Source organism: Nonomuraea sp. NPDC049141, from assembly GCF_040648415.1.
GTDB lineage: Bacteria > Actinomycetota > Actinomycetes > Streptosporangiales > Streptosporangiaceae > Nonomuraea.
Window position 1 is genome coordinate 1 of record NZ_JBEZDR010000037.1, and the last position, 55,804, is coordinate 55,804.

Sequence of the window (55,804 nt, forward strand, 5' to 3'; positions counted from 1 at the left end):
CGGGCGCGCAGCGGCGGCCGGTAGCCCTCACGGTAGAACTGCTCGCGGAACTCCTCCTTACGCAGCAGGTCGGCCTCCGACACCATGCCGACGACATGGCCGCCCTCGTCGACCACCGGGACAGCACTGATGCCGCCGGCGATCAAGGTCTCGGCGATGTCCTTGAACGGGGTCTTCGCGGTAACCGTGACGACCTCGGCGGTCATCACGTCGGCGACGGTCCTGCGCTTCACGGGTCAGCCCTTCTCGGCGGCTGTTCTGCTGTCTTCATCACAGCCCCGCAGCTGGGCGTCTGGTAGGGCCGGAAGTCCCGGCTGCGGGTGGTCGTTGGTCAGCGCAGGTGGCGCAGCAGCGGCGAGGTCGGCGGACGGCAGGGGGCGATCCTGATCCGCGCGTCCACTGTCACAGCGCCTTCGGATGTGACGATCACTGGGTTGAGGTCGAGCTCGGCCACCTCGGGCAGGTCTTCCAGCAGCCTGCCCACCCGGACGAGCTGGTCGGCCAGGGCGGCGACGTCGACGGGTGGCGAACCGCGGTAGCCGTACAGCAGCGGGGCGCAGCGCAGCTCGCCGAGCATGTCGGCCGGGTCGGTGATGGGCGGCACCCGGAAGGCGCGGTCGGCGAGCAGTTCCGCCGTGACACCGCCCATCCCGGCCATGATCAGCGGCCCGAAAGACGGATAGTTGACGCCGCCCATGATGATCTCGACCCCGCCTGGGAGCATGCGCTGGATGACGGCGCCTGTCATGTCCGCGCCGATACGCCGTGACATGTCGCGATACGCCTGCCGTACCTCCTCGGCAGTCCGCAGATCGAGCCGTACGCCGCCGACGTCGCTCTTGTGCACGGGCCCCGTCACCTTCAGTACGACCGGCAGCCCGACTCGGCCGGCGGCCTCGGCGGCGGCGTCCGGGTCGGCCACGGTGACGGACTCCACCAGCCGCACCCCATAGAAGCCGAGCAGGCGGGCGGCGGCCGCGGGGGAGAGCCAACAGCCGTCCGCGTGCGCGGCCAGCTCTTCACCGACGAGGGCGCGCGCGGCGGCGGTGTCCACGGCCGGCGGCTTCGCTTCCTGGCCGGCAGGCCGCTCGCGCCACTCGGCGTAACCCACAACGTGGCCGAGCGCCTCGATCGCCTGCTCGGGGAAGGCGTAGCTGGGGATCCGGCCGTCGATCAGGCCGTCGTGACCGACGACGCAGGCCAGCACGGTCTTCTTCGTGTGCCGGGTCGCCTCGGCGATCGCCTGGCGAGTATCGTCCAGTCCGGAGCCGAACGGCGGGGTGTAGACGATGACGACCACATCGACATCAGGGGAGACGACGAGCGCTTCGACAGCGGCGCCGATCTCGGCGGCAGTGGCTTCGGCGGTCAGATCCACCGGGTTGCCCACGGAGGCGGCGGCGCGCGCCCGGAGCACTCCGGCGGGCAGCTCAGGCACGAGCAGGCCGTGCCGCTCGCAGGCATCGGCGACCATGGCCCCGGGCCCGCCGGAGTTGCCGACGATCGCCACGCGGCGACCCTTGGGGAGGGGCTGGCAGGCCAGCAGCCGGGCGGTGTCGAGCAGGTCGCGCACGCTGTCGAGCCTGATCACCCCGCAGGCGCGGGCGAGCGCGTCCACGGCCACGTCCGGAGTGGCCGCCGCGGCGGTGTGGGAGCGCACCGCCCGGTCGCCCGCGCCCGAACGGCCGCTCTTGACCAGCAGGATCGGCTTCTTCGCCGCGACGCGCCGGGCGATGCGGGCGAACTTGCGCGGGTTGCCGAACGACTCCAGGTAGAGCGCGATCACGTCGGTGTGCTCGTCGTCCTCCCAGTACTCCAGCAGGTCATTGCCGCTGACGTCGGCCTTGTTGCCGACCGACACGAACGACGACACGCTCAGCTCATCCAGCAGCGCCGCCCCCACGGCGCCCGACTGCGACATCAGCGCGACGCGGCCCGCGGCGGGGGAGCCCGGCAGGAAGCTGGCATTGAGGCGGGCGGCGGTGTTGACGACGCCCAGGCAGTTCGGGCCGACCAGGCGCATCCCGGCGGTGCGACAGATCGTCAGCAGATCCGTCTCCGCATCGTGCAGCCCGCTCTCGGCGAATCCGGACGTCAGCACCACGAGCCCCGCCACCCCGGCCGCCGCGCACTCGTGGGCCACCTCAAAGACATACTTGGCGGGAACGGCGATGACGGCCAAGTCCACCTCGCCGGGGATCGCGCCCACGTTCGGATGGCAGGCCAGCCCGGCTACTTCGGTCGCGTTGGGGTTGACCGGGTAGATCGGACCAGTGAAGCCGCCGTCGATCAGGTTGCGCAGTACCCGGTGTCCCACGCCTGACGAGTCGCGGCTCGCGCCGATCACCGCCACAGAGCGGGGTTCGAGGACGCGAGCCAGCGAGGCGCGCTCGGCCTCGTGGTCGCGAGCCTCGACGCCGGCTCGGAGCCGGGGGGTCGGTTGCGCGGAGATGGCGATATGCAGGGTGCCGCCGTCGAGGCGCTGCGTCGTGTCCAGGCCGAGGTCGCGCAGGACATTGATCATCGGCCGGTTCTCGGTGAGCACGTCGGCCACCAGCTCGCGCACTCCGTGGTCGGCCGCGTCGATGGCCACGTGCTCGAGGAGGAGCGTGCCGAGGCCGTGCCCGTGCACGGCATCGTCCAGCAGGATCGCCAGGTCGGCGCTGCCGTCCTCGATGGGGATGTACTCGGCGACGGCGACCAGCCGGTCCCGCATGGTGGCCACCAACGCGTGGCCCCGATATGCCTCGCCGGTGATGCGGTCCATGTAGAAGTGGGCGGTGTTGCGGCCTCCGGTGAAGAAGCGCAGATAGGCCGACCGCTCCGAGGAGCGGTCGACCAGCTCGTGCAGCGCGTGGCGGTCGCCGGGGCGCAACGGACGTACGTGGGCTATGCCGCCATCACGCAGCAGTACGTCGTAGCTTTCAGGCATGGTGGGTCTCCAGTTCGCTGGCCGGGCGGCGCGGGGGGCGGGCTCCGTAGGGGCCGTAACCGAGCCGGATGATCATTTGCGGGTGGCCGTGCCGGTGGTGCGGATCCCTGCGGCGGCGCATGTCTCGTAGGTCCAGCGGCTGGTTGAGGAACGACGCCGACAGCCCGTGCGCGGTGGCCACCAGCAGCACGCGTTGTAGCGCCTGTCCGGCTCGGAGCCAGTCGAGCGGCTGGTCGCCCGGCGTGGTGAGCACCGCCAGCAGCGGGTGCTCCTCGAAGCGGGCCTGACCGGCCCGCCGTCCGAAATCGCGAGTACGCCCGGGCTCCTTGCCCGGCCGCGGCCCATGCACGTGACTCGGGACGCCGTCGAAGCGGGCGCCGGACATCGTCCACGCGGCCAGCTCCGCCTGGTAGGCGTGGTCTCGGGCCAGCTCGTCCTCGGCTTTGGCGGCGTAATCGAGTGTCTCACCGACGCCACGCCGGTCGAGGACCCGCAGGTACGCGCCCTCGCGAGAGGCGGCGATGCGCAGCTCGGCCAGTACCGGCAGCGGAACCTGTCGCTCGAAGAACGGTTCCCGGCTGGTGCGACGTACCGGAATCAGGTCGTACAGCTCGCGTTGCTCGCCAGAGGCGAGCGCGGCGCCGGCCATGCGCACCGCCGCCAGCAGGCCGGGCTCCTCATCGGGGTTCGGCAGCAGCCAGACCAGCGGGCGCCGCCCGGTCACCCGCACTGCCAGGCGCAGGTTGAACAGGGCCGCGCCGCAGCTCACATGCTGGGACCGCCTTCGCGGGTCGCTCACCCGTAGTCGCCGGTCGGGATCGGTCCGCAAACTGATCTCCTCGCCGGACACGGCGAAGCGCCACGGCTGGGTGTTGTGCACGGAAGGCGCCTGGCCGGCCGCGACGAGCAGCCGCCTGACGCCGAACTCGGTGGCGAGTGGTGAGAACATGACGCACCTCCCGCCAGCCACGCTGTCGCAGGTGCCGAGCCGTCCGGCAGTGCCGAAGGTCCCCGCTCCTGGGGTACACGTGGCGTGTTCAACGAGGGCCGATGCCTCTAACGGGGCGGGACCTTCGGCCCTGCCCGGCTGTGCTCGCGGGAGTACCCACAGATGATCATGCGACCGATGTCTGGTGGGCGTGGCGCTGTCCTGGTGCAACACTGATCCCATGACGGAAGGCGAGCATCGCTCATTGATGCCGAGTATGCGGCTGGATGAGTTGCTGGCCGAGCTGCAGGTGCGGCTGAGCACCGTGCTGTCGACTCGTGACCGGGTGCACGCGCTGTTGGAAGCGGTTGTGTCCGTGGGCAGCGAACTGGATCTTGAGACGGTGCTGCGCCGGATCGTGGAGACCGCGACCAGGCTAGTGGACGCCACCTATGGGGCGCTCGGCGTGGTCGGGCAGGAGAACACGCTCGTCCAGTTCATCCCGGTCGGGCTGAGCGAGGAGGAGATCGCCCGCATCGAGCACTGGCCGCACGGACTCGGTCTGCTCGGGCTGCTGATCAAGGACACCCGCCCGCTGCGGCTCGGCCGCATCTCCGACCATCCCGAGTCCTACGGGTTCCCTTCCGGGCATCCGCCGATGGGCACCTTTCTCGGCGTGCCGGTACGGGTGCGCGATGAGGTGTTCGGCAACCTTTACTTGACGGAGAAGCGGGGCGGGGCGGAGTTCGACGAGGAGGACGAGGCCATCGTCATCGCCTTGGCCGCCGCGGCCGGCGTCGCCGTGGAGAACGCCCGCCTGTATGAGGAGACCCGGCGGCGCGAGACCTGGCTGCAGGCCTCCTCAGAGGTCACCACCAGCCTGCTGTCCGGGGCCGACCCGCGCGAGGTGCTCACCCTGATGGCGGCCCGCGCCCGCCAGATGAGCGATGCCGACCTCGTGAAGATCCTGATGCCGGAGGAGAGCGGCCAGTCGCTGGTGGTGGAGTATGTCGATGGCGAGCACGCCGAACAGGTGGCGGGCCTGACCTTCGATCTGGCGGCCACCGCGGCGGGCCAGGTTTACACCCGAGGCGAGGCGGTGTCGGCGGAGGACCTGAACGAGACGAACTCACCGCTGCGTCATTTGGGCTTCGGCCCGGAGCTGCTGATGCCTTTGGGGGTGGGCGAGAAGGTACGCGGCGTGGTGGCGGTGGCCAAACGATCGGGCCGGCTGCCGTTCAGCGCCGCGGATCTGCGGATGGTGGGGGCGTTCGCCGGGCAGGCCGCCATCGCGCTGGAACTGGCCGAGGCCCGCAAGGACGCCGAACGCCTCAACCTGCTCGAAGACCGCGACCGCATCGCCAAAGACCTGCACGACGTGGTCATCCAGCGGCTGTTCGCGATCGCGATGACGCTGATGAGCACGGTCCGGCTGGTGAACCAGCCCGAGGTGTCGAACCGGATACGGCACGCGATCGACGAGCTGGACGCGACCATTCGGCAGATCCGCTCGACCATCTTCGCCCTGCAGGGATCGCACGAGGCGCTTGGCCCCAGCCTGCGCGCCCAGATCGTGGCGTTGGTGGAAGCTTCCCGCGGCCATCTCGGGTTCATGCCGGGCCTGCTGATGGAAGGCCAGCTCGACAACCGCGTCCCCGAAACCATCGCCGAGACCCTGCTCGCCGTCCTGCGCGAAGCACTGTCCAATGTGGTCCGCCACGCCAAGGCCTCCAAAACAAACATCTCTGTCGAGGTGGCCGACGACACGCTCACACTGACCGTTCAGGACAACGGCGTCGGGCTGCCCTCCGGCGGCAGGCGCAGCGGCCTACGTAATTTGCACGAGCGTGCCACCGCGCTCGGCGGCTCCTTCGACGTCACCTCTCCGGACGACGGCGGGACCGCTCTTTGCTGGAGTGTCCCACTCTGACCCGGCAGCCGGTCACCGACCAGCCGGCGCGTGCCTCCCTGCGTGCGGGATGCGCTCAGGGCTCGCGGTCGCAGCGGGACGCCATCAGAGGCGAAGGTTGCGCGTCCTTCGGTACTCGCCGGTCAGGCGAGTGAAGACCAAAGCACAAAGCACTCAACAGGCAGGACTTTCGCCTCTAGGAGGCATGGAGCGGCTGCGGTGGGATGCGATGAGTGAGGGCAGGGCAAGAACATCGCGATAACCAGGTGGTGGTCGGCGAATGCCGGAGGCGGCCGATCGCCCTGGGGGCCGTTCTCGCGGGGTCAGCGGCCGACGGAACCGCCACGCACCACGGCACCTGCTTTGAGCATGATCGGCGTGACAAGGACGGATGAGATGAGCACCGATAGGACCAACCGGGCAGTTCCCGGCGGCTCCACCCGTCGGTCGGCGATGATGCTGGCGTTGGCGACCGTGGGATTTGCGGTGAACTTCTGGGCGTGGGCGCTGCTCAGCCCGCTGGGCCCGCGGTTCAAGGAATTGCTGGGCTTGTCGGCTACGGAGCAGGCGTTGCTGGTCGCGGTCCCGGTGATCGTCGGCTCGCTGGGCCGCATCCCCGTCGGAGCGCTCACCGACCGCTTCGGCGGCCGGGTGATGTTCCCCCTGATCTCGGCGGTCACCATCGTCCCGGTGCTGTTCATCGGCGTGGCCGGGCAGAGCTCGTTGGCGGCGCTGCTGGTGGGCGGGTTCTTCCTGGGCATCGGCGGGACGGTGTTCGCCGTGGGCGTGCCCTTCGTCAGCGCCTGGTTCCCGCCCGAGCGCCGCGGTCTGGCCGTCGGTGTCTTCGGCATGGGCATGGGCGGCACCGCGATCAGCGCGCTGACCACCGTCAGGCTGGTCAGGACCGGCGGCTCGGCCACCCCGTTCCTGCTCACCGCGGCGGCGCTCGCGCTCTACGCCGTTGTGGCCTGGTTCGTGTTGCGGGACGCCCCGGGTCGTACGGCGCCTGCCCAGTCGAGTCTGGCCCGTCTGGCCGCGGCCGTGCGCCTGCCGATCACCTGGCAGGCATGCGTGCTGTACGCGGTGGCGTTCGGCGGGTACGTCGCCTTCTCCGTGTACCTGCCTGTCTATCTGCAGTCGGCTTACGGCCTGGAGCAGGCCGACGCGGCCAACCGCATGGCCGGGTTCGTGATCTTGGCGGTTGCGATGCGGCCCATTGGCGGCTGGCTGTCGGACCAGATCGGGCCGATTCCCGTCCTGGTCGCCGTGTTCACCGTAGTCGCGCTCTGCGCCGCTGTGCAGGCGTTCACCCCGCCGCTCATGATGCTGGGCACGGTCGCGTTCCTGACCATGGCCGCGGCGCTCGGCGCCGGCAGCGGGGCGACCTTCGCCCTGGTGGCGACGGTGGCCCCGGCCGACAAGGTGGGCTCGGTCACGGGCCTGGTCGGCGCTGCCGGAGGGCTGGGCGGGTTCGTGCCGCCGCTGGTGATGGGCCTCGTCTACGGCCTGTTCGGCTCCTACGGGCTGGGTCTGGCCGCGCTGGCCGGAGTGTCGGTGCTGACGCTGGTGCTGACCCTCACCGCAGTCCGTGCCACGGCCAGGCGGTGCTCGGCCGCGCCGCCGGTGCGGTCGATGCCTGCACGGTGACGTCAGCGGGAGACCGCGACAGCTGAGCGATCCTGTCTGGCCGGGTCGCGAAACCGCTTGGGTGCCGCAGGTGGGGAGTCGTGTCGGCCGGCGAAGGAGAACCCCGCTTGCCGACGGCGAGCCCGAGCTTCGCATGTTGGACGGTCTACGGTCACCACCACCGAGGGCGATCGGCGGACGTCACGGGACTTTCGTCCCTAAACGGTCAGGTAGGGGTGCTGACAGGCTGGCGGTATGAAACTCGACTCGGCCGGCCTGCAGGTGCTCTCGCACGAGGAGTGCATGCGCCTGCTGCCTTCGTGCCCGATCGGGCGGATCGTCTTCACCGATCGCGCCCTGCCGGCCGTGCAGCCGGTCAACTTCTGCCTGGACGGGGAGGACATCGTCATCCGCACGGCGGCCGGTTCCAAGCTGGCCGCCGCCACACGCAATGCGGTCGTGGCCTTCGAGGTCGACGACTTCGACTCAGGAGAGCGGACCGGCTGGTCGGTCACTGTCGTCGGGTATGCCCGTGTCGCCGACGACTCACAGGTCGCCCGGCTGGAACGATTGCCGCTGACGCCGTGGGCACACGATGGCGACCACTTCATCGTCGTCACCACGGTGGAGGCCACCGGCCGACGCATCCAGCAACCCAGCTGACCGTCCCCGGTGACCGAGGTCCGCTGGGCTCGGAGTTCCGGATCCACCGGAGGCTCGCCGACGCCTATCGCCGCGGCCCACATCCAAAGCCCCACCGGAGGCCAAGGACAGCGCACCGGACTGGGGACGCGGAAACCTCGCCTGGAAGCCGGTGCCGACGGTCGCGTCGCCCGCCGGCTGAACCGGCCACGCTGGCCCGTTACGGCGGGGTTTCGGGTCTTTGGGGTCTTGAAGGTGGGACTAAAGACCCTGAGGTGTCCGTATTGCTGGCAGCAAGGATGAAGGCGTCATCCCGGCCTGGTGCCCGATCGGATCGGTGCAGGTAGCGAGATGGTCGAACGGGTACGGGGTGTTCGTGCCGCTACCTGACTATCAAAGCGCTGATGGCGGGCCGTGTTCGGGTTTGTGGTGCCAGATGAAGGGGTTGTACGTATGGCGAGTACGGATGGGCCGGTCAGCGACGCCCTGCTGAAGCTTGGCCGGCACCTGCGGTCCGGCGCCGTCTCCGACGATCTGCGGACCCTGCACCAGATCGGCGGACGCCAAGGCGACGCGTTCTACCGTGACCGGTGGAGCCACGACAAGGTCGTCCGCTCCACCCACGGCGTCAACTGCACCGGTTCCTGCTCCTGGAAGGTGTATGTCAAGGACGGCGTGATCACCTGGGAGGCGCAGCAGACCGACTACCCGAGCGTGGGCGGCGACCGGCCGGAGTACGAGCCCCGGGGCTGTCCTCGTGGTGCGGCGTTCTCCTGGTACACCTACTCGCCCACCCGGGTCCGCTTCCCGTACGCCAGGGGTGTGCTGGTGGAGATGTACCGGGAGGCCAGGGCGAGGCTGGGTGACCCGGTCGACGCTTGGGCGGAGATCACCACAGACCCGGACAAGCGGCGCCGCTACCAGTCGGCCCGCGGCAAGGGCGGGCTGGTGCGCGTCACCTGGGACGAGGCATGCGAGATCATCGCCGCGGCGCACGTGCACACCATCAAGACCTATGGCCCCGACCGGGTGGCCGGTTTCTCCCCGATTCCGGCCATGTCGATGGCCTCCCACGCGGTGGGCGCCCGGTTCGTGTCGTTGATCGGCGGGGCGATGCTGTCGTTCTACGACTGGTACGCCGACCTGCCGGTGGCCTCCCCGCAGGTGTTCGGCGACCAGACGGACGTGCCGGAGTCGGCCGACTGGTGGGACGCCGCGTACCTGATGCTGTGGGGCTCGAACGTGCCGGTCACCCGCACACCCGACGCCCACTTCATGGCCGAGGCGCGCTACCGGGGCCAGAAGGTGGTGGTGCTCGCGCCCGACTACAACGACGCCGCCAAGTTCGCCGACGAGTGGCTGGCCCCGCACCCGGGCACGGACGGCGCGCTGGCCATGGCGATGGGGCATGTGATCCTCAAGGAGTTCTTCGCCGACCGGCCGACGGCTTGTTTCACCGACTACGTCAAGCGTTTCACGGACCTGCCGTTCCTGGTCCGGCTGCGTGAGCGGGACGGGGCGTACGTGCCGGACAAGTTCCTCACCGCGGCCGACCTGGGGCAGGAAGGGCAGGAGGCGGCGTTCGCCACGGTCCTGCTGAACGCGCGGACCGGCGAGCCGGTCGTACCGAACGGCTCGCTCGGCTTCCGCTACTCCGAGGAGGGCCAAGGCCGCTGGAACCTCGACCTCGGCGATGTCGACCCGCTGCTGACCACCCTGGGGGAGGAGGCGGTGCCGGTCGCGCTGCCCCGCTTCGACGGCCACGAGAACGGCGTGCTGGAGCGCGGCGTTCCGGTGCGGCGCGTCGGCGGCCACCTGGTCACCACGGTGTACGACCTGATGCTCGCCCAGTACGGTGTGGCCCGCGACGAGCTCCCCGGCAGGTGGCCGACCGGCTACGACGACGCGGCCGAGCCCTACACCCCGGCCTGGCAGGAGGCGATCACCGGGGTGCCGGCCAAGGCAGCGGCGAGGATCGCCCGGGAGTTCGCCCGCAACGCCGAGGAGTCCGGCGGCCGCTCCATGATCATCATGGGGGCGGGGACGAACCACTGGTTCCACTCCGACACCATCTACCGCTCGTTCCTGGCGCTGACCACGCTGACCGGCTGCCAGGGCGTCAACGGCGGCGGCTGGGCGCACTACGTCGGCCAGGAGAAGTGCCGGCCGATCACCGGCTGGGCGCAGCTCGCCTTCGGCCTGGACTGGTCGCGCCCGCCGCGGCAGATGATCGGCACCGCCTACTGGTACCTGCACACCGACCAGTGGCGCTACGACACCTACTCGGCCGACGTCGTCTCGTCTCCGCTCGGCAGCGGCGCGTTCACCGGCAAGGCGACCGCCGACCTGCTCTCGCAGTCGGCACGTCTGGGCTGGATGCCGTCCTACCCGACGTTCGATCGCAACCCGCTCGACCTGGCCGACGAGATCGCCGCGGCGGGTGCGGAGGCGGGGCCGTACGTGACCGAGCAGGTCGTCAAGGGGCGGCTCGGGTTCGCCTGCGAGGACCCCGACGCGCCCGGGAACTGGCCGCGCGTGCTGACCGTGTGGCGGGCCAACCTGCTCGGCTCGTCGGCCAAGGGCAACGAGTATTTCCTGCGCCACCTGCTGGGCACCGACTCGGCCGTACGGGCCGAAGAGGCCGCGCCCGGACAGCGGCCGGAGAGCCTGGCCTGGCCGGAGGAGGCGCCGCGCGGCAAGCTCGACCTGCTGCTGTCCCTGGACTTCCGGATGACCTCCACCACGCTGTTCTCCGACATCGTGCTGCCCGCCGCCACGTGGTACGAGAAGCACGACCTGTCCTCGACAGATATGCACCCATTCGTGCACGCCTTCACCCCGGCGATCGACCCGCCTTGGCAGACCCGCACCGACTTCGCCGCCTTCCACGCCATCGCCCGCGCCTTCAGTGACCTCGCGAAGACTCACCTGGGCACACGTACGGACGTGGTGGCCGTGCCGCTGCTGCACGACACGCCCGATGAGCTGGCCACCCCGCATGGGCGGGTGCAGGACTGGCGCGCGACGGGCCGGCCGCCCACTCCGGGACGCGACTTCCCCAAGCTGGTCACGGTGGAGCGCGACTACGGGGCGGTGGCGGAGAAGATGGCCGCCCTCGGTCCACTGCTGGAACGGCTCGGCGCCACGACCAAGGGGCTGACGTTCGACGTCTCCGGTGAGATCGACCGGCTGGGCAGGATGAACGGCACCGTCCGCGGCGGCGTCGCCGGGGGCCGCCCCTCTCTGGCCCGCGACAGCGACATGTGCGAGGCCATCCTGGCCTTGTCGGGCACCACCAACGGGCACCTGGCCGCCCAGGGGTTCGCCACGCTGGGCCGGCGTACCGGGACGTCGTTCGACGGGCTGGCCGACGAGCACAAGCAGATCACCTTCGCCGACACCCAGGCCCGGCCCGTGCCGGTCATCACCTCGCCGGAATGGTCGGGCAGCGAGAGCGGCGGGCGGCGCTACTCGGCGTTCACCATCAACGTCGAGCACCGCAAACCCTGGCACACGCTGACCGGCCGCCAGCACTTCTATCTCGACCACGACTGGATCCACGAGGCCGGCGAGGCGCTGCCGGTCTACCGGCCACCGCTGAACATGACCGCGATGTTCGGCGAGCCCGGCGTCGGCGAATCCGGGGCAGACGGTGTCACCGTGCGCTACCTCACCCCGCACTCGAAGTGGTCCATCCACTCCGAATACCAGGACAACCTGCTTATGCTTACGCTCTCCCGAGGCGGGCCGACCATCTGGATGAGCCCCGCCGATGCGGCCAAGGCGAAGATCCGCGACAACGACTGGGTGGAGGCGGTCAACCGCAACGGCGTCGTGGTGGCCCGCGCGGTCGTCTCGCACCGGATGCCCGAGGGCACCGTGTACATGTACCACGCCCAGGAGCGCGTGGTGGACGTGCCCAAGAGCGAGACCACCGGGCGGCGCGGCGGCATCCACAACTCGCTCACCCGGCTCCTGGTCAAGCCCACCCACCTTATCGGCGGGTACGCCCAGCTGAGCTTCGCCTTCAACTACCTCGGGCCCACCGGCAACCAGCGCGACGAGATCACCGTGATCCGCCGCCGCTCTCAGGAGGTCGACTACTGATGCCCGCGAGCGTAGCGAGCCGCGAACGGAGTGAGTCATGAGACTGATGGCGCAACTGGCCATGGTGATGAACCTGGACAAGTGCATCGGCTGCCACACATGTTCGGTCACCTGCAAGCAGGCGTGGACCAACCGGGCCGGCACCGAGTACGTCTGGTTCAACAACGTCGAGACCCGCCCCGGCCAGGGCTACCCTCGCACCTACCAGGACCAGGAGAAGTGGAAGGGCGGCTGGGAGCTCAACCGGCGCGGCCGGCTGCGGCTGAAGGCGGGCGGGCGGCTCAAGAAGCTGTTCACCATCTTCGCGAACCCGCTCATGCCGTCCATCCAGGATTACTACGAGCCCTGGACCTACGACTACGACCGGCTCTTCTCGGCTCCCGCCTCCGAGGACACGCCCGTCGCCCGGCCCAGGTCGCTGATCACGGGCAAGAGCACGAAGATCACCTGGAGCGCGAACTGGGACGACAACCTGGCCGGCGGCCCGGAGCTCACCTCCGCCGACCCGGTGCTGCGCAAGCTGTCGGACCAGGTGAAGCTGGAGTTCGAGCAGGCGTTCATGTTCTACCTGCCGCGCATCTGCGAGCACTGCCTCAACCCCTCGTGCGTGGCCTCCTGCCCGTCCGGCGCGATGTACAAGCGCTCCGAGGACGGGATCGTCCTGGTCGACCAGGATCGCTGCCGGGGCTGGCGCATGTGCGTGACCGGCTGCCCGTACAAGAAGGTGTACTTCAACCACCGCACCGGCAAGGCCGAGAAGTGCACGTTCTGCTACCCCCGGGTCGAGGTCGGCATCCCCACGGTCTGCTCGGAGACCTGCGTGGGCCGCCTGCGCTACCTCGGCCTGCTCCTCTACGACGCCGACCGGGTCGCCGAGGCCGCCTGCGTCTCCGATGAGAAGGACCTGTACGAGGCACAGAAGAGCGTGCTGCTGGACCCGCACGACCCCGAGGTGATCGCCGCCGCCCGCGCCGCGAACATCCCCGAGGACTGGCTGGAGGCGGCACGGAACTCCCCGATCCACAAGCTGATCTTCGAGTACGGCGTGGCGCTGCCGCTGCACCCGGAGTACCGCACGATGCCGATGGTCTGGTACATCCCGCCGCTGTCGCCCGTGGTGGACGTGCTGGCGAACACCGGCCACGACGGCGAGGACCCCGGCAACCTGTTCGGCGCGATCGACGCCCTGCGCATCCCGATCGGCTACCTGGCCGAACTGTTCACCGCCGGCGACCCCGAACCGGTCCGCGCCGTGCTGCGCCGCCTGGCCGCCATGCGCTCCTACATGCGCCGCCTCAACCTCGGCCAGGACCCCGACGAGTCGATCGCCGCCACCGTGGGGATGACCGGCGAGCAGGTCGAAGGCATGCACCGGCTGCTGGCCCTGGCCCCCTACGACGAGCGGTACGTGATCCCCAAGGCCCACGCCGAGCAGGGCGCGCAGTTGGAGGAGAGCGCCACCGGGTGCAGCCTCGACTACGAAGGCGGGCCCGGCATGGGCGGCCCGTTCGGCGAGGCCTCCGGCCTGCCCGCCCCGGTGGCGGTGGAGAACTTCCACGCGCTGCGCGACCGGCAGACCGGCGATGACCTGGGCGATGTCGGCGAGCTACGCGGCCGCGTCAACCTCCTCAACTGGGACGGCAAGGGCGCTCCCGACGGGCTGTTCCCCAAGAGAAACAGGGGCGAATCATGATGGATCTGCGCGAGGGTGAGCTGCGTACAGCGCACATGGTGGCATCGGTGCTGCTCGGCTACCCCGACGACCGGTTGTACGACGCCCGGCAGTTGCTGGCCGGGGCCGTGGCCGCGCTGCCCGGCGGACAGGTCCGCGAGCGCCTGGGCGCCTTCCTCGACCACGCCGCCGTCACCGCGCAGGCCGACCTGGCCGCCCACTACGTGGCGACCTTCGACCTCAAGCGGCGCTGCTGCCCGTACCTGACCTACTACGCCTACGGCGACACCCGCAAGCGCGGCGGGGCGCTGCTGCGTTTCAAGCACGCCCTGCGCGCCGCAGGCTTCGAGGTGGCCGACGGCGAACTGCCCGACCACGTGGCAGTGGTGTGCGAGCTGTCGGCCCGCGGCGGGGTGCGGGAGGCCCGGCGCCTGCTGCGGGAACACCGGGCGGGCCTGGAACTGCTGCGCGCGGCGCTGGAGGACGTGCGCTCGCCGTACGCCGACGTGGTGGCGGCCGTGGCGGCCACGCTGCCCCCGGCCGGCTCGCGCGAGAAGGAGGCCACGCTGCGACTGGCCGCCGAAGGACCGCCGGCCGAGGAGGTCGGGCTGGAACCCTACGCCGTCGAGGAGGAATCCCGGTGAACGCGCTCGACATCCTGCTGTGGGTGGTGGCGCCCTACGTGGCACTCACCGTGTTCGTGCTCGGCCATGTGTGGCGTTACCGCTACGACAAGTTCGGCTGGACCACCCGCTCGTCGCAGATGTACGAGTCGCGGCTGCTGCGCGTCGGCAGCCCGCTGTTCCACTTCGGCATCCTGGTCGTCCTGCTCGGCCACATCGGCGGGCTGGTCATTCCCAAGAGCTGGACCGAGGCGGTAGGGGTGAGCGAGGAGGCCTACCACGCCGGCGCCGTCGTGCTCGGCACCATCGCGGGCCTCGCCACTCTCGGTGGCCTGGCGATCCTCATCTACCGGCGGCGCACCGTCGGACCGGTGTTCACCGCCACCACCCGCAACGACAAGCTCATGTACGCCGTGCTGAGCGTCACCATCGTGCTCGGCCTGGCCGCCACGGTGGCGGCCAATGTCATCGGCTCCGGCTACGACTATCGCACCACCATCTCGCCCTGGTTCCGGTCGATCTTCTACTTCAGCCCGGACCCCGCGCTGATGGCCGGCGCACCGATCCTGTTCCAGTTGCACGCCCTCAGCGCGCTGCTGCTGTTCGCCATCTGGCCGTTCACCCGGCTGGTGCACATGCTCACCGCGCCCATCGGCTACCTGACCCGCCCCTACATCGTCTACCGCAGCCGCGCCGACCAGCCGACCGGTGCCCACACGCCCCGACGCGGCTGGGAACCGTCACGCTGATGACCGACGGCCAACCTGAAGCGCCGGCATCACAAGGAGATTGTCTGGCGGCTGAGCTGTTCAGCGAGCATGCGGGTCGAGGTGGCGTCACCACAACGGCGACATCGGATCCCCGCGTGTTGTCCGTGCGCCGGGTCATGCGGCCGGAGTTGTAGTGTGCCCAGCGTCGCCCGGTGACCAGGACCAGGGGGTAGCTGTCGTCGGGTTGCTCGCCCGGCGGTAGATAGGGGCGCGGCGGCGAACATCTCCGGGATGGCGGCGAGGTTGAACGTCGTCCGACCCGCACGGGTCACGCGCGGGATTGATCGCTGTGGTCGGGCTGATGGGCTGACGCGGGGGCGCCCGGCGATGGCACGGGCCGTGGCGGGCGGGAGGGGTGCAGGATCCGGTCGAGGCGGACGGCGGCGTAGCCGAGGGTGGACAGCGCGGTGACGATCAACAGGTCGCCCAGGGGCAGCGGTTCGGTGCCGAGTAGCTCGCGCAGCGGCGGGACGTACAGTCCGGCGAGCTGCAGGACGAACGCGCCGGCGACGGCGAGGAGCAGCATCGGGTTGGCCAGTGAGCCCGGCCTGGTACGGGAACCGAGCGCGACGCCGAGCTGGGTGGCGCCGAGGGCGAAGAAGGCCATGCTCTGCCATGGACGTCCCGTCTGGTGGGCCCAGACGGCGACGCCGAGGGTGACGGCGGTCAGGACGACGGCGATCCGGATCAGGCGCTGCCACAGCCCCGCGCCCAGGATGCTCTGGGTGGGCGGCCGGGGTGGGGTCGTCATCGCTCCGGGGATGGCCGGCTCGCCACCGAGAGCCACGCCCGGCAGTCCATGGGTGAGCAGGTTGATCCACAGGATCTGGGCCGGAAGCAGGGGGAGTGCGAAGCCGGCGAACGGCCCCAGCAGCATCACCGCGATCTCGGCGGCTCCGCCCGAGAGGCCGTAGACCAGGAACCGGCGGATGTTGGCGTAGACCCGGCGGCCCTCCTCGACAGCCGCGACGACGGTGTCCAGGTTGTCGTCGGCGAGCACGAGGTCGGCCGCCTGACGGGCGACTTCGGTGCCCCGCTTGCCCATGGCCACACCGATGTCGGCCCGTCGCAGCGCCGGGCCGTCATTGACGCCGTCACCGGTCATGGCGAGGGTGTCGCCGCGATCCCGCAGACCCTGGATGATCTCGAGCTTCTGCCCAGGGGTGGCGCGGGCGTACACCGCGGCCCCGGCCTGATCGGAGGCTTCGAGCTCCCGGCAGTCCACGACCGGGTCGCCGGCGGCGATGATGCCCAGCTCGGTGGCGACGGCGCGTGCGGTCCCAGGGTGATCGCCGGTGATGAGAAGCGGTCTTATCCCGGCCTGCTTGCAGGCGGCGATCGCGGCGGCCGCCGCGGGACGCGGCGGATCCAGGATGCCGACCAGCCCGAGCAACGACAGCCCGCTCTCCCGCGCTGTTCCCGGGACGGCGTTCAGATCGGTGCTCGCCACCGCCATGACCCGGTATCCGGCCTGGGCGAGCTGCTCGGCGCGCTCGGCCGCGCGGGTCAGCAGCGCGGGATCGTCGACCAGGACGGGCGGGTGGAGCAGCGCTTCGGGAGCCCCCTTGCAGATCACCCGGCCACGTCCGCCGGGCAGGCGGTGCACGGTACTCATCCGCTTGCGTTCGCTGTCGAAGGGACGCTCGGCGACGCGCGGGAAGCGCCCCTGCAGTTCCCCGCGGTCCAGGCCGAGCTTGGCGGCGGCGGCGAGCAAGGCCGCCTCGGTCGGGTCGCCCAGCGCCGTCCACTCCTCGCCGGGATTCCGCGGTGGTGACAACCTCGCGTCGTTGCACAGCACGGTCGCCGTCAGCAGGTCGGTGAGGATCGCTCCGTCGAGGGAGTCGTCACGTTCGACCTCGCCGTCGGGCGCGTATCCGGAGCCGGTTATCGTGGCCTCGCCCGTAGGAGTCCACACGTGCCGGGTGACCATCCGGCCCTCGGTGAGAGTCCCGGTCTTGTCGGTGGCGAGCACGGTCACGGAGCCCAGCGTTTCCACGGCGGGCAGCCTGCGTACGAGAGCATTGCGCGCGGCCATCCGGCGAGCTCCCAATGCCAGGCTCAGGGTCACGACGGCGGGCAGCGACTCGGGCACGGCCGCGACCACCAGGCTGATCGCGGTCACCACCATCAGCTCGACCGGTTGCCCGCGGACCAGGCCCAAAGCCAGCACCACCGCGGACAGCAACACCGTGACACCGGCCAGCAGGCGGCCCACTCCCATCAGACGCCGTTGCAGCGGCGTGAGACCGGCTCCCCTGACCATCATGGAGGCGATACGGCCGCTCGCGCTCGCCGCCCCGACGGCAGTGACCTCGGCGCGGCCACGCCCTCTGACCACGGCGGTGCCCGAGGAGACCGGGTCGTCGCCGGCCTTGTCCACCGGCACCGACTCGCCGGTCAGGGACGACTCGTCCACGAGCAAGGCCGCCGACTCCACCACCGTGGCGTCGGCCACGATGATGTCGCCTTCGGCCAGCACCAGCAGGTCTCCCACAACGACATCGGCCGCCGGCACCTGCGTCTGGGAACCGTCGCGGATCACGCGGGCCACAGGGGCCGTGAGCTGTGACAACGCCGTGATGGCTCGGTCGGCGCGTATCTCCTGCGCCACCCCGACGGAGGTGTTGACCACGATCACGAGCATGATGACGGCCGTGTCGGTCCAGTCGCCCGTGACGATGGTCAACGCCGCCGCCACGAGCAGAACGATGATCAGCGGATCGCGAAGCTGGGCCATCACCCGTCGCCACAACGGAACGGGCGGCTGCTGCGGGAGCAGGTTGGCTCCATCCCGCTCCAGACGCACGGCCGCCTCCGCGGACGACAACCCAGAGGGCGCGGGAATCACCATGTCTTCCTCTCTGGCCTGCTGTCTTCCGGCCCGCATCGGGGGACCGCATCATTTCCCTACCTGTTTTCGCAGGTGCTGAACTGTCGAACCAGAAGCGAAGGTCCCATGGGGACAGGGCCGAATGGCACCCGTCTGCTCGGGCGGGGCCTGGGTTCGCGCCGGTCGTGCAGGCGTTTCGCGGATCCAGCCTGCCGTGGTGACTTAGGTCACACTCCGTCGGGCCGTTTGCCCCGGGCGCGCGAAGAGGGTCAGAGACAAGGTGAGGTCACCACGAAATCCTGAGCGGACAAGGGTGAGCGAAATGTCGGTTTTACTGGGTGTGAGGCACGCCGAGAATGACCCGCTGACCGAGACGACGGGCAACTGTCCACAGACGTTCTGGCGGCACACTGTGGCGGCCTGGGGCGCAAGCTTCGTGGTGCCTGTGCTCGACCGGCACCTCAGACCGGACTTTTGAGGGCCGAAGGTCCCCCGCCGTGGAGACCTCCGGCCCTGCTGGATACCGACCGAACCCTGCAGGGTGAAGGCGAGTGAATACCACCGCTTCGTACCCGGAGATGAGGGGATCGCCATGAAGGCGGCAGTGGGTGATCGGCTGATCGTGGAGGCCACGTGTGGCACCAGCACACGTCATGAAGGATTCATCATGAAGGTGGACCACCCCGACGGCTCACCGCCCTACCTGGTCCGCTGGCTGGACACCGAACGCGAGACCCTCGTCTTCCCCGGCCCCGACGCACGAGTGGTCCAAGCCACGCGATGACCAGGGCCGGCCTGCACTTCGACCGGCCGGAGATCAGGACCTGGAGCCCATGAGGGCCGTCACGGCGTGACGGCCCTCGGCCATGACCTGTGCGGACCTGGCCAGGTCCTTCGCGGACGCTGCCATCCGCCGGTCGATCCCGATCTCGACGATCTCGACGATCTCGCCACGCACTCTGCGTGCGGAGCTCGAGGCGCTCACGGCTCCAGCGACTGCGGGATGGAGTCCGACGGCCCGGTCGGGTGCTCGGTCTGCCCCGCCGAGTCGTAGATCTTGACCCATTTGATCATCGGGAACTGCTTGAGCGTCGGCCTGATCTGGTCGGCGATGGTGAAGGTGGATCCGCCGCTGGTGACGCGGCCGGTCAGGTACACCCGGGCGATACCGTTCTTGATGGTCAGCTTGCTGAAGCCGGTGGCCTTGGAGCCAGCGAAGCGCAGCCCCTGCGCTCGTTCGATCTGGGTGGGGCCGGCGAAGAGCCGTTGCAGCGCGCTGAAGGCCGTCGCCGGAGAGATCACTGGGCGCTGCACAGTCGTCGTGTACGGTCTGCGGCCGGTGTTGTAGTTGGCGGTGTTGAGGAAGTAGTCGCGCACGGGCACGGTCCGGTAGGGCGTGGCGATGTCCACGACGACGCGGCTCGGCGCGGTGAGCGTGTAGACCCGGTACGGCACGCGCCTGGCCAGCCCGACCCCGAAGGTGAGCGTGGCCTCGAAGTCACCGGTGTTCACGACCTGGATGACGCCGGGCAATGCGTACGTCCTGCGGGTCGGCCCGTAGGTGACCTTGCCGCGGCGGTCGTGGCCGTCGGCCTGGTCGAAGCGGACCTGCAGCAGCGCTCTGCCAACCGCGTTGACCGTCTCGCCGGAGCCGTCGGCGATCAGCGTGGACACGTAGCGGACGTCGCGCCGAGCCGGTAACCGGCCGCGGAACTCGAAGACGAGCCGGTCCAGGCCAACCTGGTGCGCGGCCCGGATGCCGACCAGCATGGGCGGGACAGCCTGCTCAGTAGCCTGCGCCGCTACGGCTGGCAGTCCGGTGGCGGTGACCGCCATCGCGGTGGCGATGAGGGGGCGAATCGAGAGCATGATCACTGTCTCTTTCCCGTGGGGGTTCCGGATTTCAGCCTGGCTCCTGCCGTTGCCGGATAACACTGGCGAACGTCCCGAACTCTGCGGCCTTCGGTCATATCAGGGACGAAGGTCCCGGCGAAGACGAGAGGGACGACTCTGAGCGGCACCGCATGTTCGGACGACGGTGGAAGGGTGGGTCGGACTCCACTATCCGAAGGTGCCGCTCAACACGCTTACCGACAGGGGCCCGCCAAGCGTGGTCTTGACCGATCTGTCCAGGGACGCGGAGCTGATCGTGGTAGGCACTCGCGGCTACGGACCACTCGCGGGACTGGTCGCCGGCTCGGTGAGCGCCCACGTCGCGGCACACGCCTCCTGCCCGGTGATCGTCATGCCGGGGACCCGGACGAACGCGACGCACACGAGGTGGTGGCCGGCTTCGACGGATCACCGCCGTCCGTAGCCGCCCTGGGCTTCGCCGCCATGGAAGCGCACCGGCTGGCGGCGCCGCTCAAGGCACTGATCGCCTACCACGAGCGAGGCGGGGAAGGCCTGCTGGTGGTGGGCGCCCGTGGCTTGGGGGAAGTCAGAGGGCTGCTGCTCGGCTCGGTGAGCCAGGCCGTACTGCATCACGCGCCGTGCCCCGTCGCCGTCGTGCACGCATCACGAACGACGGCTTCGCTTTCCCGCCCAGATCGGGATGATCGGCCCTGACTACCACCCGTTGCGGCATCGCTTGGTCGGACCGATGGCCTGAGGTGAGTGACATGGGCAACGCCGGCGGGACGGACCGGCGCATCGAGGCGGTGATGCGGGCCGACGAGATACCCGGGTCTGTCGATCGCCTTGGTGCGAGCCGAGGGGTGAGCACAGACCTGGACCCTGCCCCGTTCGTCGAGCGGCTCCTGACGCGCCACCGTCGGCTCAGGCATCCGCCCGGTACACGGGCCCGCTACTCCAATCTCGGCCACCTCGTGCTGGGGGAGGTGATCGCCGCCGTCTCCGGGAGGCCCTTCCAGGATCACTTGCACGCCCCATGTCCTCGGACGAGAGGTTCACGAGCGATCCCAGATGACAGGCGGTTCCAGGATGTCGTCTTCCTGCCAGGTGACGACTCTCTGGACGTCGACGATCCCGTCCAGCCCTTCGACCGCGCGGACGGCGGCGGCCGCCTCGCTGCGCTTGCCCGTGTGACCGGACAGCGTGACGATGCCGTCGTGGACCTCGACGATGATCCCGTCGCGGTCGTTCCACCTGGCATGCGATGGGATGCCCTCGACGACGCGCCGTCTGATCTCGTCATCGTCGCGCAGGTACATCCTGAGCAGGTCCCGTCTGCTGACGATGCCTTGCAGCCTTCCCTCGGCATCGACCACGATCAGCCGCTTGACGCCGCACTCGTCCATGATGCGGGCGGCCTTGGAGGTCGAGGCGGATGGGGCGACGGTCGCTGCGGGCGTGGTCATCAGGTCGGCTGCGGTATCCCCTGCGGCCTTCCTGCTCCCACTCTCGACCTGACCGGTCATCCGCCGGCGCAACCGGGCGCGCAGCGGCGGTTGGTAGCTTTCGCCGTAGTACTGCTCCCGGAACTCCTCCTTGCGCATCAGGTCTCCTTCGGACACCACGCCAAGGACCTGCTCATCGCCGTCCAACACGGGCGCGGCGCTTATGCCATTCGCCACCAAGATCTCGGCGATGTCCTTGAACAAGGTGTCCGTCGTGACCGAGGTGACCTGGGTGGTCATGACATCTCTCACCGTAGTCCGCATCGTGGACCCCTCCTTCCGATTCCTCCCCTCCATGGGATCGCTATCCGCGGCGCCATCGTAGGGACGAAAGCCCTTGACCCTGTCTCCTTTGGAAATGCCGAAAGTCCCAAGTCAGCGCGGCTGCTCGGCAGCGTGCTCACAGGCCTGTCCTGGTGGTGCCTCCGACCGGATGCCGCCGCCGCGCAAGTTCGGCGTCGTGATCCCCGGGCCTCAGGCGCGCAGCGAAGCTCATGTTCGAGAAGTATTTCCTGTGGAGGTCCCGGTACGGCTACCGTGACAGCGCGCTGCGGTTTCCTACCGGGACCAGTGATCAGGAGCTGACGAAGACGACGTGGCCGCACAATCTGGTGAGGCTGCCCGTTGCCCCGGGAACGCCCCGGTGTGAATGGCGAGGCTTTCGTCCCAGGTGGGCAGGCTGGTCGACCCTACTCGGCTCCAGAACCGACCGGTATCAAGGGAGTGGGTGGCCGTACAGGGTGACCGGGTTGGAAAGGGGTGCGTCATGCCGACGAGCGAGCAAGTGTGGCGGGAACTGGCCATGTCCACGCGCCTATTTCCACCGAGTCCTCGCCGTACTCGCGAGTGTGGGCGCGGGCCTGGAGCCGGGTGTCGACCATCCGCTGGCGCAGGTGGGCGGCGGTGGTGCCGAGGCCGGGGACGCGGTCGATGACGTCCATGACCAGGTGGAAACGGTCGATGTCGTTGAGCATGGCCATGTCGAAGGGTGTGGTGGTGGTGCCCTCTTCCTTGTAGCCGCGCACGTGGAGGTTGTGGTGGCCGTGCCGCCGGTAGGTGAGGCGGTGGATCAGCCAGGGGTAGCCGTGGAAGTTGAAGATGACCGGCTTGTCGATGGTGAACAGCGTGTCGAACTCGGCGGCCGACATGCCGTGCGGATGTTCCGACGGGGGCTGGAGGCGCATCAGGTCCACGACGTTGACGACCCGCACCTTCAGCTCCGGCAGATGCTCGCGCAGCAGCGCGGCCGCCGCCAGGGTCTCCAGGGTGGGCACGTCACCGGCGCAGGCCAGTACCACGTCGGGCTCCTGATCCTGGTCGGTGGACGCCCACGGCAGGATGCCCAGGCCCCGCGTGCAGTGGGCGACGGCCTCGTCCATGGTGAACAGATCGAGTACGGGCTGCTTCCCGGCGACAACGACGTTGACATAGTCCCGGGAGCGCAGGCAGTGGTCGCCCACCGACAGCAGGGTGTTGGCGTCCGGCGGCAGGTATACGCGCACCACGGAGGCCTTCTTGTTGACCACGACGTCCAAGAAACCAGGGTCCTGGTGGCTGAAGCCGTTATGGTCCTGCCGCCACACGTGGGAGGACAGCAGGTAGTTGAGCGAGGCGACCGGACGCCGCCACGGGATCTTCTTCGCTGACTCCAGCCACTTGGCATGCTGGTTGAACATGGCGTCGATGATGTGGATGAACGCCTCGTAGCAGTCGAACATCCCATGTCGGCCGGTCAGCAGGTAGCCCTCCAGCCAGCCCTGGCAGAGATGTTCCGACAGCACCTCCATCACCCGCCCGCCGGCGCCCAGGTGTTCGTCGGTCGGCTCGATGGCGGCGTTCCACGCCCGGCTGGTGGTCTCGAAGACGGCCTGCAGCCGGTTGGAGGCGGTCTCGTCCGGGCCCATCAGCCGGAAGTTGTGCGGGTTCGCGGCGATCACGTCGCGCAGGAAGGTGCCCAGCAGGCGGGTGGGCTCGCTGGTCTGTGTCGCGGGTGATTTGACCTCCGCCGCGTAGTCGCGGAAGTTCGGCAGGGCCAGGGGGCGCAGCAGCTCGCCGCCGTTGGCGTGCGGGCTGGCGCTCATCCTGCGCTCGGCCTGCGGCACGGTCTGCAAGATCTGCGGGACCGGATGGCCGTCGGCGTCGAACAACTCTTCGGGCCGGTAGGAGCGCATCCACTCCTCCAGCATCGCCAGGTGCTCGGGGTTGTCGCGTACGCCGGACAGCGGCACCTGGTGGGCGCGCCAGGTGCCCTCCACCGGCAGCCCGTCCACGAAGCGGGGCCCGGTCCAGCCCTTGGGCGTCCGCAGGATGATCATGGGGAGCCTGGTGGCGCGGCCGTCCTTGTAGGCGGCGATCTGGTCGAACACCTCATCCAGTGTCCGCGCCATCTGCTCGTGGTCCGGGCCGACGATGTGCGGTCGGTACCCGTACCCCTCCATGAGCTTGACCAGCTCTTCCTCGGGAATCCTGGCCAGTATGGCCGGGTTGGCGATCTTGTAGCCGTTCAGGTGGAGGATCGGCAGCACGACGCCGTCGCGGTCGGGGTCGAGCAGCTTGTTGGAATGCCAGCTGGCAGCCAGCGGTCCGGTTTCGGCCTCGCCGTCGCCGACGACGCACGCCACCACAAGGCCGGGGTTGTCGAAGGCCGCTCCGAACGCATGCGCCAGCGAATAGCCCAGTTCGCCGCCCTCGTGGATGGAGCCGGGCGTCTCGGGCGCGACGTGGCTCGGAATGCCGCCGGGGAAGGAGAACTGGCGGAACAGCCGCTGCATGCCCGCGGCGTCCTGCGAGACGTCCGGATACTTCTCCGAGTAGGAGCCCTCCAGCCAGGCGTGCGCGACCGCGGCAGGACCGCCGTGCCCGGGGCCGGCGATGTAGATCATGTCCTGGGCGCGCTCGGCGATGATCCGGTTGAGGTGGGCGAAGCAGAAGTTGAGCCCGGGTGTGGTGCCCCAGTGGCCGAGCAGACGGGGTTTGACGTGCTCGGGGCGGAGCGGCTCGGTCAGGAGCGGGTTGTCGAGCAGGTAGATCTGCCCCACGGACAGGTAGTTGGCGGCACGCCAGTACGCATCGATCTTCGCCAGGGGTGTCATGCCTCTCAATATTTCGGATCCAGCGGGATGGGCCTAGGGACCTTGGTCCCGATCCCTCAGGGCACATGGTTGGGATCCCGGCCCAAGCCGGCGTGGTCTCGGTCCAACCGTCCCCGGCCTGGACTCCTCGGGCGTGAAGCAGTCCTTGGCGGGCGAACGGTGCGCTCCTTATAGAGCGGTCACATCTCGAAGACCAGGCGGGCGGGCACGGTGCCGGCGAGGACGTCGTCGAAGGATTGGTTGATGTCCTCGAGTTTGCGCGTCTGGTAGATGACCTTGGTGCGTCCCGCGGCGTGCAGCTGGAACACCTCGGCCAGGTCGGCCCGGGTGCCGACGATGGAACCGATGACGGTGATGCCGCCCAGTACGGTCTGGAAGATGGGCAGGCTCATGGCGTTGTCCTTGGGCAGGGAAACCAGCACCAGGCGGCCACCGCGGCGCAGCGAGGCGTGGGCCTGCTCCAGGACGCGGGGGCTGGCGGCCAGGACGATGGCCACGTCCACCCCGCCCAGCGCCTTGATCTCCTGGACCGGGTCGGAGGTGGCCGCGTTGACCGTGTGCGTGGCGCCGAGGTTCCTGGCCAGCCGTAGCTTGTCCTCGGTCACGTCGACGGCGATGGTCTCGCCGCCGAAGATCTGCGCGTACTGCTGGGCGAGGTGGCCCAGACCGCCGATGCCGAAGATCGCGGCTCGTTCGGCTGGGCGCAGGCCGGAGACCTTCACCGCCTTGTACGTGGTCACGCCCGCGCAGGTCAGCGGTGCCGCTTCGGCAGGGGCGATGCCCTCCGGGACGGGGACCACGTAGGAAGCGTGGGCGACGGCGTACTCGGCGTGGCCGCCTTCGAGGGCGTAGCCGGTGTTCTGCTGGGCTTCGCACAGGGTCTCGCGGCCGCTGACGCAGTATCCGCAGGTGCCGCAGGCGTAGCCGAGCCAGGGGAGGGCCACCCGCTCGCCCACCTTGCGGCCGGTCACCGCGGAACCGATCTGCTCGATGACGCCGACGCCCTCGTGCCCCGGGATTAAGGGCAGGGACGGCTTGACCGGCCAGTCACCATGGGCGGCGTGAATGTCGGTGTGGCACAGGCCGCTGGCCTCGATGCGGACGAGGACCTGGTACGGCTCCGGCTCGGGGACGGGCACCTCCTGAATCTCCAGGGGCTTGTCGAATCCGGTCACGACGGCAGCGCGCATGCTCTCCACTCTCCTTTGGTTTGCGCTTCACCTTCACCGATCGGGCGGGCTGGGAGGAGGGCCGAAGGTCCCGTGCCGCACGGCCGTCAGTCCCTCGTGCTGGAGCACTTGTTCAGCGGCTTCTACCTGCCGCTGTTCCTCATCCTGCTGGCGTTGATCGCCCGCGGGGTGTGGAGTACCGCAACAAGTCCGACAGCCCGCGCGGCTCGGCCCGGCCTTCCTGTGGGGCGTCGCCTTCGCCAACACCGTGCGCGGCGTGCCGCTGGACGCCGACCACGAGTACCCCGGCACCCTTCTCACCCTGCTCTGGACGGCCACTTCATGCGCACACCCTCCTCCACGGCATCGGTGACCTCCCTGTCGTGGGCGGACATCCGCTCGCGGGTGCGGCGGTAGACGACGACCGCGTCGGAGGCGCCCTGTCGCTTGGCGGTCCTGGCGGCGTCAGAGGCCTCGGTTGGGGCCCGGCTGAGCGGAGTGAGCCGCCGATGGGACGGACCAAGGCCCGCCCCATCGGCCGTCGGTGCCGTGCGTCGTTCAACGGCCGCCGATGGGACGGTCGTGCCTGGCGTGCAGGACCTCCAGGCCCGCGTAGTACTCCTCGGAGCCGATCTCGCCGCGGGCGAAGCGCTGGGCGAGCAGTTCCTCCGGTGCCGCCGAGGACGCCTCGACGCGGACGTTCCTGCTCGCATAGCGGGCGGCCACCACGATCAACGCGACCAGCAGCCCCCAGAACACCACTGTACTGACACCCATGAGCGCGTAGCCCCAACCGCTCATACCGCTGTAACCCCACCACATCATTGCAATCACCTCTGTTTGTCTCCTAGAGGCATGGTGACGTCGCGGCCCACGTCGCAGAAGGGACCAAGGTCCCGACTACTACGGGAATTAGTAAAACGCGCCGGCGCTGCCTACTGGTCTTTGGGCTTGTCCGTGAGGGACCTATGGCTCTGGGACGGCGAGGCGGCACGCGATGTGATGTTCGTGGTCGCTCCTGCTGTGATGAAACGGACGCTCGTGTCGCCGGGGCACCGGGTGGAACAAAGGCTCCGGCCGGATTGGGGTGGAGACATGCGGCAGCTCAGCGCACTGGACGCGCAGTTCCTCAGCTTCGAAACGGTGACGAATGTCGCGAATATCGGCGGGCTGGCCGTACTCGAAGCGGGCCTGGCCAAGGACGAGATCCTGCACAGGCTGGCGGAGCGGATGGCCGGCGTGCCGCAGTTACGGCGGCGGCTGGTCAACGTGCCCTTTGGGCTCGACCACCCGTACTGGGCCGACGACGTCGAGGTCGACCTGGACTATCACGTCCGGGAGCTTGCCCTGCCACCCCCTGGTGACGACGCGCAGTTGGCCGAGCAGGTGGCCCGCCTGCACGAGCGGCGGCTGGACCGGGCCCGTCCACTGTGGGAGATGTACCTGATCCACGGCCTGACCGGAGGCCGCTGCGCCCTCTACACCAAGGTGCATCACGCCGCCGTCGACGGGTTGACCGGGGCCGAGGTGCTCGCGGCGCTCATGGACCCTGCCCCGGAGGCGGTCGCCTGCGAGCCGGACGCCCCTCCGGAGTTGTGGCGCATGCTGGCCAGGAGCGCACGGCACCTCGTGAGCAATCCCGCGCATCTGCTGAAGTTCGTCGGCGAGGCGCTGCCGGTGCTGGATCAGTTGCCCGTCATCTCCCGGCTGCCGGGTGCGGGCGACCTGTCGCGGCTATTGCGCCGCAGCCCTCTGCCCGACCTTCCGGATTTCGCGGCCCCGCATACCCCGCTGGGCGGTCTGGTCTCGGGCCACCGTCGCTACGCCTTCGCCGAGCTGCCGCTGGAGGAGATCAAGCGGGTCAAGAACGCCTTCGGTGTCACGGTGAACGACGTCGTGCTGACGCTGGCGGCCTCAGCGCTGCGCCGCTGGCTGGTGGACCACGCGGCGTTGCCGGACGCTCCGTTGATCGCAGGCGTGCCGTTCTCTCTGCGAGGGCGAGCGGGTACGAGTGAGGGCAACCAGGTCACCATCATGATCATCCAGTTGCCCACGCATGTGGCCGATGCCCGGCGGCGGCTCGAACTGGTGGGCGAGGCGATGGGGCGGATCAAGGAACGGTTCGCGCTGGCTCCTGCGTGCTGGCTGCAGGAGCTGAGCGAAAGCCTGCCCGCCGCGCTGAGCGGCCTGGCCGACCGGGCCGCGTTCGACCTGGTGGGTAGAACGGCGCCGCCCATAAATGTGATCGTGTCCAACGTTCCCGGGCCGCAGTTTCCGCTGCGGATCGCGGGGGTGAGGCTGCTCGGGCACTATCCGGTGTCCGTGATCACCGACGTGAGCGGCGCGGTGAACATCACGGCCTTCTCCTACGACGGCCACCTCGACGTCGGGATCACCGCCTGCAGGGACCTGGTTCCCGACGTGTGGGCCTTCTCCGGCTACCTGAGCGAGACCCTTGACGAGCTCAACGCAGAACTTTAAGGCCCCGTTCCGTGCCGATTCCCGTGCGCTCCACCGGTCGCGCCGCTGCACGTGGAGCGGTCTACGGCATGTCGTGCAGGGCCGCCAGAGCCTCCTCCAGACCGCGGACGTGGCGACGGTCGTCCGGCGCAGGACGAAAGTGCGGCCACGTGACGACCGCGGGGTGGATGCCGCGTTCCCTGCCAGCGCGGAAGCGTGAGCGGGCGCGGGAGCCAGGACCTTGGGTCCGCGGCTCCGGGACGATCGCAGAGCGGAGCGATCGGATAATCCGATGTCAGACGCATGTGGCCCAGCCACAAGGGCGTCGGCGGGCCCGGCACGTTGGTCACGTGCAGTCCGTCTTCGACCTCGTCATGGAGCACCGTAGGCCTGGTGTTCGCGCTGCTCCGCCCGTAGCCGGGCGGCGAGTGCGGCGGCTTGGGTGCGGCGTTGCATGTCGAGTTTGGACAGCAGGTTGGAGACGTAGTTCTTGACGGTCTTCTCGGCCAGGAACATGCGCTCGCCGATCTGCCGGTTGGTCAGCCCGTCGCCGATCAGGTCGAGGATGTGCCGTTCCTGCTCCGACAGCGCGGCCAGGGGGTCTTTTCTGGCCGCTTGATCGCGGAGGCGATGGAGCATGGCGGCGGTGGTCTGAGGGTCCAGCAGCGACTGGCCGGACGCGACCGTGCGCACCGCGCCGACCAGGTCGGAGCCGTGGATCTGCTTGAGCACGTAGCCGGACGCCCCGGCCATCACGGCGTCGAACAGCGCGTCGTCGTCGGCGTACGAGGTGAGCATCAGGCAGGCCAGCTCCGGCAGCTTCGAGCGCACCTCGCGGCACACGTCCACGCCGTTGCCGTCGGGCAGTCGTACGTCCAGCACCGCGACGTCCGGTTTGAGGGCTGGGATGCGGGCGATGGCCGACTCCGCGGTCCCGGCCTCACCGATCACCTCGATGTCGTCCTCGGAGTCCAGTAGGGCGGCCACGCCCCGCCGCACCACCTCGTGATCGTCGAGCAGGAAGACACGAATCATGCCTGCGACGCTACCGGACCGAAGATCTGATCAAAAGGAACGAAAGTCCCCACCGCATGAGGTCTCTCGGCGCTACGCCGGCTGCCGTCTCCAGCGTGTCCTGGATGAGGAACAGAGGAGGACGCATGATTCTCGTAGGAGTGAACGGGCCGCACCCACACGATCAGATGGGCGCCCGCCCGCTGACCAGGAGATCCGGCTTGCCGAGCGGATGGGAGGCAGGGGCTCATGCCGCTCGTCTGATCGAGCAAAGGGTGACGGAGCCGGGCCTTGAGGCAGCGTCGCCGACGGCCGAGCCGCCAGAGAGCACCTGATCGAGCGAATCTCACGAGGGGCAACCGGTTCTCCACCTGGTGGGTCCGCAAGGCCATCCAGCGCGGCCTGGAATATGCGCACACGACAAGACCGCCGGTCGGCGTGCATGATGAGCTGGGCAAGATCGCCCGGGCGGAGGCGGAGGCGACGCATCGGCTCGGACGCGTCCCCGCCGAGTGGGAGCCGGCCGAGGAATCAGGGCTTGGGCCGGCGAGGCTCGCCTACCTGCGACGGCTGCCCGCGCAATGCGTCAGCCTTGGCGTGGTAACCGCCTGGACGCTCGCCGGAGCCGCGATCCTGGCCCTCAAGGACGGCAGCCTGAGGGCGCCACACCTTGACCGGCTCGCTCATGGCAAAGGGGACGAAGGTCCCGGCTCTCCGGGTCGTAGGGCACTGCCGTGAAAAGTTCCCGCACGGTTTGCTTGAGGCGTGACAAGGACCACGAATCAGCACCGAAAGGGGGCCGTCATGGCCACCACCGTCAACAGGCTCGTCACCCAGAGCGGCACGACCGCCGCAAGCCGTCCCGTCGACTACGTCTGGGCGATCGCCCGGATCTCGATCGGCTGGATCTTCCTGTGGGCGTTCCTGGACAAGACCTTCGGCTGGGGTTTCGCTACCCCGGCCAACCGCGCCTGGCTCGAGGGCGGCAGCCCGACGACCGGGTTCCTCAAGGGCAGCGGTGAGAACGCGCTCGGCGGCTTATTCTCCAGCCTGGCCGGCCAGGCATGGGTGGACTGGCTGTTCATGGCCGGTCTGCTGGGCATCGGGCTCGCGCTGGTCCTGGGCGTGGGCACCCGGATCGCCGCCGCCACCGGCACCCTCCTGCTGGTCCTCATGTGGGCGGCCGAACTGCCGCTGGCCAACAACCCCTTCATGGACGAGCACATCATCTACTCCATCGTCCTTATCGGCCTGGCCCTGGCCAACACCGGTGCCACGCTCGGCCTGGGGAAGCTGCCGATCGTGCAGCGCAACCCGTACCTCAAGTAGTGAACACGACCACACGCCCGCCCCCGGTGCCGGGGGGCGGGCGTTCGCCCTTTCTGCAGCGCATCCGCACAAGGGGCCAACTCCTCCTGCCCTTATTCAGGACCGATGGCCCTTCGGGCTCAGGACGTTCGCTGGTGTGCGCGTCGGCGGTGGAGGAGATCGTGGGAACGAGGAGACGAAGAGACGAGGTGGTGGAGGTGGTCCGCGAGTTGGCCCACGACAAGGACGATCTCTTGGCCGGCCCAGATAGTGGCCGCACCGGGCCGATTCCGCACTTCATGTTCCGCTCCAGCGACAGCGCGATGCGCTCGGCGGGCACGCCGCGCCGCAGCAGCTCCTCGGCGGTCGCGCGCATCATCACCTCGAGGCCGCACACGAACGCGTATGTGCGGGCCGGCTCGAAGACGGTCCGCCGGACCAGCTTGGTGATCAGCCCGGTTTGTCCCTTCCAGGCCCGGTCTGGGTGATCCACGGTGACCCAGCGCCACCGGACGACCTTCGGTCATCGGCGCCCTCGACGAACTGGAGGCGGTCGTGGCCGGTGCTCGCGGCACCCGGATCCCGCCAGGGCCACCTCAATTCCGCACCGGAGGACCGAAATCCCCTGAAGCGGCAAGGCCCGTCCAGGGGGCGGTGAGAGGAGGGCAATCAGTGGGAGAACGCGAGGAGAGGTCGAACCAGGCGTGGCGGGCTGCGACGCGTTCTGCTCGGATCCGTCAGCCAGGCCATGGGGCGCCACGCTCCCTGCCCCCGTCGCGGTGATGCACGAACCGTCGAGGTGACCCGGTGCGGGGCTCGCCCAATTCCTGGCCGAGCAGAGCGCCACACTGGCGACCTTCGACACTTGAACGCGCGGACCGTCAGGAGTCGTCCTCGTCCCACGGCAACTCGTCGCGCACGTCTACGACGCCATTGACTCGGGCCGCGCGACGGTCGATGAGCGAAACGTCGGTGCGGGTGGCGGTGCGCCCGTCCAGTGCTACGACGCCGACCAGGCGGCCCCGGTCATCGACGCCTGCACCTCCAGGATCAGCCGCGACCCGCTCCCCTTCCCGAGCGTCTGCGCCACGTGGGGGCGCGCAGCCGGTCGGTGGTGGCGATGTCGAGCGCCCGGTCACGGTCACCGTCGCCATGCCGTCCTGCCCGGTGGTCGACAGCCGCAGTGCGTTCATCCGTCCCCTGCTCGGGCGATGTCCGTGGCGCCGTTGCCCGGAGGAACCGCGACCGGCAGAGCGACGTCTTTGATGGGAGCGGGTTGGGCGGCGGCCTTGTGCTCGCGGGCGAGGAAGGCGCCGAGTTCGGCGATGGTGGTCATCAGCGGGGCGGGGAAGACGACGGTGCTGTTCTTGTCCACGCCGATCTCCACCAGGCTCTGCAGGTTGCGCAGCTGCAACGCCAAGGGGTGGGCCATCATGATGTCGGAGGCCTCGCCAAGCGCGGCGGCGGCCAGGTGCTCACCCTCGGCGTTGATGATCTTGGCTCTCTTCTCCCGCTCGGCTTCGGCCTGCTTGGCCATCGCTCGCTTCATGGTCTCGGGCAGCTGGATGTCCTTCAGCTCCACCAAGGTCACCTCCACCCCCCATTCGACGGTGGTGACGTCAAGGATCTGGCGGATGTCGAGGTTGATGCGGTCGGTCTCCGACAGCGTCTCGTCCAGGGTGTGCTGGCCGACGACCTTGCGCAGTGTGGTCTGGGCGATCTGGTCGATGGCGGCACGGACGTTCTCGATCGCCACGACGGATTTGGTGGCGTCGATCACCTTGAAGTAGGCGACCGCGGAGACGTCGACGCTGACGTTGTCGCGGGTGATGATGCCCTGCGACTGGATCGGCATCGTGACGATCCGCAACGACACCCGGCGCATGACGTCGACGACCGGGATGATCAGCCGCAGGCCCGGTTCGCGTACTCCCTGCACCCGGCCCAGCCGGAAGAGCACGCCTTGTTCGTACTGCTTGACGATCCGCACCGCTAGCGCGAACACCAGTATCAGCCCGGCCACGATGATCGCCGGAATGGTCCAACCGTTCATGGACAGGCTCCGTTCGCTCGTCGGCGAGATCGCCGGGTCCGGCAGGATCGCCACGGACGTCCTCGCCGGCTTAGCTGGTGGAGTGGCCCGTGGGCGACCCCTCTTGCCAGAAGCCTCCAGCCGGGCGAACCCGGCCGACAGAGGCGAAAGACCTCTACTCTCGCGACCATCAGGGGGGAGCGGTGCCCGGCGGCGGCGCCGATGGTCACGAAGTCGGCGCCGGCTGCCTGCGCTCGGCGGCGGGTGCTGCGGCCAGGCGGACACCGATGAGGATCAGCGTGGTGCCGGCGAGTAGCAGGATCGCTGTGGCGATGAACAGCCCTGTGGTGAGCGCGGCCAGCCAGGGCAGGGTGGCGGCCAGCTTGAGATCGGTGGTGACCGGGGACGCGCCATCGGCGTTCATGATGACGACGGTCCAGTCGCCCGGCTGGACGTCCCACTCCACGTACCCTGGCCCGCTCGCCGCCCAGAAGGTCTCAGAGCCGGGCAAGGCGTCCGGCCTGCCACCGGGATGGCGCTGGTAGCGGATGTCGTCACCGCCGGTGCCGCGGGTGATCTGGTCGTGGGCCACCCCGTTCAGATAGGCGGCGGCGTCGGCTCGGTGGGCGATGCCCACGAACAGCGGCGTATCGGGGCCGGCGGCCTCAACGCGGACCCGGCCCACCAGGTCACGCAGGAACTCCACGCCCTGGCCGCTGACGACGATCTGCTCTGTGGTCAACGCGTACGTCGAGGTGGTGACCCGTCCGGCGGTCGTGGCGACGAAACCGTCGCTGCTGCGAGCTCGGTCCAGGAGACCCGAAGCGGTACCCGTTACAGCGGTGCCGATCGCGCCGAAGGCCAGCAGGGCGCCCATAGTGATGGCCACGATTGACCCCGCGCCGTGTCGTACAGGGACGTGGGCGGATGGAGGCGTGGTTTCGAGCTTGGGCAGTTCATGCCCGCCCTGCTCAAGGCGGAAGGGTGGGTAGGCGTCGGTCATCAGGCAGGCGTAGGCGGCCACCCGCAGTGCCCACCGGTTCAGGCCGATGACGAGGTCGAAGATGCCGTGCGGGTAGCGGCCGGAGAACAGCAGGAAGGCTGCGCCGATGAGGACGAGCAGTCCGATCAGGCCGCCCCAGTCCAGGGTGTAGAGCACGCCGCCCGCGTCGGGAAGCCCGCCGCGCCAGGAGATGACGCTGCCGCTGGTGAACAGGCCCACGATCAGGTAGTGCGGGGTGGCCAGCAGCCACCATTTGACCAGTACCAGCCCCCGCGAGAGCCGCTCGGGGTAGTCGATCTCCAGCGTGGCCGGGTAGTCCGAGGCGGGGCCGAGGGTGAAGGGTGGGTAGCGGTCGGTGCCTAAGGCGCCGTAGCTGTAGTAGGCCACCCGCCAGGTCCAGCGCAGCACGCCGAGGTTGAAGTCGAACAGCGCTCGCGGGAAGCGGCCGGTGAACAGGATCGCGAAGAACGCGACGACGGTGAGGACGCCGAAGGCGATCCACAGGAAGCCGAGCACGATGTAGTGGGGGATCGCCAGGATCCACTTGACGATCCACAGGCCCCGGTTGAGCGGTTCCTCCAGCCGGGCCTCGACACGTACGGGATAAGGGTTCATCCATCCAGCCCACCATTCGGCGCACCAGGTGACAGCGGCCGAAGGTCCTCCATACGGGCGCCGTTGGGCCCGTACCGCGGTGGCTCACGAGGTCCCGCCCGCGACTTGCGCCAGATCCGGCATGCATTGCCGATGACCGATCGCCCGCCCGCGGTGCTGCGCAACCCGCGGCACGTCTTCGACACCCGTGCGGTTGGCCGGTACCGGGGCAGGTCGAGCAGGAATTTGCTGCCTGTCACGGTGTCGGCCCCGCCGATGAAGGTCCGCGGCGGGGATCTCTTACGCTCCTCGCCTGCCCTTCGTGCGTGGTTATCACCGGCGGCGCCTGTCGCGTCAGCGGCTGTCCCATTTGGCGTCGTCGTGTTTCCAGTTGAGCCGGTCGACGACGTCGACGACGCCGTTGACGCGTGCGGTCATCCGCAGCGCGATCACGACATCGGTGCGCTGGTCCATCCAGCCGCTCAGCGTGACAACGCCCTGGTCGACCTCGACCTTGGTGCCGAGGGTCTCCACCCACAGCGACCGCTCCAGTACGTCCTCCCGGACTTCGCGGGCGATTGCGCTGTCGGTGCGCACGAACGCCTTGAGCAGGTCGCGCCTGCTGACGACGCCTTCGAGTACGCCGTCGCCTGTGACGACGACCAGGCGCTTGACGCCGTGCTCATCCATGCGGCGGGCGGCCGTGACGATCGAGGCGGTGGCGGAGATGGTCACCGCGGGCGCGGTCATCAGCTCCGCGGCGGTGTCGGCCGCGGCCTTGCGCCGGAACTCGGCCCCTTCTACGGCCATGCGGTGCCGTAACCGGGTCCGCAGCGGAGGCTTGTAGGCCTCGTTGTAGTACCGCTCGCGGAACTCCTCTTTACACAGCAGGTCCGCCTCGGATACGACACCGATGACGTGCTCGTCGCCGTTGACGACCGGGACGGCGCCGACCGCGTGCTCAATGAGCACCTCGGCGATTTCCTTGAACGGCGTGCTGTGAGTTACCGAGGCGACCTGCGTGGTCATGACGTCTCTTACTGTGACTCGCATCGCGGATCCTCCTTCGTGTCCTTTTCGAGCGAAGCGCGAACTGATCCACCCGGGTAGAGGCAGAGGTCCCAGGCGGACGGCCGTTGGTCAGAGCGCCGCCCTCAGACGTTCTCGATCTCGCGCTCGCTCCAAGGACGACGCGGCGCGGTAAGCGCGACGGGGCCATAGCTGGAGGCCGGCGTCTCGCTGCTGGCTGACGACCAGCCGCCTGACGAGGCAAGACTCTCAGTCCTAGACCCGCAGATGAACGCTGTCAGCCCAGGCCGCCTGAGCCTTCAGGCGGCTCTGCATGCCTGCTCACTTCTCCTCAGTGTGCGGGGGTGCTGATCTCACCTTCGCGGGCCATGGAGACGTCGGCTCGGATCATCGAGATGCCGGCCACCAGATCGACCAACTCGCAGTGGAAACCGGCGCCCCTTGAGCACGTGCCTAGGCGTTGGTCTTGGTTCAGCCACCCCCGGCTCCGCGGTCCACCGCCGCCCGCTCGGGCGGATCACGACCCGCTCTCGCCGTGTCCGATCCGGGCGATCATCGTGATCGCGGCCGGCACCAGCCACACCGCGAGCGCGGGGTAGAGGGCCGTGGCCAGCCAACCTCCGGCCGCAAGCGGCCCGCTGCCGATGACGATGCTCACCGACAACAGCGCATGGGCGGCCGCGGCCAACGCTGCCAGCCACCCCAGCCACGAGGGGAAGACGTGCGTGCGCAGCGACACCACGGCGACCGCCACCAGCATGACCGCCAGCGGGACGTTGGCCAGGACGAACACCGCGTCCATCGTCGAGATCAGGGCCGGTGGCACCTGGCCGTCATGCGGGGCGCCAGCCAGACCGACCTGGAACGCTTGGGCGAGGAGGTTCATCGCCGCTTGGGCGACAGCGGCGCCGAAGGCGAGCGTGGACAGGCGTTGCGTTCCGCCTTCCGCCCTGGCCAGGAAGGCACGCAGGCTGCCGGCGAACCACAGCAGAGCCGCGGCGCCAGCCGTGAACAACAGGCTCTGGGTCAGCTGGGCCTGACCGTTGCGGAGGTAGAAGTAGGTGATCTCGTTACTGGGAGCGCCTGGGCGCACGCCGCCCCGTTCGAAGATGAGGGCCGCAGCGCCGACGGCGACGCTCACCAGTCCGCTGGCCGCGCCCCACCGCTCCCATACCGTGTCGCCCACGCGTCAGCCTCCCCGCTCAGGTCAGGTGCTTGGTGAAGAAGGCGACGACGCGCCGCCGGGCGTCGCGGGCCGACGGCTCGTGGAACCCGTCCTTGGACAGCCGGCCCAGCACCGCCAGCAGCATTGGCACATCACGAGGGTCGTGATCGTTAAGGAAGGAATGGCCCGCATCGGGGTACTCCTTGACGTCGTGCTCCACCCCGGCTGCTGTCAAGGCGTGCTCCAAACGCTGGGCGGTGCCCCGGTTGACGCGGTCCCTGGCCCCGTAGCTGCCGACGATCGGGCAGGCTCCAGCAAGGAAGGCCTCGGAGAACACGTCCTTGGCGGAGGTGCCGTAGTTCACGCTGGAGACAGCGAAGCCATGACCGGGAGCCAGCAGCAGGGCGAACCCGCCGCCCATGCAGAAACCGATCACTCCGATCCTGCCTGTGCAGTCCTCGCGCCCCGCCAGGACGGTGCGCGCGGCCTCGATGTCGTCGAAGACCGGGCCCCGGCGGGCCCGCGCGTCGCGCATCATTCCACGCATGCAGGAGAAGCGGCCACTCCAGTAGAACAGGTCCGGTGCCACTGCCAGGAAGCCCTCGCCCGCCAACCAGTCCACCTGGTTACGCAGGTCATGGCTCATGCCCACGGCATCGTGGAGGACCACCACCCCAGCATGCGCGCCTGAGGCCTCAGGCACTGCCAGATAAGCGGGCATCAGCCCGCGCCGCGTGGCGATCTGCAGGTCGGTCATCCTGGAGCCCCCTCGCACCAACTCGCCGTCAGCACCCGCACCACGACGTCGGGCACGCGCTTGCCTCGCCCCGCAGGATGAGCTGCAACGCCCGATCCGGCAAGAGGCTTTGGTCACTCTGCTCGCCGTTGACACGGGTCATTCTGAGCGAGGCTCTCTACAGCGGTCCTCGGCACCGCAACGCAGGGCAGTTGGTGGCCTGAGACCGAACGGTGGGCCGAGGGCGATCTCCTCCGGTTCAGCGTCGAGGACCCTGTATTCCGGCAGGGGCCGAAGGTCCCATCCCGTGGGGACCGTTGCCTCTGAACGCCGAGGCTGGTCCGCCGGACGATGGCGGTATGAGAATCGGAATCAATGGGTTCGGCAGGATCGGCCGGGCCGTCCTGCGCCGCGCGCTCCGTACCGACCTGGACGTCGTCGCCATCAACGACATCACCGACGCGGCCGCACTGGCCCACCTGCTCAAGCACGACTCCACTTATGGCGCGCTCGACCTCCCCGTCGCCGCCTCCACCGACGCTCTGAACGTCAACGGCACGAGCATCGCGGTCAGCGCCCACGCGGACCCCGCCGAGATCGACTGGCGTGCCCACGGCGTGGAACTGGTCATCGACGCCACCGGTCGCTTCCGGACCAGGGACGCGCTGGCGGGCCATCTGAAGGCGGGTGCCCGCAGAGTGCTGCTGTCGGCTCCCGGCAAGGGGCTGGACGTCACCATCGTGCCCGGCGTCAACGACGCCGCGTACGACCCGGCCCAGCACGAGATCGTTTCGCTGGCCTCGTGCACCACCAACTGCGTCGCTCCCATGGTCAAGGTGCTGCACCAGAGCTTCGGCCTGGTGCGCGGGTTCATGACCACCATCCACGCCTACACCGGTGACCAGATGCTGCTGGACGGGCCGCACAAGGATCCGCGCAGGGCGCGTTCGGCCGCGGTGAACATCGTGCCGACCACCACCGGCGCGGCCCGCATGGTCGGCCAGGTGCTGCCTGAACTGGACGGCAGGCTGGACGGCATCGCCATCAGGGTGCCCGTCGAAGACGGCTCGATCACCGACCTGAGCGCCCAACTCTCCCGCCCGGTCACCGCGCAGGAGGTCAACGACGCCTTCGCCACCGCTGCCGCGGGCGAGCTGCACGGCATCCTGCGCTACAGCACCGATCCGCTCGTCTCCCGCGACATCATCGGCGACGCCGCCTCGTGCGTGTTCGATTCCGGGCTCACCCAGGCGGGCGGCGATCTGGTCAAGGTGTTCGGCTGGTACGACAACGAGTGGGGTTATGCCAACCGGCTGGTCGAAATGGCGCAGCGAATGGCATGACGCCGGAAGCGCCTTCTGCCTCGGGACTTTGGATCACCGGCCGTGGATGCGGCGGCCGGTGATCTGGTGCGGAACGATGCGGATGTAGAGCTGCCGGTCGCCACCGGCCCACGGGGTGACGTCGGAATCGGTGACCTTGGCCGGCTCATCGAGCGGCACGTGGTGGGCGGGGCCCTGGATGAGGACGCCCCAGCCGCCCGGCACGACCAGGCGCGGGCATTGCTCGGTCTCCAGCACGTCCACGACCGGGTCGGCCGAGGCGGGGCCACCACCTGGCAGACGATCTTGACCGCCACCCAGCAGACGTCCGAAGTCGCCGGTGCCTGTCATGAACGTCTCCTCGTCCTTGGTGGTGAAGGTGCGGCTGGTGTGCCGCGTGGCATGGCGACGCCGTCGACGCGTGTTTTGTCGCGGTCAACGTCGATGACCAGTTGATGGCCGCGGAAGCGGATCGGCAGCGACAGCGTGCCGAGCCGGTCGGGCAGGAGCGGGTTGAGGTGCAGGCCGTTGGGGTGGATCTCCAAGCCCAGGTAGCAGCGCTGCAACATGTGCAGCGTGCCGGCCATCGCGCCGAGGTGGATACCCTCCGCGGTGGTGCCGCCCTGGACGTCGTTGATGTCGCTGAACAGCGCCTCGGTGAAGAACTGCCAGGAGCGGGCCCGGTCGGAGCGGGCGAGCACCCAGGCGTGCACGACGGCGCTGAGGGTCGAGCCGTGGCACCCCCTGCCGCAGGTCGAGCTCTTGGCGGTAGTCCAGCAGGTCGGCCCGCTCCGGGCGGAACCACACTGAACCGGGCGAACGTCAGCGGCAGCCGGTCGTAGCAGAGGGATTCATCGCCGCAACACTGGGACGCTGCCGGCAATGCCCAGTTCGGCCAGGTCCGTCACCACGACGTCCGCTCCGACGCGGCGCATCGCGGCCCCCTGGGAGCCCGTCCGGTCCACCCCGACGACCAGGGCGAAGCCGCCTCTGCGGCCGGCCTCGACTCCGGGCAGCGCGTCCTCCACGATCGCCACCTCGCCCGCCGCAAGCTCCAACCGCTGGGCGGCCTCCAGGAACAACGCCGGGTCAGGCTTGCCAGGCAGCCCCAGCCGGGCGACCTCGGTGCCGTCGATCACCACGTCGAACAGGTGCATCAGCCCTGCGGACGAGATCACCGCGCGGCAGTTCCTGCTGGCCGACACCACGGCGGTACGGCAACCCCGCCGGCGCAACTCGTGCAGCAGCGCGACGGTCGAGCCGAAGGCGGCCACCCCATGCTCGGCGATCTCCTGGACGAACAGCGCGTCCTTGGCCTGCCCGAGCCCGTGCACGGTAAGCGCGCCCGGCTCATCCTGCGCCCCGCCTTCAGGCAGGCAGATGCCACGGGAGGCCAGGAACGTGCGCACCCCGTCCAGACGCGAGCGCCCATCGACGTAGCGCAAGTAGTCGGCGCGGATGTCGAACGGGGCGGAACGGCCGCGCAGGAAAGCGTCGAACACGTGCTTCCACGCCGCCGCGTGCACCCGGGCGGTGTCGGTGACCACACCGTCGGTGTCGAAGACGACGGCACGGAGCCGCGTCAGATCGATGGCTGCCATGCCCATGACGCTACGCACCCGCCACCGGGGCAAACAGGGTCTTTCGGCTCTTGCCTGACGGACTTCCGGCTCTGCAACCACGCCCTGTGAGCGAGTCCGATGGAGAGGTGACGAAGGAGGACACATCATGATCATCGTAGGTGTGGATGGTTCGGTGACCGCGCGTGCCGCGGTGGAGTGGGCGGCCAACGACGCCTTCCGGATGAGAGAGCCGCTGCGGATCGTGCACGCCGTGGACCGCTCGCCGTACCAGATCGGCAAGTTCCCCAACGCCGCGCTGCCCGACACGCTGCTGCGCGAGGGACAGCGGATCCTGCGCGAAGCGCTGGCCCTGGCCCACGAGCGGCAGCCCGACGTCGAGGTCACGACTCAGGACATCGAGGGCGCGCCCACCGAGGTGCTGCGCGAGCAGGCCAAGGACACGACCGAGATCGTGCTCGGCAGCCGTGGGCTCGGCGGGTTCGCCGGAGCTCTGCTGGGCTCGGTCAGTACGCACGTGGCGGGCCGTGTGCACGGTCCCGTCGTGGTCGTACGCGGCGATCACCAGCCGGTTCGCGGGGAGATCGTGGTCGGCGTGGACGACTCGCCCGAATGCGAGCCCGCGCTGGCCTACGCCTTCCGGCAGGCCAAGCTGCGCGGGAGCACACTGAGGGTGGTGCACGCCTGGCAACTGCCGGTGCACGCGTTCGCGCCCGGGGTGCCGTACGACATGGACGAGATCCGCACCGCGCAGCACCAGATCGTCAGCGACCGGCTGGAAACGTTCAAGAAGGAATACCCGCAGGTGACGGTCGTCGAGGACGTCCAGTCGGCGCAGCCGGTGGAAGCGCTCACCGACGCCTCCGCCCGAGCCGATCTGCTGGTGGTGGGCTCGCACGGCCACGGCGCGGCGGGCGCGATACTGCTCGGCTCGGTCAGCCGCGGCGTTCTGCACCACGCCCGCTGCCCGGTGGCGGTGGTACGCGCATAGAGGCCCTCTGTCGACGGGGAAGACGACCCGTGGCCCGTGCTCAACGCCTAGTAGGGACCAAAGGCTCTGCGGCGAGGGACGTTCGCCCATGCCGCCCATGGTCGCCCCAAGCGCATCGTTGCGAGAGAGATGAGGAGGCCACCATGTCCATCAAGGTCAGGGACGTCATGAGAAACGTCGCCATCGCGGTGCGGGAGGACGCGTCGTTCGCCGAGATCGTGCGCACGATGCGCCGATACACCCTCGGGGCGGTCAGCGTGATCGATGCTGATGGCCGGCCTGTGGGGGTCGTCTCCGAAGACGATCTGTTGCTCAAGGAGATGGACCCGGTACGACACAGCGCCCCGATCTTCGAAAGCCGCAAACGGCGCGAGGAGCATGAGAAGGCGGCCGCGGTCACCGCGTCGGCGCTCATGAGCGCGCCCGCGATCACGGTGACCCCGGGAAGTCCGGTTCGCGACGCGGCGCGGTTGATGCACGAGAAGCGGATCAAGCAGCTGCCGGTGATCGACGTGGTCACCGGTCGCATCGTCGGTACTCTGCACCAGTCGGACGTGCTGCGTGTCTTCACCCGGTCCGCGGGCGAGCTGGAGAGCGATGTCAGGGCCGTGATCGGTGACCGGACGTCCGTGTCGGTCAGCATCGCCGGTGCTGTGGTGCGGCTCAGCGGCCGGGTGACGTGCGGCTCTGAGGCCGTCCAGCTGGTGGAGGAGATCCGCCGGGTGGAGGGCGTGATCGACGTCGTGTCCGAGCTGACCTACGACAGGGTCGACCTGATCGTCGTCCCGCCGCTGCTGTAGGGGCCGACATGGAAGCCACCTGGCGGGCGGCGAGCATCGGCGAAGTCGTCGTCTCGCCCCAGCCGCCCGCTGCCGCGTCAGGCGAATTCACTGTCCCGGCAAGCGTGGCGGTCGGGGGAGCGGGCCGCGACATACCACTTGACCTGGCCACCTGCGCCGACTGCTTGCGCGAGCTGTTCGATCCGGCCAACCGGCGTTACCGCTACCCGTTCATCAACTGCACGGCGTGCGGCCCGCGGGCGACCATCATCGAGGCCTTGCCGTACGACCGGATGCGCACCAGCATGCGCGGCTTCGACATGTGCGCGTGCTGCGCGGCGGAGTACCGTGCCCCGGCCGACCGGCGCTTCCACGCCGAGCCGATCGCGTGCGCCGCGTGCGGTCCGCGGCTGCGGTTCATGGGTGTGGCAGGGGATGCGGCATTGCGGGCGGCCGCGGAGGTCATCAGCGGTGGCGGGGTGGTCGCGGTCGAGGGGCTGGGCGGTTTCCAACTGGTGTGCGATGCGATCAACGAGGATGCTGTGGCGCGGGTCCGGCAGATCAAGTGCCGGGAGACCAAGCCTCTCGCGGTCATGGTGCGCGATGTGATCACCGCGGGTGCGCTGGCCAAGCTCACGCCCAATGATCGAGCGCTCCTGGGCAGCCCGGCCGCCCCGATCTTGCTGGTACCGCCCCGCCTCGGGGTGCTGGCCGCCGGGGTGTGCGACGGTCTGGCCGATATCGGACTTTTGCTGCCGTACACGCCGCTGCACCATTTGCTGCTTGACGAGCTGCGCCGACCACTCATCGTGACCAGCGCCAACTTCGCCGACAGCCCCATGCTCATCGAGTCCGGGCTCATCTGCGAGGCCGGGCTAGAGGTGGACGGGGTGCTCTCCCACGATCGGGCCATCGTCAACCGCTACGACGACTCGGTGGTCCGTTCCCTTGGATCCCGTTCCCTGCTGGTACGCGGGGCTCGGGGGATCGCGCCCGCCTCGCACCGGCTGCCGATCGCGGCGCCGGCGCCGTTGCTGGCTGTCGGCGCTCAGCTCAAGAGCACGTTCACGCTCGCCGACGGGGAGCATGCGGTACTGGGCCCGCATCTCGGTGACCTGGAGGACGCGGAAACGCTGGCCGCTTACGAGGACGCGCTGGACCGGTTGCGGGCGATCCACGGCATCGATCCTGTGCACGTCGCCCATGACCTGCATCCCGGGTATCTGTCTACGCGGTTGGCCCAGCGGTGGCCGAGCCGCATCGCCGTACAGCATCATCACGCGCACGTGGCCGCGGTGGCTGCCGAGCACGGCCTGCAGGGCCGCTTCCTGGGTGTCGCCTACGACGGGCTGGGGTTCGGCGACGACGGCACGTTCTGGGGTGGTGAGCTGCTGCTGGCCTCCTACACCGGATACCGCCGGCTCGGCCGCTTCTCTCGCGCTCCGATGCCCGGCGGCGCTGCGGCGGTACACCGTCCCGGCCGCATGGCGCTCGGCTACCTCGTCGGTGGTGAGGGCACGGGGAAGTTCGTACCCGTGGGACCGGTCGCCGATCTCCACGAAGAGGAGATCATCCGGAGGGTGATCGCCAGAGGGGTGAACTGCCCGGTCGCCTCCAGCGCCGGACGGCTCTTCGACGCGGCCGCGGCGCTGCTCGGGCTCTGCGACGTCAGCACGTTCGAGGGGGAGGCAGCGATGCGGTTGGAGCAGGCGGCGACCGCCTTCGCCGGTGCCGAGCCGCTGGCCTGGCGGCTGGAGCGGCGTGACGGGCTCTGGGTGTACGACGGTGTGCGAACGTTGCGGGACCTGCTGGCGGCGAAGGCCGACGGCGAGCCGGTGGGCCGGATCGCCGCGGCTTTCCACGCCACCGTCGCGGCGGTGACCGTGCTGTTGTGCGAGCACGCGGCCACGGAGACGGGTGTCGGCACCGTGTGCCTGTCGGGCGGAGTGTTTCAGAACCGGCTGCTGGCCAATGACGTGCTGGCCAGGCTGGAAGCCGCCGGGTTCGAGCCGTTCATCGGCGAACGCTTCCCCGTCGACGACGGCGGGATCAGCTTCGGCCAGGCAGCGATCGCGGCGGCGAGGCTGTCATATGCCTAGGCGTACTCTGCGCTTCGGCGAGCAGCTCGATCAAGTCTGTGGTCGGTTCCGCTCGGCAACCTCGGGCTGATCGAGGCCGTCCAGCGCTTCGACCACGCCCGCGGCAACCGGTTCTCCACTGTCGCCGTCTGGTGGATCCGCAAGGCCATCCAACGAGGGCTGGAGCAGGCCCCCACGGTGCGGTTGCCGATCGGGACACGGCGGTTCGGCGTGGACGGGTACGCCCCGCACACGCCCCGGCAAATCGCCGGCCAGATGAGGCTGACCCCGCACTGGGTGCGCCGGCTGGAGAAGGAGTCGCCGGCCTGGATGCGGCGTCAAAGTAGCAGGCAGGGATTGCAGGCATGGGCATCGTGACCCGTCTCGGAGCAGGTCGCGGCAGGATTTCCAGGTAGGTGGGACATGACACATGATGGACATCGATCCGGACGCTGGTACCGGTGGCTGTATCGAGGTGGCCAGCCGAACCGCCTTGCGCGGGTGATGAACCGGGTATCAGCCGTCCTCCACTCGGCGGGAGTGATGCCCGGCCGCTTAGTGACCCTGGAGGTCCCCGGACGGCTTAGCGGCCGCGTCATCTCCTTTCCCCTGGTCGTCGCCGACTACCAGGGGGAGCGCTACCTGGTCGCGATGCTGGGCCAGAACGCGAACTGGGTGCGCAACCTCCACGCCGTTCAGGGGCGGGCGGTGCTGCGGCACGGCCGCCGCGAGAGAGTGCGCCTCGACGAGGTCGAGCCCAGTCTGCGCGCCCCCATCCTGCGCCGCTACCTGGCATGCGCGCCCGGCGCTCGCCCGCACATCCCGGTGGACCGGCGGGCCCCTCTGGAGGAGTTCGAGCGGATCGCGCACCGCATCCCGGTCTTCCGTATCACGGCACGTGCCGACTAGGAGTGGTGCGTACTCCCAGGTGGCGCGAGGAACTCCGACCTGCTCGCCGGAGCGGCGATCCGCGATGTGATCCCCATGACAGTCGCCGAGAGCCGTGGCGGTGGCCAAAGGCCTCTGATCTCGGGCCCTTCGGCCCGGGACGATCAGCGGGGAGCCTGACAGGCTCGTGGCGGAGGTACGCCGAGAGAAGGGACAGGGCCGATGCGCTGGAACGAGCTCTCCGAGCGGCAGCAGGGCCTGCTGTTAGCGGCTGTGTCAGCAGAGTTCGCGTTGACCGCGACGGCGGCGGTTGACCTGTGGTTCCGGCCGAGGGACGAGGTGCGGGGGCGTAAGGAGCTGTGGTGGCTGGGTATCTTCGTCCAGCCGATCGGACCCATCGCTTACCTGATGTGCGGGCGGCGGTCCCGGTGCGGGCGCTAGGCCGGCTGCAGACCCGGCTGGTCAACCCGATCGTCGCATGGGTGTTGCGGACTCCGTTGCACGACCTGCTGTCGCGATGGGTGGTGCTCGCGGAGATCACCGGCCGCAGGAGTGGAGCGAGGCTGCTCGTGCCGGTCCAGTACAGCCAGGAGGGAGACACGCTCACGGTAATCAGCCGCGGCTCCCGGCTGTGGTGGCGCAACCTGGAGGGTGGCGCACCGTTGCGGGTCACCCTGCGCGGTGCGACGCATGCGGGCTATGCGACGGTCAGTCGCAGCCCCTTGCGGGTGAAAGCCGCGGTGCGCGCGATCGGTGACAGCATCGGCCGTACCGAACTCGGCGTCCCGCCTGATGATGCCGTCGCTCTCACCATCCGCCTCGACCCGGTGACGCCGGTGGCGAGGCTGGGGATGAAGCGGCTGTGGCGGCGCTGGTTCGCGGCCGTCACGGTGGGCGAGGTCGCGGGTTTCGCCGTCCCGGCCGTTGTGGGCGCGCTGGCGGCGGGCGTGCAGTGGGGGGTGCTCGGCATCGGGCCGCTGCTGCAGGGCGCCACACTCGTGGCCGCGGGGCTGGTGGAGGGCACCATACTCGGCCTGGCCCAGGCATATGCGCTCCGGGCCGCTCTGCCAGGGATCGGCACCGTGGCATGGGTACGGGCAACGGCGGGGGGCGCCGGGATCGCGTGGACCATCGGGGCGTTGCCCGTCGTACTCGGTGAGCGGGTCATGAGCTGGCATCCGGCGGTGCTCATCGTGCTGGGCGTGGTCCTGCTGGCCTCGATGGGGTTGTTGCAGTGGCGGGTGCTTCGCCCGCACGTGCGAGGCGCCTGGCGGTGGGTGGCGGCGACCGCGGGAGCGTGGCTGGTCGCGCTCGGCGCGTTCGCCGCGGTGACCACGCCGTTGTGGCAGCCGGGTCAGCCGGGCCGGCTCATCGCCGCCATAGGCGTGCTCGGCGGTGCGGTCATGGCGGCCACGGTCGCGGCGCTCACCGGTGCCGCTTTGGTGCGCCTGCTGCGCCGTGGCCAACAGCTGTAGGACGACTGGGACAGTTCGTCGTCGTGCACGCGTGAGAACGCGTGCCGTGCCTCAGTCGCTGGGAGCCAGGCTGGCTGATGTGGGGTGAAGGTTCTCCACGGCCCGGACGAGCGCGAGGTTCGCGGCGGTCAGTGTGCGGACCAGCTCCTCGAGCTTGTCGACCCGCCTCTTCAGCGACAGCAGTTCGGCGTCGAGCACCGGTGACTCCATGATCATTCGTCCGCCGATCATGATCGGTTCACCTCCATGAAAACGGTACAAGTACATGGTGGGCGCCCGCAGCCGTCGCACGACAGCGGCGAACGTCCCCGGCCGGCAGGACCAAAGACACTGACCGCACAGATCCGGCGGGCGGACGCTCAGGGGGAAAGGAGGTGGCAGTGATGAGACTGACCTGGAAGGACGCTCTGGCGACAGTGGTCGCCGCGGCGAACGTCGCCATCTACGTCGCCTTCACGCAAGGCGCGGACGTGCCCGTCATCGACGGCGTACGCGGTGCGGCCGGGGCGATCCTGCTGCTGGGCATGGTGGGCGGCTGCGGACTGAGCGCAGCCGACGTGTACGAGCACAAGGGCCCGTACATGGGAGTCGCCAGCACCCTGGGCGGCATCGCGCTCCTCGCCGGCGTGATCGCGCTGATCACGGCTGCGAAACCGGCTCTGGCGGTGCTGTTCTACGCCACCATCGCGCTGTGGTTCATCGCCACCGTGCGGCACGCGCTCACCCCTCGAACAATGGAGGCGCTCAAGTGAAGGATGGGCCGAAGGTCCTCTGACAGGCGCCCTGGAGGGTTGAACGACGGGCAAGCCTAGACGTTAGAGCGCAGCCGGGCCGTGGCTCACCCCGCCGCTGTGCGACGCGGTCCACGGGCTCACCACGGCTGGCAAGACAGGGCCGATCGCCCTGACGGGTAGGGACTTCGGCCTCTGGGGCCGGGGAAGGCGCAGGTATGTCCTGAAGGTGTGGGAATCGGAACCACACAAGGAGGCTGTGATGAACCTGCCAGAGCGTAGGGACATCAGAATCCCGTTCCCGGAGCTGTTCGCGTGGATGGAGAGCCCGATGTTCGGGTTCCGGCCGTTCGGACAGATCGTCCGGGTCGAGGACTACATCGCCGACGGCCGGTACGTGCTGCGCGCTGAGCTGCCCGGGATCGACCCCGACAAGGACATCGAGGTCACCGTGGGTGACGGCGTGCTCCACATCCGGGCGGAGAGGACACGCAAGACCTCCGAGCCGCACCGCTCGGAGTTCTCCTACGGGTCGCTGTCGCGATCGGTGACGCTGCCGGCCGCGGCCAAGACGGACGACGTCAAGGCCACCTACACCGGCGGCGTCCTCGAGGTCAGCGTCGGGCTGGCCGAAGGCAAGAAGGCGGAAGGCCGGCGGATCGCCGTCGAGCACTGACGTCCGGCCAGGCGCGGGCGGATGAAGCCCAGGCTCCCGCCCGCGCCCACGGCCAGGAGGAGATCGACGATGATGTCCTTGCGGATCGTGCATGTCCGCGAGCGTTTCCGGGAACGGCCGGGCGTCACAGGCAGTGCCGGACGGCCCGTGGGTTGGTGCCGAAAGTCCCTGCCCAACGCAGGACGTGGCCGCGAGATTTGTGGTCATGACCATCCTGTCTCAGACCCGTTGCGGCCTCACCGCCGAAGAAGCGGCGCAGCGGCTGGCCGCCGACGGCCCGAACGTACTGCCCGCGACTCGCCGCGCCTCTCCTGTGATGCTGCTGCTGCGCCAGATGGTGCACTTCTTCGCCCTGCTGTTGTGGGGAGCGGCCGCGCTGGCCGTGTTGGCCGGGATGCCGCAACTGGCCGTGGCGATCGCGGTGGTCGTGCTGCTCAACGGTGGCTTCGCCTTCGCCCAGGAGTATCGCGCCGACCGGGCCACGCAGCGGTTGCGGGAGCTGATCCCGGCCAACGTGGTGGTCAGGCGGGATGGCAGGCGCGTGCTGATCGGCGCGGCTGACCTGGTGATGGGGGACGTGGCGCTACTGGAGGCGGGTGACCGGATCTCGGCCGATCTGGAGGTGGCCGAGGTGCACGGGCTGGCCGTCAACGAGTCCATGCTGACCGGGGAGAGCCGGCCCGCCCGGCCGCAGGTGGGTGGCCCGGCCTACGCGGGCACGTTCGTGGTCGAGGGGGAGGCCGAGGCCGTCGTGGTGGCCACGGGGGCGCGCACCCGGCTGGCCGCGATCGCCAAGCTCACCAGGGAGGCGAGCAGGCCACCCAGCCCGCTGGCCGTGCAGCTCGGCAAGGTCATCAAGATCGTCGCCGGGATCGCGACGGCGGTCGGGGCGGTCTTCTTCGGGCTGGCCGTGCTGCTGGGGATGGCGCCGGGGCAGGGCTTCCTGTTCGCCATCGGTGTCACGGTCGCGCTGGTGCCCGAAGGGCTGCTGCCGACCGTCACACTGTCGCTGGCCCGCGCCGCCCAGCGGATGGCCGCCCGCAACGCCCTGGTACGCCACCTGGAGGCGGTCGAGACACTCGGCTCGGCCACGTTCATCTGCACCGACAAGACCGGCACGCTGACCCGCAACGAGATGACCGTGGCCGAGGTGTGGTCGCCGTCGAGCTCGCCCGCCGAGGTCATGCGCACGGCGGTGCTGAGCTCCACCGGCCGCATGAGCGGCGGCAAGCCCGTGGGCGACCCGATGGAGGTGGCTCTGCACGTCGAGGCCCTGCGTCTCGGCGCCGATGTGGAAGGGCAGGCCACCCGGCGCTTTCCGTTCGATCCAGTGCGGCGCCGCGCCTCCGTCCTGGTGGACGGCGGGCTGCACCTGAAGGGCGCACCGGATGCCGTGCTGCCGCTGTGCCGGACCGTACCCGGGGCCGATGACGCGCTGGCCGGGATGAGCGACCGCGGACTGCGCGTGCTCGCCGTCGCGCGCGGTCGCACGGCCGAGGAGTCGGAGCTGGAACTGCTCGGTCTGGTCGGGTTGCACGACCCGCCGCGTGAGGACGTGGCCGAGGCGATCGGGAAATGCCGCATCGCCGGGATCAAGCTGGCCATGGTCACCGGCGACCATCCGCGCACCGCCCGCGCCATCGCCGCCGAGGTAGGGCTGCTCGGCCCGGATGAGCTGGTGGTGACCGGCGCCGAGCTGCCCGCCGACGACGCCGCGCTGGGCGAGCTGCTCGACCACGACGGCGTGGTGATCGCCCGCGTGACGCCCGAGGACAAGCTGCGCATCGCCCGGGCCCTGCGCGGGCGCGGCCACGTGGTGGCGATGACCGGCGACGGCGTCAACGACGCACCGGCGCTTCGCGAGGCCGACATCGGCATCGCCATGGGCAAGTCGGGCACCGACGTCGCCCGCCAGGCCGCCGACCTGGTGCTGCTGGATGACCACTTCGCCACCATCGTCGGCGCGGTCGAACTGGGCCGCGCCACCTACGCCAACGTGCGCCGCTTCCTCACCTACCACCTGACCGACAACGTCGCCGAACTCACCCCGTTCGCCATCTGGGCACTGTCCGGCGGCACCATCCCCCTCGCCCTGACCGTGCTGCAGGTCCTCGCCCTCGACATCGGCACCGACCTGCTGCCCGCGCTCGCCCTGGGCGCCGAACCGGCCAACCCCCGCACCATGTACGGCCCCGCCCGCGCCGGCACCCTCATCGACCGCCGCCTGCTCACCCGCGTCTTCGCGATTCTCGGCCCCGCCCAGGCCCTGGCCGAAATGGGGGCGTTCGTCGGCGTCCTGCTGCTCGGCGGCTGGCGGCTCGGCACCGCCCCGAGCCCCGGCCTGCTCGCCGCCGCCTCGGGCACGGCCTTCGCCGCCGTCGTGCTCGGCCAACTCGCCAACGCCTTCGCCTGCCGCAGCGAATCCCGCTGGATCGGACGCGTTCGCTGGCGCACCAACCCCCTGCTGCTGGGCGCGATCGCCGTCGAAGCGGTGCTGCTGCTGGCCTTCCTCGGTCTGCCGCCCGTCTCGCGCCTGCTCGGCGGCGCCTTCCCGCCCGCCGTGGGATGGGCACTGGCCGCGATGGCGATTCCCGTCATGATCCTGGCCGACACCGCGCACAAGGCGTGGCGGGCCACGCTTGCCAAGAATTAGGGCGGTGAACCGCCGCCACTCCTTGTCCTTTCGGTATGGCTTGACGAGAAACCGGTTGACATCGCGACACTCAATAGGATAGTTGTGCTATCCAATGCTAGATAGTACAACTACCCAATAGGGAGAGCCGTCGTGGAAACGATCATCGTACTGCTGGTGGCCCTGCTGGGCTTCCGGGCGCTGGGGGCGTTCGGGGTCGGCCGGTTCGCCTCGTGGCCGGTCAGTGCGGCGCACGCGCTGGCCGTCATGCTCTTCATGACGGCCAGCGCGCACTTCGTCCCGGACGGCGTCACGGTCATGCCCAACCATGGGGATCTCGTACGCATGGTGCCGCCCTTCGTGCCCTTCGCCGACGCGATGGTCTACCTGACCGGTGTGCTGGAGCTCATGGGCGCGGTGGGGCTGATCATCACCGGGACGCGCCGGCCGGCCGGGATCGGGCTGGCCGCGCTCTTCGTGCTCCTACTGCCGGCCAACATCTACGCCGCGGTCGCCGACGTGCCGTTCAACGGCGGCGAGGCGTCGCCTTTGTGGCTGCGGGTGCCGGAGCAGGTCGTGTACATCGCCGTCGCGCTCTGGGCGATCCGCTCAGCGCCGCTGCCGGTTTTCGCCGGGGTTACGGCACGCCGTAGGTGATGTCGTACTTGGCGGCGATGGGGTTGAGTTTGACCGGGTCGAGCCGGCCGCCCGTGGTGATGTGCGGCCTGGCCTCGATCAGGTCCTCGATGAAACACTCCCAGCCGCCCGGCGAGGAGATCTGGATGACCCGCGGGGGTGGGGTCGACCCGCAGCGCAGCGCGTGCGGGACCCCGTGAGGCAGCAGGACGAACTGCCCCTTGCCCACCTTCTCCGTCCGGTCGTCGTACTCGACGACGAGTTCCCCGTCGAGTACGTAGATGCCTTCGTCCGCCTTGTGGTGGATGTGGCGGGGAATGTCCTGAGCCACCACCATTTCGAGGAGCGACAGCCTGCCGTCGGTGTCGGTGCCGCGAGCCTTGGCGGCGAACGCGGGCGGGACCTTGATCCGCCCCGGGCGCACTTCGCCGCGCTGGAGAAGGTAGAAGCGGCCTTTGTCGCCGTTCTCCGCTGTCTGCCCGGCCACGGACTGGGCGTACTCTTCCCAGCCGCCCGGTGAGAACAGGTGCAGCGCGTGGACCGGAGCTTCCGACAGGGCGCGTATGGCGTGGGTGACGCCGCGCGGCAGCAGCGCGCACATGCCCGCGGTCAGGCGATGCGTCCGGCCGTCGAAGTCGAGGCCCAACTCCCCGTCCAGTACGAAGACCAACTCGTCGAAGGCGTCGTGGACATGCGCGGGGAGGTCCTGGTGGCCCCGGTTCTCAATGAGGGAGAACCGGCCCTCGGTATCGGCGGCTCCGGCCTTGAGCGTCGTCGGCGGCGGCATGGGCAGGCGTGACTCTCCGGGGTTCAGGAGGATGAAGCGTTCCTTGGACATGAGGTACCCTTTCCGGAGACGGATTCGGAATCCGATTCCGCTTAGAGTCTAGACAGAGGACCGCGAGGGATGTCAAAACCCACCGCCCGCAAGCCCCGTACCGACGCCGAACGCAACCGCGGCCGCGTGCTGGAGGTGGCCTGTGAGCTGTTCGCCGAGCGGGGGGATGAGGTGCAGATGGCGGAGGTGGCCAAGGCGGCCGGCGTCGGCGTGGGCACCGTCTACCGACATTTCCCGACACGTCAGGCGTTGATCGAGGCGGTGACGGAGCAGCGGTTCGCCGAGATCCTGGCGTACGCCCGGACCGCATGCCTGCCCAACCCCGACACGCGGCAGGCCCTGACCTGCTTCCTGACCCGCATCGGCGAGGTGCACGACGAGAGCCGCGGGGTCTCCAGCGCGATCGAGGCGGCCCTAGGCTCGACCGAGCCACGCGGCCAGGTGGGCGCCGACCTCCTCGCCCTCGGCGAGACCCTGCTCGACCGGGGCCGGGCCGACGGCACCTTCCGCGCCGACGTCAAGGTCGCGGACCTCTACATGATCGCCGGGGCGGTGGCCGCGATCAGCCGCGAGGCCATAGGCGACTGGCGGCGCTTCATCGACATCGCCCTGGACGGTCTCCGACCACGATGACCCATCGCCACCCGCCCGCTTCGAGTCCACGGCACAAGCACTCTCGCCCCTGGGAGTCCGGGGAGCCGTCGCAGTGGAAGGTGACGGGAGACGGCACTCACCTGCCGCGAACGGCGGGACGCACCACGCCACCGCCGGGCAGCGCCGTCGGGGCCCGCGTACTGACGCCGGCGGGAAACAGCGACAACTGAGAGCGGATCGGCAGCCGACATGGGACTTTCGTCCCTAACCGCGCAGGTAGGGGCGGCCACAGGCTGAGGGTATGAAACTCGACTCGGCCGGCCTGCAGGTGCTCTCGCAGGAGGAGTGCATGCGCCTGCTGCCTTCGTGCCCGATCGGGCGGATCGTCTTCACCGATCGCGCCCTGCCGGCCGTGCAGCCGGTCAACTTCTGCCTGGACGGCGACGACATCGTCATCCGCACGGCGGCCGGTTCGAAGCTGGCCGCCGCCACTCGCCGTGCGGTCGTCGCCTTCGAGGTCGACGACTTCCACCCGGTGGAGCGGACCGGCTGGTCGGTCACCGTCATAGGGCTGGCCCACGTCGCCGACGAGCCCGCGGAGATCGCCCGGTTGGAAAGACTGCCGCTGACGCCGTGGGCGCGCAGCCGCGACCAGTTCATCGTCATCACCACGGTGGAGGCAACCGGCCGGCGCCTTCGGCAACTCGCCTGAGCCGCCCCTTGGGTCTTTCGGATCCGGAAGGCGGGACCAAGGGCCCTGAGCCGCCCCGCTGCCGGCCGAAAGGATCGAGACATCCGGCGCGTGAGGTGAGGAGTTGTCCGCATGATGGATCTGGGCGAAGGTGAGCTGCGTACAGCGCACATGGTGGCATCGGTGCTGCCCGGCTACCCCGACGACCGGCTGTACGACGCCCGGCAGTTACTGACCGGGACCGTGGCCGCGCTGCCCGCCGGACAGGTCCGCGAGCGCCTGGGCGCCTTCCTCGACCACGCCGCCGTCACCGCGCAGGCCGACCTGGCCGCCCACTACGTGGCGACCTTCGACCCCAAGCGGCGCTGCTCCCCGTACCTGACGTACTACGGCACCCGTAAGCGGTCGGCTCGCGCGAGAAGGAGGCCACGCTGCGACTGGCGGCCGAAGGAGGGCCCCGTTAGCATCCGCCGAAAATCGGGCGGATATGGCTGATCGCGCTGGTCAACTGTTTTGGACCCACATCAGGATGATCTTGATGGATGGTGTGGCGCAACGCGCGTGACGAGCCGACTCGGGTCACTGCGCTGTTCCTACGGCCGCGTCGCGATCGAGGCGGCTCACCTGGTGGTGGATCAGTTCCAGGGCAGCTGAGGGCCCACGTCCCGCTTATTTTTCTATCTAATTTAAGTGTGCCGTCAACTCTTGAATTAAGTATTGACGCTCTCATTGGGTCACCGTAAGGTCACTGTAAGGTCACGACCGTGAATTTCTCTTAGCCATGGTGCTCACTCACGCCGGCGGCTAGCCACCGGCGTACACCCCCCACAGAAAGTGACACCCCCATGAAAAGACAAGGAATCATCCTTGCCTCCGTGACGGCTTTAGCCGTGGCGGGCCTCGCTTCCCCGGCCTCGGCCGCCACCGGCCGGATCACCGGCTATGGCGGCAAGTGCGTCGACGTCGCCGGTGCCAGCAGCGCCAACGGCACCCAGGTCCAGCTCTGGACCTGCAACGGCACCACCGCCCAGTCGTGGACCACGCAGTCCGACGGCACGATCCGCGCACTCGGCAAGTGCCTGGACGTGGCGGGCGCGAGCAGCGCCAACGGCACCAAGGTGCAGATCTACGACTGCAACGGCACCGCCGCGCAGCAGTGGACGTCCGCCTCCGACGGCACCCTGCGAGCGCTCGGCAAGTGCCTGGACGCCACCAACGCCGGCTCGGCCGACGGCACACCCCTGCAGATCTGGAGCTGCGGCACCGGCGCCAACCAGAAGTGGACGCTGCCCTCCGGCGACAGCACCCCCAATCCCGGCAAGCTACCCGGCGCCCCGTACCTCTACATGGGGTGGGGGAGCCCGCCCAACCCGGGCACGGTCATGGACGCGACCGGTGTCAAGTCCTTCACGATGGCCTTCATCCTGTCCGGCGGCGGCTGCACGCCCCGCTGGGACGGCTCCCGTGCGCTGACCGGCGGCGCCGACCAGCAGGCGATCAACACGATCAAGTCCAAGGGCGGTAGCGTCCAGATCTCCTTCGGCGGCTGGTCGGGCAGCAAGCTCGGCCCCAACTGCGGTACGCCTGAGGCGTACGCGGGCGCCGTGCAGCAGGTCATCAACGCTCTGGGACCCGCGGCCGTCGACTTCGACATCGAGAACACCGACGAGTACGAGAACTACACCGTCCAGGACCGCATACTCAACGGCCTCAAGATCGTCAAGGCGAACAACCCGAACGTCAAGGTGGTCGTCACCTTCGGCACCTCCACCAGCGGCCCGGCCGGCGCGGGCACCCGGCTGATCAACCGGTCGAGGGAGCTCGGCGTCCCGATCGACAACTACACGATCATGCCGTTCGACTTCGGCGGCGGGTCCAGTATGTACCAGAGCACGGTCAACGCGGCCGAAGGGCTGAAGAACGCTCTGAAGTCGGCGTTCGGCTGGTCGGACGCCACGGCGTACGCGCACATGGGCATCTCCGGCATGAACGGCCTGTCCGATCAGTCGGAGGTCACCTCGGTCGCCACCTGGACCCAGATCCGCGACTACGCCAACTCCCATGGCCTGACCAGGCTCGCCTTCTGGTCGGTCAACCGCGACCGCCCCTGCTCCGGAGGGCTGTCCGAAACCTGCAGCGGCGTCTCCCAGAGCGCCTGGGACTTCACCAGACTGACGGCGGGGTTCTGATGCGTGCCCTAGTCGTCCTCGTGCTGATCGCGGCCGGGTTCGTCCTCATGCCGGCAGCGCAGGCAGCCGTCCCCACCGGCCTGACCACCGTGGTCGCCAAGCACAGCGGCAAGTGCGTCGACGCCCGCGGCGCCGCCACCGCCAACGGCACCGCCGTCCAGCAGTACGCGTGCAACGGCGGCGGCGCGCAGCTCTGGCAGTTCCAGGCCACCAGCGGTGGTTACCACCGGGTCGACAGCTCGCTCAACGCCACGCAGGCCTGGGACGTGACCGGTGTCTCGACCGCCGACAGCGCACCGGTCCAGTTGTGGGCCTACGGCGGCGGCAACAACCAGCAGTGGCTGCCGGTGGAGGAATCCGGAGGCACGTACCACCTGGTCAACAGGAACAGCGGCAAGTGCCTCGACGTGCCGGGCGCCTCCACGGCCGACAGCGTGCAACTGCAGCAGTACGCCTGCAACGGCACAGCGGCGCAGTCGTTCACCCTGTCGGGCGGCGGCGGTGGCCCCAATCCCGACCTGGGGCCGAACGTGCGCGTCTTCGACCCGTCGATGCCCGCGTCCACGATTCAGTCGCAGCTCAACTCGGTGTTCAGCCAGCAGCAGTCCAACCAGTTCGGGTCCAACCGGTACGCGCTGCTGTTCAAGCCGGGCACCTACGGCGTGGACGTCAACGTGGGCTTCTACACCCAGGTCCTTGGCCTG

General features: G+C 69.4%; 52 protein-coding genes and 4 pseudogenes (1 of these 56 cut by a window edge). 33 read left to right on the forward strand and 23 right to left on the reverse strand.

The window, feature by feature from the left end; all coding sequences use genetic code 11:
• The 3 genes from AB0B91_RS60205 to AB0B91_RS60215 all read right to left on the reverse strand — a co-directional run.
• The coding region (locus tag AB0B91_RS60205) for a CBS domain-containing protein (protein WP_358341399.1) at positions 1-233 on the reverse strand (233 nt) is incomplete at its 3' end.
• 98 nt (positions 234-331) lie between these two features.
• Positions 332-2,932: a GNAT family N-acetyltransferase gene (locus tag AB0B91_RS60210; protein ID WP_358341402.1), complete on the reverse strand. Its 2,601-nt coding sequence runs from the start codon at positions 2,930-2,932 to the stop codon at positions 332-334.
• On the reverse strand, positions 2,925-3,881 hold the full coding sequence (locus AB0B91_RS60215) for a hypothetical protein (protein ID WP_358341404.1): 957 nt from the start codon (positions 3,879-3,881) through the stop codon (positions 2,925-2,927). Before AB0B91_RS60215 ends, AB0B91_RS60210 begins: the two co-directional genes overlap by 8 nt.
• A 220-nt stretch (positions 3,882-4,101) precedes the next feature.
• Here AB0B91_RS60215 and AB0B91_RS60220 point away from each other — a divergent pair, with 220 nt between their 5' ends.
• From AB0B91_RS60220 to narI, 7 genes are all read left to right on the forward strand, one after another.
• The gene (locus AB0B91_RS60220) at positions 4,102-5,790 is read left to right on the forward strand and encodes a GAF domain-containing protein (RefSeq protein WP_358341406.1); all 1,689 of its coding nucleotides are present in this window, start codon (positions 4,102-4,104) and stop codon (positions 5,788-5,790) included.
• A 375-nt stretch (positions 5,791-6,165) separates the two neighbouring features.
• Positions 6,166-7,416: an MFS transporter gene (locus AB0B91_RS60225; RefSeq protein ID WP_358341408.1), complete on the forward strand. Its 1,251-nt coding sequence runs from the start codon at positions 6,166-6,168 to the stop codon at positions 7,414-7,416.
• Between the two features lie 234 nt (positions 7,417-7,650).
• Positions 7,651-8,058, forward strand: coding sequence for a pyridoxamine 5'-phosphate oxidase family protein (locus AB0B91_RS60230; protein WP_358341411.1), 408 nt, complete (start codon positions 7,651-7,653; stop codon positions 8,056-8,058).
• A 432-nt stretch (positions 8,059-8,490) separates the two neighbouring features.
• On the forward strand, positions 8,491-12,144 hold the full coding sequence (locus AB0B91_RS60235; protein ID WP_358341413.1) for a nitrate reductase subunit alpha: 3,654 nt from the start codon (positions 8,491-8,493) through the stop codon (positions 12,142-12,144).
• A gap of 37 nt (positions 12,145-12,181) precedes the next feature.
• A complete protein-coding gene (gene narH, locus AB0B91_RS60240; protein WP_358341416.1) occupies positions 12,182-13,837 on the forward strand; it encodes a nitrate reductase subunit beta in 1,656 nt (551 codons plus the stop codon).
• On the forward strand, positions 13,834-14,460 hold the full coding sequence (gene narJ / locus AB0B91_RS60245) for a nitrate reductase molybdenum cofactor assembly chaperone (protein ID WP_358341419.1): 627 nt from the start codon (positions 13,834-13,836) through the stop codon (positions 14,458-14,460). The genes narH and narJ overlap by 4 nt, the downstream gene beginning before the upstream one ends.
• The gene (gene narI, locus AB0B91_RS60250) at positions 14,457-15,188 is read left to right on the forward strand and encodes a respiratory nitrate reductase subunit gamma (RefSeq protein WP_358341422.1); all 732 of its coding nucleotides are present in this window, start codon (positions 14,457-14,459) and stop codon (positions 15,186-15,188) included. The genes narJ and narI overlap by 4 nt, the downstream gene beginning before the upstream one ends.
• 289 nt (positions 15,189-15,477) lie before the next feature.
• Here narI and AB0B91_RS60255 read toward each other — a convergent pair whose 3' ends face one another.
• Positions 15,478-18,060, reverse strand: coding sequence for a cation-transporting P-type ATPase (locus AB0B91_RS60255; protein WP_358341423.1), 2,583 nt, complete (start codon positions 18,058-18,060; stop codon positions 15,478-15,480).
• A gap of 571 nt (positions 18,061-18,631) precedes the next feature.
• On the opposite strand from AB0B91_RS60255, the gene AB0B91_RS60260 reads away from it, so the two are divergent.
• Positions 18,632-18,823, forward strand: coding sequence for a DUF1918 domain-containing protein (locus tag AB0B91_RS60260; RefSeq protein WP_358341426.1), 192 nt, complete (start codon positions 18,632-18,634; stop codon positions 18,821-18,823).
• A 33-nt stretch (positions 18,824-18,856) separates the two neighbouring features.
• Here the strand turns inward: AB0B91_RS60260 and AB0B91_RS60265 are convergent, their stop codons facing one another.
• Both AB0B91_RS60265 and AB0B91_RS60270 read right to left on the reverse strand, forming a co-directional pair.
• A complete protein-coding gene (locus tag AB0B91_RS60265; protein ID WP_358341429.1) occupies positions 18,857-19,024 on the reverse strand; it encodes a hypothetical protein in 168 nt (55 codons plus the stop codon).
• On the reverse strand, positions 19,021-19,908 hold the full coding sequence (locus tag AB0B91_RS60270) for a GerMN domain-containing protein (protein WP_358341432.1): 888 nt from the start codon (positions 19,906-19,908) through the stop codon (positions 19,021-19,023). The genes AB0B91_RS60265 and AB0B91_RS60270 overlap by 4 nt, the downstream gene beginning before the upstream one ends.
• A 202-nt stretch (positions 19,909-20,110) precedes the next feature.
• Between AB0B91_RS60270 and AB0B91_RS60275 the strand changes: the two genes are divergently transcribed.
• The 3 genes and pseudogenes from AB0B91_RS60275 to AB0B91_RS60285 all read left to right on the forward strand — a co-directional run.
• On the forward strand, positions 20,111-20,356 hold the full coding sequence (locus AB0B91_RS60275; protein ID WP_358341435.1) for a universal stress protein: 246 nt from the start codon (positions 20,111-20,113) through the stop codon (positions 20,354-20,356).
• The gene (locus AB0B91_RS60280; RefSeq protein WP_358341438.1) at positions 20,323-20,607 is read left to right on the forward strand and encodes a universal stress protein; all 285 of its coding nucleotides are present in this window, start codon (positions 20,323-20,325) and stop codon (positions 20,605-20,607) included. The genes AB0B91_RS60275 and AB0B91_RS60280 overlap by 34 nt, the downstream gene beginning before the upstream one ends.
• A gap of 95 nt (positions 20,608-20,702) precedes the next feature.
• A pseudogene (locus AB0B91_RS60285) lies at positions 20,703-20,909 on the forward strand (serine hydrolase); the annotation flags it as partial.
• A 39-nt stretch (positions 20,910-20,948) separates the two neighbouring features.
• On the opposite strand, the gene AB0B91_RS60290 reads toward AB0B91_RS60285, so the two are convergent.
• From AB0B91_RS60290 to AB0B91_RS60300, 3 genes are all read right to left on the reverse strand, one after another.
• The gene (locus AB0B91_RS60290) at positions 20,949-21,638 is read right to left on the reverse strand and encodes a CBS domain-containing protein (protein ID WP_358341440.1); all 690 of its coding nucleotides are present in this window, start codon (positions 21,636-21,638) and stop codon (positions 20,949-20,951) included.
• 524 nt (positions 21,639-22,162) lie between these two features.
• Positions 22,163-24,490, reverse strand: coding sequence for a phosphoketolase family protein (locus tag AB0B91_RS60295; protein ID WP_358341443.1), 2,328 nt, complete (start codon positions 24,488-24,490; stop codon positions 22,163-22,165).
• Positions 24,491-24,669: 179 nt separating this feature from the next.
• Entirely contained in the window at positions 24,670-25,680 is a 1,011-nt protein-coding gene (locus AB0B91_RS60300; protein WP_358341445.1) for a zinc-dependent alcohol dehydrogenase, read from the reverse strand.
• Positions 25,681-25,788: 108 nt separating this feature from the next.
• Between AB0B91_RS60300 and AB0B91_RS60305 the strand changes: the two are divergent.
• A pseudogene (locus AB0B91_RS60305) lies at positions 25,789-25,972 on the forward strand (cytochrome d ubiquinol oxidase subunit II); the annotation flags it as partial.
• Positions 25,973-26,217: 245 nt separating this feature from the next.
• Here the strand turns inward: AB0B91_RS60305 and AB0B91_RS60310 are convergent.
• Complete coding sequence (locus AB0B91_RS60310) at positions 26,218-26,493, reverse strand: hypothetical protein (RefSeq protein WP_358341448.1); 276 nt, start codon at positions 26,491-26,493, stop codon at positions 26,218-26,220.
• A gap of 261 nt (positions 26,494-26,754) precedes the next feature.
• Between AB0B91_RS60310 and AB0B91_RS60315 the strand changes: the two genes are divergently transcribed.
• A complete protein-coding gene (locus AB0B91_RS60315; protein WP_358341451.1) occupies positions 26,755-28,140 on the forward strand; it encodes a wax ester/triacylglycerol synthase family O-acyltransferase in 1,386 nt (461 codons plus the stop codon).
• 351 nt (positions 28,141-28,491) lie between these two features.
• Here the strand turns inward: AB0B91_RS60315 and AB0B91_RS60320 are convergent, their stop codons facing one another.
• On the reverse strand, positions 28,492-29,154 hold the full coding sequence (locus AB0B91_RS60320) for a response regulator transcription factor (protein ID WP_358341454.1): 663 nt from the start codon (positions 29,152-29,154) through the stop codon (positions 28,492-28,494).
• A 417-nt stretch (positions 29,155-29,571) separates the two neighbouring features.
• Between AB0B91_RS60320 and AB0B91_RS60325 the strand changes: the two genes are divergently transcribed.
• On the forward strand, positions 29,572-29,871 hold the full coding sequence (locus AB0B91_RS60325) for a hypothetical protein (protein ID WP_358341457.1): 300 nt from the start codon (positions 29,572-29,574) through the stop codon (positions 29,869-29,871).
• Positions 29,872-29,937: 66 nt separating this feature from the next.
• Positions 29,938-30,462 carry a hypothetical protein gene (locus AB0B91_RS60330; protein ID WP_358341460.1) on the forward strand — a complete coding sequence of 175 codons (525 nt, stop codon included), beginning with the start codon at positions 29,938-29,940 and terminating at the stop codon, positions 30,460-30,462.
• Here the strand turns inward: AB0B91_RS60330 and AB0B91_RS60335 are convergent.
• Positions 30,455-30,937, reverse strand: a pseudogene (locus AB0B91_RS60335) (hypothetical protein); the annotation flags it as partial. The gene AB0B91_RS60330 and the pseudogene AB0B91_RS60335 sit on opposite strands and share 8 nt — an antisense overlap.
• 207 nt (positions 30,938-31,144) lie before the next feature.
• On the opposite strand from AB0B91_RS60335, the pseudogene AB0B91_RS60340 reads away from it, so the two are divergent.
• A pseudogene (locus tag AB0B91_RS60340) lies at positions 31,145-31,378 on the forward strand (hypothetical protein); the annotation flags it as partial.
• Here AB0B91_RS60340 and AB0B91_RS60345 read toward each other — a convergent pair.
• The 6 genes from AB0B91_RS60345 to AB0B91_RS60370 all read right to left on the reverse strand — a co-directional run bounded on the left by AB0B91_RS60345 (position 31,323) and on the right by AB0B91_RS60370 (position 37,021).
• A complete protein-coding gene (locus tag AB0B91_RS60345) occupies positions 31,323-31,634 on the reverse strand; it encodes a hypothetical protein (protein ID WP_358341463.1) in 312 nt (103 codons plus the stop codon). The pseudogene AB0B91_RS60340 and the gene AB0B91_RS60345 overlap by 56 nt on opposite strands.
• The gene (locus AB0B91_RS60350; protein WP_358341466.1) at positions 31,631-32,548 is read right to left on the reverse strand and encodes a slipin family protein; all 918 of its coding nucleotides are present in this window, start codon (positions 32,546-32,548) and stop codon (positions 31,631-31,633) included. Before AB0B91_RS60350 ends, AB0B91_RS60345 begins: the two co-directional genes overlap by 4 nt.
• 151 nt (positions 32,549-32,699) lie before the next feature.
• Positions 32,700-34,091, reverse strand: coding sequence for a DUF4389 domain-containing protein (locus AB0B91_RS60355; RefSeq protein ID WP_358341469.1), 1,392 nt, complete (start codon positions 34,089-34,091; stop codon positions 32,700-32,702).
• Between the two features lie 333 nt (positions 34,092-34,424).
• Positions 34,425-35,123, reverse strand: a complete 699-nt coding sequence (locus AB0B91_RS60360) for a CBS domain-containing protein (protein ID WP_358341472.1) — start codon at positions 35,121-35,123, stop codon at positions 34,425-34,427.
• Between the two features lie 493 nt (positions 35,124-35,616).
• Complete coding sequence (locus tag AB0B91_RS60365) at positions 35,617-36,285, reverse strand: hypothetical protein (RefSeq protein WP_358341475.1); 669 nt, start codon at positions 36,283-36,285, stop codon at positions 35,617-35,619.
• A gap of 16 nt (positions 36,286-36,301) precedes the next feature.
• Entirely contained in the window at positions 36,302-37,021 is a 720-nt protein-coding gene (locus AB0B91_RS60370) for a dienelactone hydrolase family protein (protein ID WP_358341478.1), read from the reverse strand.
• A 338-nt stretch (positions 37,022-37,359) separates the two neighbouring features.
• On the opposite strand from AB0B91_RS60370, the gene gap reads away from it, so the two are divergent.
• Complete coding sequence (gene gap, locus AB0B91_RS60375; protein WP_358341481.1) at positions 37,360-38,343, forward strand: type I glyceraldehyde-3-phosphate dehydrogenase; 984 nt, start codon at positions 37,360-37,362, stop codon at positions 38,341-38,343.
• 33 nt (positions 38,344-38,376) lie between these two features.
• On the opposite strand, the gene AB0B91_RS60380 is transcribed toward gap, so the two are convergent.
• From AB0B91_RS60380 to AB0B91_RS60390, 3 genes are read right to left on the reverse strand one after another with little or no spacing between them, the layout of a single operon-like run.
• A complete protein-coding gene (locus tag AB0B91_RS60380) occupies positions 38,377-38,673 on the reverse strand; it encodes a hypothetical protein (protein WP_358341484.1) in 297 nt (98 codons plus the stop codon).
• Positions 38,670-39,173 (reverse strand): glycosyl hydrolase family 65 protein, encoded by a 504-nt coding sequence (locus AB0B91_RS60385; RefSeq protein WP_358341559.1) that lies wholly within the window; start codon positions 39,171-39,173, stop codon positions 38,670-38,672. Before AB0B91_RS60385 ends, AB0B91_RS60380 begins: the two co-directional genes overlap by 4 nt.
• Positions 39,174-39,923, reverse strand: a complete 750-nt coding sequence (locus AB0B91_RS60390) for an HAD-IA family hydrolase (RefSeq protein WP_358341487.1) — start codon at positions 39,921-39,923, stop codon at positions 39,174-39,176.
• 127 nt (positions 39,924-40,050) lie between these two features.
• On the opposite strand from AB0B91_RS60390, the gene AB0B91_RS60395 reads away from it, so the two are divergent.
• The 7 genes from AB0B91_RS60395 to AB0B91_RS60425 all read left to right on the forward strand — a co-directional run bounded on the left by AB0B91_RS60395 (position 40,051) and on the right by AB0B91_RS60425 (position 46,113).
• The gene (locus tag AB0B91_RS60395) at positions 40,051-40,893 is read left to right on the forward strand and encodes a universal stress protein (protein ID WP_358341490.1); all 843 of its coding nucleotides are present in this window, start codon (positions 40,051-40,053) and stop codon (positions 40,891-40,893) included.
• A 143-nt stretch (positions 40,894-41,036) separates the two neighbouring features.
• Positions 41,037-41,693 carry a CBS domain-containing protein gene (locus tag AB0B91_RS60400; RefSeq protein ID WP_358341493.1) on the forward strand — a complete coding sequence of 219 codons (657 nt, stop codon included), beginning with the start codon at positions 41,037-41,039 and terminating at the stop codon, positions 41,691-41,693.
• Positions 41,694-41,701: 8 nt separating this feature from the next.
• Entirely contained in the window at positions 41,702-43,771 is a 2,070-nt protein-coding gene (gene hypF / locus AB0B91_RS60405) for a carbamoyltransferase HypF (RefSeq protein WP_358341496.1), read from the forward strand.
• 66 nt (positions 43,772-43,837) lie between these two features.
• On the forward strand, positions 43,838-44,128 hold the full coding sequence (locus AB0B91_RS60410) for a hypothetical protein (protein WP_358341562.1): 291 nt from the start codon (positions 43,838-43,840) through the stop codon (positions 44,126-44,128).
• 165 nt (positions 44,129-44,293) lie between these two features.
• On the forward strand, positions 44,294-44,659 hold the full coding sequence (locus tag AB0B91_RS60415; protein ID WP_358341499.1) for a hypothetical protein: 366 nt from the start codon (positions 44,294-44,296) through the stop codon (positions 44,657-44,659).
• Between the two features lie 201 nt (positions 44,660-44,860).
• A complete protein-coding gene (locus AB0B91_RS60420; RefSeq protein WP_358341502.1) occupies positions 44,861-45,079 on the forward strand; it encodes a PLD nuclease N-terminal domain-containing protein in 219 nt (72 codons plus the stop codon).
• Positions 45,067-46,113: a hypothetical protein gene (locus tag AB0B91_RS60425; protein WP_358341505.1), complete on the forward strand. Its 1,047-nt coding sequence runs from the start codon at positions 45,067-45,069 to the stop codon at positions 46,111-46,113. Before AB0B91_RS60420 ends, AB0B91_RS60425 begins: the two co-directional genes overlap by 13 nt.
• A 51-nt stretch (positions 46,114-46,164) precedes the next feature.
• Here the strand turns inward: AB0B91_RS60425 and AB0B91_RS60430 are convergent, their stop codons facing one another.
• A complete protein-coding gene (locus tag AB0B91_RS60430) occupies positions 46,165-46,344 on the reverse strand; it encodes a hypothetical protein (RefSeq protein WP_358341508.1) in 180 nt (59 codons plus the stop codon).
• Positions 46,345-46,496: 152 nt separating this feature from the next.
• Between AB0B91_RS60430 and AB0B91_RS60435 the strand changes: the two genes are divergently transcribed.
• From AB0B91_RS60435 to AB0B91_RS60450, 4 genes are all read left to right on the forward strand, one after another.
• The gene (locus AB0B91_RS60435; RefSeq protein WP_358341511.1) at positions 46,497-46,865 is read left to right on the forward strand and encodes a hypothetical protein; all 369 of its coding nucleotides are present in this window, start codon (positions 46,497-46,499) and stop codon (positions 46,863-46,865) included.
• A 241-nt stretch (positions 46,866-47,106) separates the two neighbouring features.
• On the forward strand, positions 47,107-47,520 hold the full coding sequence (locus AB0B91_RS60440) for an Hsp20/alpha crystallin family protein (protein WP_358341514.1): 414 nt from the start codon (positions 47,107-47,109) through the stop codon (positions 47,518-47,520).
• A 205-nt stretch (positions 47,521-47,725) separates the two neighbouring features.
• Positions 47,726-50,173, forward strand: a complete 2,448-nt coding sequence (locus tag AB0B91_RS60445) for a cation-transporting P-type ATPase (protein ID WP_358341517.1) — start codon at positions 47,726-47,728, stop codon at positions 50,171-50,173.
• Between the two features lie 132 nt (positions 50,174-50,305).
• Positions 50,306-50,809: a hypothetical protein gene (locus AB0B91_RS60450; protein ID WP_358341520.1), complete on the forward strand. Its 504-nt coding sequence runs from the start codon at positions 50,306-50,308 to the stop codon at positions 50,807-50,809.
• Here the strand turns inward: AB0B91_RS60450 and AB0B91_RS60455 are convergent.
• Entirely contained in the window at positions 50,790-51,626 is an 837-nt protein-coding gene (locus tag AB0B91_RS60455) for a cupin domain-containing protein (RefSeq protein ID WP_358341523.1), read from the reverse strand. The genes AB0B91_RS60450 and AB0B91_RS60455 overlap by 20 nt on opposite strands.
• Positions 51,627-51,695: 69 nt before the next feature.
• Between AB0B91_RS60455 and AB0B91_RS60460 the strand changes: the two genes are divergently transcribed.
• From AB0B91_RS60460 to AB0B91_RS60480, 5 genes are all read left to right on the forward strand, one after another.
• A complete protein-coding gene (locus AB0B91_RS60460) occupies positions 51,696-52,259 on the forward strand; it encodes a helix-turn-helix domain-containing protein (protein ID WP_358341526.1) in 564 nt (187 codons plus the stop codon).
• Between the two features lie 262 nt (positions 52,260-52,521).
• Complete coding sequence (locus tag AB0B91_RS60465; RefSeq protein ID WP_358341529.1) at positions 52,522-52,932, forward strand: pyridoxamine 5'-phosphate oxidase family protein; 411 nt, start codon at positions 52,522-52,524, stop codon at positions 52,930-52,932.
• Between the two features lie 111 nt (positions 52,933-53,043).
• A complete protein-coding gene (locus AB0B91_RS60470) occupies positions 53,044-53,406 on the forward strand; it encodes a molecular chaperone TorD family protein (protein ID WP_358341532.1) in 363 nt (120 codons plus the stop codon).
• 380 nt (positions 53,407-53,786) lie between these two features.
• Positions 53,787-55,100 (forward strand): ricin-type beta-trefoil lectin domain protein, encoded by a 1,314-nt coding sequence (locus tag AB0B91_RS60475; protein ID WP_358341535.1) that lies wholly within the window; start codon positions 53,787-53,789, stop codon positions 55,098-55,100.
• On the forward strand, positions 55,100-55,804 hold the beginning of the coding sequence (locus AB0B91_RS60480; RefSeq protein ID WP_358341538.1) for an RICIN domain-containing protein. 1,431 nt of this gene lie beyond the right edge of the window; only the first 705 of its 2,136 coding nucleotides appear in the window; the start codon lies at positions 55,100-55,102; its stop codon lies beyond the right edge, outside the window. The genes AB0B91_RS60475 and AB0B91_RS60480 overlap by 1 nt, the downstream gene beginning before the upstream one ends.

What these genes read in the sequence shown, in the direction of transcription:
- AB0B91_RS60210 (WP_358341402.1), bottom strand. Translation starts at nt 2,932, where the DNA reads ATGCCTGAAAGCTACGACGTACTGCTGCGTGATGGCGGCATAGCCCAC.
- AB0B91_RS60215 (WP_358341404.1), bottom strand. Translation starts at nt 3,881, where the DNA reads ATGTTCTCACCACTCGCCACCGAGTTCGGCGTCAGGCGGCTGCTCGTC.
- AB0B91_RS60220 (WP_358341406.1), top strand. Translation starts at nt 4,102, where the DNA reads ATGACGGAAGGCGAGCATCGCTCATTGATGCCGAGTATGCGGCTGGAT.
- AB0B91_RS60225 (WP_358341408.1), top strand. Translation starts at nt 6,166, where the DNA reads ATGAGCACCGATAGGACCAACCGGGCAGTTCCCGGCGGCTCCACCCGT.
- AB0B91_RS60230 (WP_358341411.1), top strand. Translation starts at nt 7,651, where the DNA reads ATGAAACTCGACTCGGCCGGCCTGCAGGTGCTCTCGCACGAGGAGTGC.
- AB0B91_RS60235 (WP_358341413.1), top strand. Translation starts at nt 8,491, where the DNA reads ATGGCGAGTACGGATGGGCCGGTCAGCGACGCCCTGCTGAAGCTTGGC.
- narH (WP_358341416.1), top strand. Translation starts at nt 12,182, where the DNA reads ATGAGACTGATGGCGCAACTGGCCATGGTGATGAACCTGGACAAGTGC.
- narJ (WP_358341419.1), top strand. Translation starts at nt 13,834, where the DNA reads ATGATGGATCTGCGCGAGGGTGAGCTGCGTACAGCGCACATGGTGGCA.
- AB0B91_RS60255 (WP_358341423.1), bottom strand. Translation starts at nt 18,060, where the DNA reads ATGGTGATTCCCGCGCCCTCTGGGTTGTCGTCCGCGGAGGCGGCCGTG.
- AB0B91_RS60260 (WP_358341426.1), top strand. Translation starts at nt 18,632, where the DNA reads ATGAAGGCGGCAGTGGGTGATCGGCTGATCGTGGAGGCCACGTGTGGC.
- AB0B91_RS60270 (WP_358341432.1), bottom strand. Translation starts at nt 19,908, where the DNA reads ATGCTCTCGATTCGCCCCCTCATCGCCACCGCGATGGCGGTCACCGCC.
- AB0B91_RS60290 (WP_358341440.1), bottom strand. Translation starts at nt 21,638, where the DNA reads ATGACCACCCAGGTCACCTCGGTCACGACGGACACCTTGTTCAAGGAC.
- AB0B91_RS60295 (WP_358341443.1), bottom strand. Translation starts at nt 24,490, where the DNA reads ATGACACCCCTGGCGAAGATCGATGCGTACTGGCGTGCCGCCAACTAC.
- AB0B91_RS60300 (WP_358341445.1), bottom strand. Translation starts at nt 25,680, where the DNA reads ATGCGCGCTGCCGTCGTGACCGGATTCGACAAGCCCCTGGAGATTCAG.
- AB0B91_RS60315 (WP_358341451.1), top strand. Translation starts at nt 26,755, where the DNA reads ATGCGGCAGCTCAGCGCACTGGACGCGCAGTTCCTCAGCTTCGAAACG.
- AB0B91_RS60320 (WP_358341454.1), bottom strand. Translation starts at nt 29,154, where the DNA reads ATGATTCGTGTCTTCCTGCTCGACGATCACGAGGTGGTGCGGCGGGGC.
- AB0B91_RS60330 (WP_358341460.1), top strand. Translation starts at nt 29,938, where the DNA reads ATGGCCACCACCGTCAACAGGCTCGTCACCCAGAGCGGCACGACCGCC.
- AB0B91_RS60345 (WP_358341463.1), bottom strand. Translation starts at nt 31,634, where the DNA reads ATGAACGCACTGCGGCTGTCGACCACCGGGCAGGACGGCATGGCGACG.
- AB0B91_RS60355 (WP_358341469.1), bottom strand. Translation starts at nt 34,091, where the DNA reads ATGAACCCTTATCCCGTACGTGTCGAGGCCCGGCTGGAGGAACCGCTC.
- AB0B91_RS60360 (WP_358341472.1), bottom strand. Translation starts at nt 35,123, where the DNA reads ATGCGAGTCACAGTAAGAGACGTCATGACCACGCAGGTCGCCTCGGTA.
- AB0B91_RS60370 (WP_358341478.1), bottom strand. Translation starts at nt 37,021, where the DNA reads ATGACCGACCTGCAGATCGCCACGCGGCGCGGGCTGATGCCCGCTTAT.
- gap (WP_358341481.1), top strand. Translation starts at nt 37,360, where the DNA reads ATGAGAATCGGAATCAATGGGTTCGGCAGGATCGGCCGGGCCGTCCTG.
- AB0B91_RS60380 (WP_358341484.1), bottom strand. Translation starts at nt 38,673, where the DNA reads ATGACAGGCACCGGCGACTTCGGACGTCTGCTGGGTGGCGGTCAAGAT.
- AB0B91_RS60390 (WP_358341487.1), bottom strand. Translation starts at nt 39,923, where the DNA reads ATGGCAGCCATCGATCTGACGCGGCTCCGTGCCGTCGTCTTCGACACC.
- AB0B91_RS60395 (WP_358341490.1), top strand. Translation starts at nt 40,051, where the DNA reads ATGATCATCGTAGGTGTGGATGGTTCGGTGACCGCGCGTGCCGCGGTG.
- AB0B91_RS60400 (WP_358341493.1), top strand. Translation starts at nt 41,037, where the DNA reads ATGTCCATCAAGGTCAGGGACGTCATGAGAAACGTCGCCATCGCGGTG.
- hypF (WP_358341496.1), top strand. Translation starts at nt 41,702, where the DNA reads ATGGAAGCCACCTGGCGGGCGGCGAGCATCGGCGAAGTCGTCGTCTCG.
- AB0B91_RS60415 (WP_358341499.1), top strand. Translation starts at nt 44,294, where the DNA reads ATGCCCGGCCGCTTAGTGACCCTGGAGGTCCCCGGACGGCTTAGCGGC.
- AB0B91_RS60420 (WP_358341502.1), top strand. Translation starts at nt 44,861, where the DNA reads ATGCGCTGGAACGAGCTCTCCGAGCGGCAGCAGGGCCTGCTGTTAGCG.
- AB0B91_RS60430 (WP_358341508.1), bottom strand. Translation starts at nt 46,344, where the DNA reads ATGATCGGCGGACGAATGATCATGGAGTCACCGGTGCTCGACGCCGAA.
- AB0B91_RS60435 (WP_358341511.1), top strand. Translation starts at nt 46,497, where the DNA reads ATGAGACTGACCTGGAAGGACGCTCTGGCGACAGTGGTCGCCGCGGCG.
- AB0B91_RS60440 (WP_358341514.1), top strand. Translation starts at nt 47,107, where the DNA reads ATGAACCTGCCAGAGCGTAGGGACATCAGAATCCCGTTCCCGGAGCTG.
- AB0B91_RS60445 (WP_358341517.1), top strand. Translation starts at nt 47,726, where the DNA reads ATGACCATCCTGTCTCAGACCCGTTGCGGCCTCACCGCCGAAGAAGCG.
- AB0B91_RS60455 (WP_358341523.1), bottom strand. Translation starts at nt 51,626, where the DNA reads ATGTCCAAGGAACGCTTCATCCTCCTGAACCCCGGAGAGTCACGCCTG.
- AB0B91_RS60460 (WP_358341526.1), top strand. Translation starts at nt 51,696, where the DNA reads ATGTCAAAACCCACCGCCCGCAAGCCCCGTACCGACGCCGAACGCAAC.
- AB0B91_RS60465 (WP_358341529.1), top strand. Translation starts at nt 52,522, where the DNA reads ATGAAACTCGACTCGGCCGGCCTGCAGGTGCTCTCGCAGGAGGAGTGC.
- AB0B91_RS60470 (WP_358341532.1), top strand. Translation starts at nt 53,044, where the DNA reads ATGATGGATCTGGGCGAAGGTGAGCTGCGTACAGCGCACATGGTGGCA.